Source organism: Nostoc sp. ChiQUE01b (genome assembly GCF_034531255.1).
GTDB lineage: Bacteria > Cyanobacteriota > Cyanobacteriia > Cyanobacteriales > Nostocaceae > Nostoc.
The window spans coordinates 1-57,671 of sequence record NZ_JAVRBM010000040.1; the positions used below are offsets into that span (position 1 = coordinate 1).

A 57,671-nucleotide genomic window follows, 5' to 3' on the forward strand; every position below is an offset into this window, starting at 1 on the left:
GGGGAGACAAAGCTACGCTTTGGCGGGGTGGGGTTCTTCGGGTTTAATAAGTAATCAAGCGGACATGATATGATAGGTAAGCGAGAGCCAAACTCAAAACTCTTCTCTCAGAAGGGCAGAGCTTCTTGGAGAATTACTGTATTGGAGTTTTAGGCTTACGAACGAACGTTGCTTTTAATTAAACGGTGGAAAAGGCGGCAAGGCCACAAAAAAGCTCCACAAACACTGACTGAGGCGATGGCGGCCACAACTCGCCAACTTGAACTAGACTCAGTTTCAGACTCTGAAGGATGAGCTTGTGTATTTTTAGCTAATTCTGGCATTGAATGAGATAGCTGACTGGCTGTACTCACCCCTTCAATCGCTGCTCCAATTAGATAAGCTACTAGGGCAATTACTAGCCAGTTATTCATAATATTCCACTGTTTCAACTCTGAGCGTATGCTTGGCAACGAGCAATCATTTGATTTTTCGGACTAATGATTGCCGCCTTGCCCTAAAGATAATCGACCTTCAGCTGTATCCCGAATTAGGGGCAGTTTAGATTTTATATAAGTATTGAGAGTGCTATCTGACTGGGCATCAAGACCCTGCTTCGCTTTTAACTGCTGGAGAAGCAATTGTACTAAAGCAGCATCGTCAAACTGGAGGAGGGTGTTGACCTGAGTAGACTCGATTACAGCCCAAAGCTGTTGCATCATTTTGGCAGTGACCATGAGTCTGTAACCTCTTAAGCTTTTCTTTATATTTACACGGATTTGGAAATTGTGGTTAGTTCTTATCTGAAGATTTATAAAGATGTCGGCTAAAAATGCCTGAGTCAGTTAAATCAGTTAAGTTATAGCGTTTTTCAATTGATTGAACTACTACACAACTGCCCACACGCTATCTTAACCGTGCCATCTAAAGAAATAAAACTGCCCAAAGGCTTAAATCCTCCCTAACCGTTTTTTAGAAGGAGGGAATTATAGCAAGGCTTTTGATCGGTCACAATGCAGATATATGTAGGCATTAACGCTTTTTGTCGAGGGGAAACTTCTGTGGCTATCGGGTAATTTTGCTGGAACTTTATTTATTGTAAAACTCTCGCACAAGCTCCCTCCTGACCAGAAGGATCGGGAAAAACTGCTAAAGTGTGATATTCAGGATTATCTGATTTATATATCACTTTAAAAGTATACAACTTGTTTTTACCTTGCGCTTCGGTAACAACTGTTAAAAGTGTATTGCTAGTGGGAGGAAGTCCAGGAATATCCAGTTTTTGAATTCGTCTGAGTTGAATTACATTGGCTGCGGAATTTTTACAATCTGCTGAATTACTATTAGCTTCTTGACCAAACTGCATACATACTGGCCCATCAAAATCCATAGTTACCTCTGATGGGTCATTCAACCAAACTTTTTTAATTACTTCTCCAGCCGGAATAAAACTTAAGTTTGTTCCTTGTTGATACCAAACGTCGATCGTAGGTGTTAGTCCTCCTAAACCCTGTGCTTGGCAGGAAAATACGGAACGCAGAACGGCGTTATTAGCTACAGCGCGACCTACCAAGAAGAACATAGCAACCGAGAAAATTAAGGAAGCTATAGGTAGGAAATAAGAACGTTCTGGGTTATTTCCTGACAAATTAATATTCTTTTTCATGGTTGCAAATATCTAAAATTGGTATAAATATTACCTCTTAAAACTGAGTTGGTTGATTCACATATATTTCAATATTTGTGCCTGCTGGCAAAAACCAGACACCACCTTGTTGAGACGCTTGGGCGATCGCCTGTTGATTACGTTGGGCAATTTGGGGTACTACAGAGTTCATACCACCTTCCAGAACCCCAGCTGCAAGATTGCGTCTGTTCTCAGTCTCACTAACAAGGCCACTGGAGGTGTTGGTGGTAGTATTGTTTGGGTCATTTTCGGTAGGGTTGGGAGATGTTGATTGTATAGAATAGGGCACGAGTTTTGTATCAGGGCGATTTATCAACTCTGCTGCCTTAGCAATACCTCCCAAAACGAATAGTCCTGCATCCATCGAGGCTATAGACGAACTTTGACCGGGATATTTATTTGCAATTAAAGGTTTGCCTTGAGTACCGCGAAGAATAATTGCATTGTTAGGTAGGCTTTGTTCTGTACGGTTGCCATTATTTTGCGAGATAACTTTGACTACGTTCATCTGCAAAAGACCTTGTTCAGAAAGCGAACCAATTTCAGTTAAAAATTCAGTGTTTGCAGGTAGAGCGATCGTACCATCGGTAGATTTTAGCGGTTCTTTCAATCGGATCACAAATACGTTTTTCGCTTCATCTGCATCACCACCGCCTGACTTATTACTAGTTTCTCCAAATATTGCTGTCGCCAACACAGCTTTGGCACTACTCCCAACTGCTACAGATTTCTGTCCCTGCGGTTGGGCTTGACTGACCGCAGAATTTTCCGGTTGTGGGGTTTGCTCAGTATCGGGGTTTGGTGTCTCTTGCTGCGGCTGCTTAGTGTTTGCAGGTTCCAAAGTAGCGATATTACTAGTAGGTTGATTGCTAGGATTGACTTGACCGTAGCTACCTAACTTTGCTAACCTTGCCCACTCTTGAAATGGGCTTGGTGGAGCTGGTGGAGTTATATTATTAACTATCGGTTGAGTATTTGGCTTCACAACTGGTAGCTGGGGCGATCGCGAAGGTTGAGAAGCAGGTACTCTAATGACACGCTCAACTGTCACTGTCCGAGGTACGTAAGCTGTTGGTGGGGGTGTTGGGATCACTTTCTGTCTAACTGAGGGTTGTCGTAAGGCTACTGTCGGCGTTGATTTGGCAATTCTAAGCTGTTGTTGGGCATCTTTCACCATCTGTGCTTGTTCAGTCAGAGCTAATTTCGTTTTGAGAGTATCTATTTGGCCTTCCATCTGTTGAGATATGGATTCATCAGTGGGCTGCTCTTGCACTGGTGGAGAAACAATATTTTTTGGCTTTTGATTGCTGGTACTCATCAATTGAGACAAAAACACACCACCTACCAAAACGATCGCTAAGGTAGCAGCCCCTACCAAGCCTAACTTGGCAAAGGGATTAGATGAGAGTGCTTGCTTAGTCTGAACTTCTTGTGGTTGAGATAACGACTCTGGCAGCGTTGCAGAGTCTTCCGAGCCTTGGTTATCGGTAGAAGATTCTTCTTCAAAGCCGACCAACCTTGACATCCTTGATTCCCAATCTACAGATTCTACTTCTGGTTGGCGATCGTCGGTAGTTAGAGTAAATCCATTTTGGGGAGGCGTTTCGGCAGGAGTTGAGTATCGGGTCATGGTAGAGCCTAGTTTGGATTTTTAGAACAATTATTATCTTTAATTTCACATATATTATAAATTTCTAATTTGGCTTCTCCAAGGCGGTAAGCTGCAAACTGCGACGGTAGTGCTGCATTTGGTAGTGAAGTTACAGGTTGATCTATTGCTCTAACTAAAATTTGTTTATTAAAGGAAACTGATTTACCTAATTTATCATAACTGTTAAAAATTAATTGATTGGCAAGTATCTCTACTTTCCACTTTCCATTACTTATTTCTTGAGGTTGAGAAACTTTTTGGATTACTAAGACATTCTCCGCTCCTCTATTAACGTTTTCAAATTGGCTATCTGGATTTAAATTAGTAATTTCTGACTTCAGTTTTTCTTTAAAATCATCAGCTACCAGTTGGGAGGTAATTTCCCAGACTTGTGTTGGTGGCTGTTGTTGTGACCAGGTAAGCATTAAACTCATAGTTTCACCCACAAAGCGCCGAATAGTCTCTGGTTGTCGCTCTAAATTGGCTTGGGGGTCTACCGTTATCGCATGACCATCAACAAGTTGCACTAAACTTTGAGGTGTGAGTTGTTGACCTAACTGTTGTAACATAGACCAGTGAAATATTAGTAACAGTAAGGTAAATAGATGTAAACCAAACGTTCCTACAGCCAACAACGGTAAGGGGCTATTTTTCTTATTTTCTGGTTTGAGTAATTGCATTAATAATTGATCGGATAATTTAACAAAACAGAGTAGAGGCGTCAGTCGCCAGAATTCAGAATTGAATTCTATGAGACTGGCGGATAAATAAATGGGTTTAAGTCCCCCACAAAATTGAAAATTTGGTGGTCAACAAGAAAGTGGCGGGTCTGAATCCCCGACTAATTGATTCTGAATTCTGCATTCTTCTTCAACTATTTTCACATAAAAAATCGATTATCTGATAAAACTATCAGATGTTTGTCCAGTTCCGCATTGTTTTGATTGATTTTTGTTCGGGTTGTAGTCATCTAGCAAACATAAATTACGAATTTCATAAATTTCTAGTCTATCAGCGCGGACACTATAAATTGCTTTTTGCAAGTCGGTACTATTGTCGGCTTGGGGATTAGCGAAATAATCTGCTGCACGTACAAGGAAATCTTTATTAAAAGGAGTTATAAGTTTTGCACCACCAACTCGATTTTTTTGAATTAAGTCAGCTACCATACCGATTTGCCACTTACCTGGTGCAATTTGTTTTGGCGGATCAACTCTCTTAATTACTAGTTGTGAAGTCATCGCTTGGTTGGGATTTTCCGAGAAAACTTCTGGCGGTGTCATTTCTGCAACTGTGCTTAAGAAACCTTTGCGAAAGTCTTCTGATAAGGCAAAACTAGCTACCCAAGTGCTGGTAGTAATTTTTTGGCTACCACCTTGAGATGTGTTAATCAGTATTCCTAAATCTGGTTTGGGAGTTGCGACTTCTTCAATAGTTTGTGGTGGTAAGGTTCCAGACCAGCTAAACATTGATATCATTGTTTTGCTGATAAATTGGCGAATTGCTTCTGGTTCTCTTGCTAAATCATCAATATTAGCTACTGGTTTACCGTCTATTAATTGTACAAAGTTGGGAGGTTTTCTCAAACTGAGTTGACGAATATTTAGCCCTTGTAATAAGAATAAAAATAAAACTAATATATGTAAACTAAAGGTTGCGATCGCAAAAAATGTCAAAACACTTGCTGTTCTTTGTCTTTTTTCTAGTAAACGCACCATTTTCTCACCTCCTTTTGCAAAAACCTCAGCTATTATATATGATGTTTTGCATATACTTACTATTTACAACACTTACAACAATTTTTTGAATTTTGAATTTTGAATTTTTTATATCCTCTCCTTTACTAAAGAAGCCGTACTGCTGATAGCACTGAAGACCGCAAAACCGCCAGCAGCAGCCACAAGTAAAGATAAAATTGGTGCTAAAATTCCTAGAAAAATTATGAACCACATTAAGTCTGGATCAGCACTAGCACTTTGACCTGGGCCATTGACAATCACTGCGGCAGTCAGAACAGCAATAATATTGAATGAAATCTTGGCGATTCCAATAGATAAAAATCCGGTCAGCCATGCAAAAATTGGTTTACCAGCTACAGGTAGTAAAGAGCCACCTACAGCTATTGGCCCTAAAACTGCTATTAACAACATAGTAGCTTCTATCAAATTCTGAAAGGCATATTGTAAGGAAACTAAAAAGCTTTTGATACTCGTTTGGACTGTAGAACCTAACAAAGAATTAAAAGAGGTTTCTGATACAATGCCAGTGCCATATCTGATATTATCTAGTTTAGTTTGTAGTCTACTTATCCAGTTTTTATTTCCATAAGTATTTCTATATTTCTGCCAGAGAACGTTGACTTTTTCAGCAGCTTTCGCAAAACATTGGCTTTGTTGTTCGCCAGTAAGAGATTGACAAGGACGTAGTAAAGAACCAGCTACTTCTTCAGCAACACTCATATTCAGTGCTTGCTGATATATTTTATCTGCATCTGCTGATACCACTACTTGCTGATTCACAGTGTTTAGAAAATTCCGCACTCCCAGCGTCAGATTAGACAGTGTACTTCCATTGCCAGAATTACTTAAGAGTACTACCACAATAAAAGGCCAAATTAAAGCTGATATGGGACGGGTGTATTCGTAGGATATTAAGTCTTTGAGGAATTGTATCATAAAAAATAACAGGGTTCCTACAGCAAAAAAAATACCCAGATTTGTCAGTGCTCCATACAAGTTATTACTGGTGTTATTTTGTAATAAATCCAGCCATTGTTTGTCCCAACCTTCGGCAAGACTTTGGGAAGTTGCGGCACCATTATCAAGAATCTGATCGATGCCTACTTGGGCAAAAATTAGTTTAATAGCAAGTTGCATTTTGAGTTTATGGGCTGTTTTTTTAGATTTAGTAGGGTGTGTTACGTTCCTAACGCACCATCCCGGATGCTTTCGGTGCGTTACGCTGTCGCTAACGCACCCTACCTGTTTTTTAGACTTCCTGTTGGTTTGTAAGAAGTTTAAGGATTTAAAAAATTGTATGGCAATTTAGAGGATGTTTTAAAAGTGGTTTATTGTAATTTTAAGCACTTGTTGATTTCCCCTAATCCACGCCAGTCGCTCCACTTGGGGAGACCCCTTGGTGCTAGCCTCTCCCTTTGGGAGAAGACCGCGCTGGCTCCCCTAAAAAGAGGGGAACCGGAATCAAAGTCCCCCAATTTATCGGAGGATTTAGGGGAATCTAAAACGTTTTGCTACTGACCAGAGGACTTTTAAAACATCCTCTTAGAGTTTTTTTATTTTAAAATTCTACTTCCCAACTTTTTCTCTGTCGGCGTTGCTGAATTAGGGGCTGATTTGGCACAATTTATCACGAATTTTCATTTCCAATGGTTTTAACCGCAAATTCATCCCGCATTTATCCAACGCTTCTCTGCCAAACAAATCTAGTTGAGAAGTAGCTCGTAAAAGTCGTGCTGCTTCTGTAGATGTATCTACTCTCCGAGCGCGATTCGCCTCTTCTGTCTGTTGAGAAATGTTTGCTAAATTTAAGTTGGTATATTGCAAAGCCTGATTTGTTTGTAATGTCTGACCAAATGTTTCAGCTACAATTTTTATTTGTTCCTGTTGAATTTTCATCATTTGCACTTGACTAGCACCTAGCAATTCTGCCAATCCAGAAATAGCATTTACTGTTGGTTCAGCGGCTTTAGCTGCATCTTTACCTACATTAGTAATACTGGACTGAATTTTTCCGAGTAATGTACTGTTGTTAGTATCTAGTTCCTGGGCAAATCCCTCAATATCTTCCAGACTTTTTTCAGTATTTTCTAACTTCGTTTTTGTCCGAATTTGTCCATTTTTACCAAGAACACCTACCGCCACTCCACGGGTAATTATACGATTAAGTTCACTGCTAACTAAATTTCCCCGCACTGCTGAATTATTCTCAAAACGACTTGATTTCGCATCTGAGTTATAAGAGTAGTTAATTACATCATCACGAATTTTTTGTCCCGCAGCGACGGGGTTAGGTATCTTCAAATCTCCCTTAGCATTCTCAATAGCAATTCGACTTTGACTTTGTTCTAAAGGGTTTAAGGTATCCTTCAAATTATTATGTTGAAAGTAATCTTGCATATCTTTGGAATATGATTGAAAGTCAGTCCAAACCTGACCTAATCCGCCTGTCTGAACTTGTGCAATTGCTGGTAGTATTGCCAGGGATAGCAAGGTAAAAGTAAAAATGGTAGTTTGTCGCATATATCTGTGCCTGAAAAAGGTAGACTACATTATATAGTGAGGTAAAAATTTAGCTTTTGAACGGTGCTGATTTTGGATTTTGGATAATAGAATTAGTTTTTCGGTTCAATCCCCGACGCTATTCTAAAATCTAAAATTCTTAAGCTACAACCCAAAAATGGGTGCAGTAAATCTAAAAGACGCTCGGAAGTCGCTAACGTTACGCTATCATAAATCTAAAATCCAAATTTGTTTTATTCACTCTTAATTACTTAGATAGCCCGATTAACTACTACGTAGATTCGCCACTAATTGACGTGCAAACGCAGAAATTGCTTCATATTTATCGCTGTGAAGTTGCATCATTTGGCTACGTGCAGTTTGTTCATAAGGGTTATTAGCAACTGCTGCCAATTGTTCGTAACCTGGATAGTAACGGCAGAATGTATAAATACCGTTATCATCTAATAACCATTGGCTATAAACGCCTTCTTTGCGAGGAAAGAAGCTTTCTGAAGCATTACGAGAAATAACTTGACGGGGATATTTCAAGATGTCTGCAAAACTATCTACTGCAACTGGCTGGATGCGTCCAATCAATCGTGTTGTCAGGTTTTGCAATATTTTTGATGCAGCTTTAGATTTAGCAATGGTGTCAGGATCTTGTCCTGATAAGATGACTCTGATCCCAGCTTTAGCACCGTTCGCACAAACTCTACCAACTAAGTCGGAAATTTGCTCGAACTCAAATAAAATTGGTGCTTCGTCGATAAAGAATATGGAAGCTGGACTACTTAACGCGCGTCGGAGTGCGGCTGAATAGGCACTCAAGGATAGTACGGCTGCATCTTCACTATCTGATAGGTTTCTGAGAGCAAAAACTAAAAGTTGTGCATCGGTAGGAAAGCTGGATGGTGCAGAAATGGCTTGTCCCACGCGGCTAGAAAGCCAAAAGCGTAAGCGCAACTGAATTTGACTGAGGGCGTCTTCTACTCTGCCAGTTAAAGAACTTAGCTGCAAATGTTCTGGTGAGCAGAAAAAGAGAAAATCTTTTAAAGTGGGGGTTTTCTGCCAAGCAAGAGTGCCAAATCCTCCTTCCATCGCCTGTCGATATCGCTCTTTAATACCTTCATCTCTAAAGAAGGCTTCTAAAGCTAAGTTGAGCAGCGATCGCACGGTTTGCGATAAAATTTGACTTTCAGTGGACGATCCTAACACCATTGTCATTAACGCTGATTCCAGGAAGGCGGTATAATCGTTAAAGCGATCGCGCTGTTGTTCTACTTCTAGCGATCGTAAATCTGGCTGCTCAAATAAGTTATTCGATTGTTTGGAAATATCAAAATAGGCTCCATTCCCCTCCATAAACTCTGTGTAGTCTGTAAAAGTAGATGTGCCATCAGGTTTAGGGAAATCTAACGCCACAACCGGAATTCCATGCGCTAAAGCCTGAGTTAAAATTCCTGATACCAACACCGATTTACCAGCACGAGTTGTCGCAAACAAAGCTAAATTTTTGTGTTGATTAAATAAATCTAAATGTATCGGTGTTCCGCCTTCTTCAGCAATCAACTCAAAGCCTTGTTTGTCACCTTTTTTGCTTAAAACTAGCGGCATTAATCCCGGAACTTCACTGGTTAAATATAGCTGGCGACGGTTGAAGGGTGTTGCTAGTAAACCTTCCCAAACTATCGGTAGAGTTTGCAGCCAAATTTTCCAGGCATATTCAGTTTCCCTAATTACTCTGGCTGGACGTTGAAAACAGTTTTCAATATATCTTGTCGCCTCATCTAATTTTTCTAAAGTTGGACGATGTACTAAAATAGCGATACTCGTATAAATCGGGACTGCACCTTCAAATAACTGTTCTTGTGCTGCTACCGACTTCTTCAACTTTAATTGAGCGTTGACATCAATAGTTTTACTTTTTTCTTGAGCCATAATCGTTGTCATGTTTGACTGCTTCAGCACTCGTTGCAGGGTAGTTTTTACCAATGCTGGATTTGCAGCAGTCAACTCACAAAAAATTTCTGTATCTACTACTGTTTCTCTGGCCAACAGTTCCCATAAATAGCGCAGTTGAGCCGATTTACTAGTCCAACCGCCCGGTTTTTCCAGAAATGACAGTGCGCCAATATAACGATTATTAACATTAACCCAGCGGCGATCGGCACAAGGTACACTAGATTCCATCAGCAAAGTTGTGCCGTGGATATTGTCTATAAGCAATTTAGTACTAGCTAAATCGGAATTAACTTGTTCGTGCAGTCCTTGTTCATCTAAAGTCATTAACTGGGGAATATCTATTGGCTGCGTATCATTAAACCTTTTCCAGATTTCCCCCCAAAGTTCATTAGCAGTCAAAGGTTTGACATCCAATCCCATTTTGTTAGATAAGATTTGTTCCCAGCGAAGAAACCCCTGGTTATAAGCATTTGTAATCAGGGTTTCAATACGTTGATTTTCTACTTCTAAAAGATCGCCTTTAAATTTCAACCACCAGGATTCAGCTTTGACTAAAAGCTTTTCTATCCAATCATCTGCGTGTTGCGAGTTAGATTCAATCGTGTAAGTTACATAAATCCGCAAAAATTTAGGTTTACGAATCCCAGAAATAGTCAGTTCTTTAATTCTGGCTCTCTCCGCCATTAACAAATATTTGATGTCTCGCGATGATGCATTTTTGATTAATGTTGCTAACTCTTTTTGGCGCTCTTTGTCTGAACTAAAAGAACCCAAGTGTAGCGTCATCCTTTCACCGCTAGGAATGTCTTTTAATCCGGCTTCAATGTTATTAAAAAGTGTATCAATTTGTTCAGGTCTTAAGGTGGTATGAATTCCCTTACAATCAAAACCAAAAACAAAGCAGAACCGATCTTTTTGAGTACCTTTTGTTAACAAATAAGCGCCAATATCACGTCCATTCATGGCGACACGCAGCATTGTCGCCAAGTGCAAGGCATCTTCAAATGGCGTTAATCTACTTTCATTTCCGGCGATGCCGACGCTTTGTTTTCCGATTTTTTGCTTCATGGTTTACTTCCAATAAGCTTTGATAACGAGCAAAGCCTCTTGTCCAAGCGGGAACGCCAATAAATTTACTTAAAAAACTCCAACTCTTACCACCAGTTAAAATCCACCAAGTTCCGATTCCCCAACCAGTCATTAGTACTGTCCACAACCATTTTTGAAACTCTTCTTGGAAAATACCTCCAAAAATCCCATTGATAATAAAATAGGAGGCTAAGGCTATTACCGTCCAAGGAAGAATTTGATCGGCAGGAATTGGCCCTAGTGAAGGTTGGCTTCCTAGAACCTGATTGACTGGACGAAAATCTTGTTCCCGCTCTTGAGACATTTGAAATATCTGAATATTTACGGCTGTTGTGGACCAATTATAAAGCGTGTGAGTACATCAGCAATCGTAACAGCAACAACGACTAACAGGGGAGTTCTGGCGATGCTTTGCCAATCTTCATCTTTACGCACTGCGTTAATCACACCAACTAAGGAGATTGCAATATAGAGTAAGTAAATTGCCCGCAACACATTAAATATTAAACTTACTGCTGTGTCGCCACCACCAGCATTTCCACCTTGACCAGCTAAGTTTCTTTTGAAAAACTTTTCAGCTTCTCCAAAAAACTGTGCTTGTGCGGGGGCTGCAAACCAGTCTAACCAATATAAACTCAGAACGATCGCTGCTGCTAAAATTTGTAATAATATTAGCGATCGCCTTGGTAAATTCACTTGCTGCCCAATTTGCTGGATGATGACTGCAATTAAACTACCAACAAGTAAACAAAAGAGCAGGATAGGACTTTTTAGGCTGATAACGCTAACGAATACAGCACAAGCAATCAAAAAAGGTACAGATTCAAGCAGAATAGTCAGACAGGATTTAAATGCCTGTCTTAACTTGTGAGATTCTTTCGCCGCACTACCAGTTAAAGCTTTGAAAAAGTTTCTCTCGTGAGAACTTTGTCTAAACATTTGCTAATTTTCCTATGGTTTACTATAATTATTATTTGTTTGTCTCAAATTTTACAGCTATTATAATTTAACATGCTTTAACATCATTATTAATCAAATTATGAACTAGTAGTAAGGTTATATATTCTACATCAGAATTATAAACTTAAGTTAACATAATATTAAGATTTATCTAAAACTAATTTTCTCTGATTAGAGAAGCTGGATTGCAAGTATTGAGTGAGATTGAACTGGTAGAGTCGTCTCGACTTTGAGAATTTTCTCATACAGATAGCCTTGATAAACCAACTTCAAAGCCTTGACTTTCGTTAACTCACAGGTATCTGAGCCAAGTGGTAGAAATGTTTCCGACTTGTGTGTACACCGTAGGCTTGCTCTCAGAGGTTGTTTGAAAAGTCTAATTTATTACTAGCCTTGGCGAATAGAATTCGCGGCTACACGAGGCTTTACCCACCTTTGTGGGTTAAAAACCTTGATTTTTCTTTAGTCCACGGAGGTGGACTTCGTTTGTGTAGTAGCGAATTCCATTCGCCCAATACTTTTCAAACATCCTCTTAGGGGAGACGAAACGTAGCTTTGGCTTTTTGGGGTTCTTGGGATTTAATAAGTAATCAAACAAACATGATGTGAAACAGTATTGAGTCACCGAAATTTAAATACTTGTATTGAAAAGTTTAGATCGATTGTAGAAAAATGGTAGACGTTCAAATGTACGTTTTACCATTTTTCTACACGCCGATTAGATTTGGAACTAGATTACAAACTTAAACACAGTTCCTAGATTAGAACTACCGCCAAAAGAGGCAGTACCATAAAAATCACCATTTGAGAGCTGAATTAGTGTGGACTCTGGCGTTGCCCCATTAGTACCATTAAAACTAATTAAGCCGGTGATGGTTGCTCCAGTCAGCTGATAGATAACTCCTTTATCATTTGCCCCACCAGCAGAAGCTGTGCCATAGAAGTTACCATTGCTTGCTTTTATGATTGCAGCCGTTGGGTTGGCCCCATTGGTGCCATTAAAACTGGCAACTAAAACGGGTGTACCGCCACCAATTGGAACCTTGAATATAGCTCCTTGATTGCTGGCTCCACCCAGTTTAGCGGTGCCGTAAAGGAATCCGCTAGATTCAATTAATCCAGACTGTGGATTTGCTCCATTGGCGCCAGTAAAGCTATATGAAGTCAGTATTCCTGCGGGAGTTAACTTGAAGACAACTCCTTTAGCACTTGCTCCACCGGCAGAGGCGCTGCCGTAGTAGTTTCCATCGGTAGCGAATTGCAATCTTGCTAATGGAGTTGCTCCATCAGTACCACTGAAGCTTCTAATGGTGGTGAGTGCCCCGGTGGTGGGCGAAACCTTGAATATAGTTCCTTTATTATTGGCCCCACCTGTAGAGCTTGTCCCCCACAAACTGCCATCAGTACCTGTAATCAGTCGGCCTGCTGGGTTAGCTCCATTAGTGCCTGTGAAATTTGCAAGAGTTGTCAGGGTTGTAAAAGCTGTTTGTGCCAACTTAAACACACTGCCGAGGTTACTTGTACCACCTGTAAAGGTTGCCCCATACAAATTGCCATCGACTGCTTGGAATAATCTAGCAACTGGATTAGTCCCTTTGTTGACTCCAGAGGTTCCGGTGAAGTTGATTAATGTGGTCAGAGTAGTGAAAGCAGTAGGAGTTAATTTGAACGCAGTTCCATTACCAGAAGTGCCACCAGCCGAAGTAGTTCCATAAAGATTGCCATCAGTACCGTTGCCTTTAAGTACACCAGCTCTTGGTGTAGCTCCGTTAGTGCCGTTGAAATTTACAACAGTAGTCAATGTTGCAGCAAAGGCTTGTTGGAAGGGTAGTACTAATGAAGAAGCCAAAACAGTCAGGGAAGTTAAAATCAATACCTTATTTTTGCTCTGGCGTTGTTTGTACAGATTAATCTTGTTCATTGGATACCTCAAAAAAGTTTAATGGAGACGGAATGGTAGCTAGTTCTAATGGGTTTTGTGATGGTTGCTACTCATGACTAATACCAATTTGAAAAACAATCGCTACAAATGTAGGTTAGAAAGCCATTGCTGTAGAAGGGTTTCCCAGCTTTTCTGCGTTTAGGCAAGCTACGCTCAACGTCTCTCTTTAGGTAAAGAAAGAAGCAATTGGCGTTTGAAGGACGAAACCCAAGGCCCCAACATCTTGTATCTGTTGAGTTTTATCTCGTAATCTACGAGATATTGCTACGACTCAATCTACGTATTGAGCGGATTATTTAAAATTGGTATAATTTGTCAGCTTAGGCACTAGTGATAAAGTGCCTAAAATGTTGGTATAGCCTTATTAGAAAAGGACTCAGAAAGCCTGTTTTAACTACACCAAAAAAACCGTACTAGCACTGAGTCAATAACGTGAATGACACGATTAATGATTTCGTTTGGTAGCATAAACCATTTTTTATTTTTTTGATGTCGTGAAAAACACAAAAAATAGGGAAAAATCCACGATTTTGACAGAATATAGTCACAAGACTCGATTCCAAACAACCCAGATAGTGTGTTTTTTGTCAAGCAATTAGTAAACTTTATTAAATACTAATTCCAACCTCTAAAAAAATCTTAATAAGCAAAATCACATATTAAGTGAAAGTTTTTTGTTTTTCTCTGAATAAAGAAATAAAAGCGCTATAAAAACTACTTTTCAAACACCTTTAAATTCCCAAAATATATTTAAGCTTTTTAATAATTTCATAATGTAATCATCACTTAAGCGTGATTGCGATCGCTTTTAGGCATCCAGTGATACTGTGAGGTAGCGATCGCAGGATTTGGCATCAACTATGTTATGATTTTATGATGTTGAGAAATATTTTCGGTTATGTAACTGACTTATATAGACCCCTCTTTGAATCTAAATCTCTACACCCTTTGATTCTGAAGGTGTTTGATGTCATAAATATTTCAAAAATTGAAATTTTAGTTAGTCGAAATGTATTGCAATGTCTCGCTTGACACTGATACACCTAACTGTCAAAGAAAATGTGCTAAGAAGAACGGACAAGTCTAGTGTGTCACACACGTAGACAACATACGGATACTACTGGAACTTATGCCCACGGATATAATTACTCGTCCTGAGTCCCTCACAGAAGATTGCTTTTTTACTTACGCCCTTGGGACTGATTTGCACGATCCTAATTCAACAGCTAAATATTTACGCCGAATCAGAAAAGAAGATAAACCATATATCGACATAGCTGTTTCTCCCAGACCGGGCTATCGGTTTGAGGTTTGTCTTATCCCTGTTGAAGGGTTCGCTCAAGAAAGAATATTGACAAAAGACGGGTTCGCCAAAGCTTTAGCGATTATTTGTGCTGTATCTAATAAAGCTAGAAAACGATTCCCTTCAGGAAATGGACAAGAAATAGTCCGGTGTCAATTTAGTAACTTAGCTGATGCAGTCACTGTAGCGAATGGACTGTCTGCATTACCCCCTGATATGTATGAAACTCTCGTCAAGCTACCAAATGCTTTGTAATATATTTATTATTAAAACTGACATGAGGACATTTTAATGGTAAATAGCTAAATGGACTTGAGACAAAACTTCAATGGGTCATATTTCGTCTGTTGAGAAAAGACTTGTCATACAAGACTTTTAACCTTAATGTACAATTTTGACGTTTTTGTACGCTAACCTGTAATTCAAAGTGAGTTTTTTTTTATGCCTATAAGTCCTTTGCGTGAAGAACCTCGTAATCAGCGAGCGCCTGTAATTCGTACAAGTAATGAGTTTATTCTCTTGGAATGGTTGAAGTCAACTGGTCGTCTCATCGAACGCGAACATCAAGAATCTGAGTATCTAACTGAAGTAGAAGAAATTTCTGAAATGATAGACCTTGATGATATCCCTTACGATCATGACGATGATGATGGTGAGATGGATTTGGAAGCCTAGCAGCTTAATTGGTAATTTGTAATTCCTAATTACTAGACTTTTTGCACAAATGCAAAATTTGCCCTCAACCCTTCTCCCAATTTTGGGAGAAGGGGAGCTATTTCAATGGTAATACCATCAATACATGGTTTCAGCGTCGGAGGGAAACGGGTAAATTCAATAGACTTCTTGCATAAATCTAAAATAAGAACCCCACCCCGCCTTTGACTTACGTCAAAGTCTCCCTGCCCCTAATCCCCAGAGGGGGCCCCGAGTTCCCCGCCTGCTCTTAGAGGCTGTTTGAAAAGTGGTTAGCTGTGATTTTAGGCACTTGTTGATCCCCCCTATCCCCCCTTAAAAAGCAGGGCTGTTTCATTCGCTCAGATCAGGATTTTGTCAAGAGTATCAGCCAGAAATTTTAGTGAGTCGGCAATCGAAAAATTACTAATTCAATGAGTAAATCTAAGTGCGATCGCAAGGCTGATGGGCAAATAAAATTTTTGAACTACCTGATTTTTTTGGTTGATACGCTTGTAAATTAAGCTTTTTCAGGGAATGAAACAGCCCTGCCTTAAAAAGGGGGAATTAGAATCAAAGTCCCCCTTTTTAAGGGGGATTTAGGGGGATCTAAAACTTTTTGCTACCAACAAAAGGACTTTTCAAACATACTCTTAGGGGTTGGGGGTGGGGTGTTAGCGGACTTTTGCAAGAGACCTCCATGAGCCTTCGACTCACAACCAAGGATGAAAGTAGACTTTCAAGACAGGTCTACTGACTGGGAGAAGTTTCGAGCATTCCTAGAAACCTACGGGGACAAAACCCACTGCGCCGCATTTCATCCACAGTCTCAAGCAGAGAATACGACGCTGTGCGTCTGTTCATTTGTGGCTTTCACGCTCTTACTAAGTTAATTATAAAAACCTCTTGATTTTTATCACCGATTGTGAGAAAGTCTGATTTAATATCTGCAAAATACGGTAAGTCGATAGATTTACAGGATTATCTAGCTTGACTGGAAGCAAGCGGTGGTTTTAGCTGTGCTTTAATCCCGGCAACATCCGATCACACTGATTACAACTACAAAAGTATAACAGCCATGCGATCAAGGCATCATACCAGCACTGAATGCCGATATTACTGTCAGGAGAATCATATTAAGTTTGGGTGATTACTTCTAATAAAATCTATCAATTTAGGTTGGGTTTCACTGCCGTTTAACCCAACATGAACAAGGATCAAATGTTGGGTTCCCCTGCAAGAAGCCCCTCTCTCCAGGTGCTGTTTGCATTCGGTTCTACGTTCTGCAACCCAACCTACAGATATTATTAAGTGTTTAACCAAACCTGATATCACTCCTATGCAAGTTACCTTCCAGTAAAGTAACCCCAGATATCATCCCAAATCTCGTTAGATTACCCTGTTTCTCTAGAGGTGGGCATTTGTGTGTAGCTAGTTGTTCTAGTTTTCAGATGCTCATGTATTTACTTATGGCTAGATTTTGGCATTATTTTTTTCCAGTGGAGAACATCTCATGCAATTAGATCCAAATTCTCATCAAGGTTCCGAACAAGATACTCAGGCTAATAGCGAAATAGATAAGAAACAACCCCATGTAGCTAGCAAACGTTTCTTTGGTAGTCACGCCAGCAGACGCTCATTTCTCGGTCGCGCTGGTTTGTTTAGTGCCGCTAGCGTTGTTGCAGGAGTTTTAGGTTCACCTTTCTCCTCAAAGAACGGAGGAGATATTGGAGATGTTGTACAAGCCCAAGATATCAACAGACGGTATAATCGACCGTTCGACTACAACAGGTTTGTTGATAAAGCTTATCGAGTCCGTGTTGAAGCAGCCAGACTTGAACGGAGTATCCCCATTCCGCCGCATCCAACCAATGGCGATGAGGAGCGTTATCCCAACAAAATCGGCTCTGATAGTAGGGGACTACCGCATAACGAACTAGGCGAAGTCAAGCTAGAAGCTTACAACTCTTTAACCAGAGCACTGACAACACAAAACCCGAATGATTATGAAAATATTATCTTGGGTGGTACCAGAAAGCTGGTCAATCCTCAAGGGCCCCTAGCAATTAGCCTAGAAGGGATCAATGCAGCCCAAATAGCTGTGCCGCCACCACCATCTCTAGCTAGTGCAGATCGCGCTGCTGAAGCAGTTGAACTCTATTGGCAAGCTTTACTCCGAGATGTACCTCTTTCCAAGCTGCAAAACAATACTGATAACCCGAAAGTCTTGGCAGCTGTCGAAGACCTCAACAAGCTTTCGGCGTTTCGAGGGCCAAAACAAAATGGCCGTGTCACCCCTCAAACTTTATTTCGTGGTAGTGTCAACTACGTCGGTTCCGGTTCAAGTACAAAATATGTTACTCCGCCAGGGGTACTAGATGGGCCCTATATCTCACAATTTTTGTTGCTAACTATTCCTTGGGGAACTCAGTCTGTTTCGCCATTGATTCGTACTGCTCTTCCTGGTAATGACTTTCTACTCAGTTTCCAGGAATGGTTGGCTATTCAAAATGGAGGTAGTTCCGGGAAATCCATTAAATACGATCCCAAAAACCGTTACATAGTCACGGTTCGGGATTTAGGTGAGTATGCCCATATTGGCGGCCCTACATACCTGGGAGCCTCCTTGATTCTTGGTAGCATCGGTACACCTTTGAATCCGGGTAATCCCTACGTCAACTCAAGAACTCAAGTTGGTTCTGCTGCAACGTTTGCAGTGGGACATTTACAAGCCTTGCTTAACTTGGGTACTTCGCGTGCGATTAGAGCATCATACTGGCAGAAGTATTATGTACACCGGATTCTGCGTCCAGAAGCCTATGGCGGGCTAGTTTACAACAACATTGTCAATAAAAGTCAGTACCCGATTAATTCTGAGATTTTCAATTCCCAAGCTTTGGCTCAGACCTTTAGCACCTTCAGCACTTATCTATTGCCCCAAGCATATCCAGAAGCATCGCCAACCCATTCCTCCTATAGTGGTGGTGCGGCTGCGATCGCTGGCGTCAATGTCACACTGTTGAAAGCATTCTTTGATGAAAACTTTGTTATCCCCTCACCAGTAGTGCCTGACCCCAATGACCCGACAAAAGTAATTTCTTACAGTGGATCACCACTAACTGTGGGTGGAGAGTTGAATAAACTGGCAACTAATTATGCTATTGGCCGCGGTCACGGTGGTATCCATTGGCGTTCGGATGGTTCCGCTGCTTTGGCTTTAGGAGAAGAGGTTGCTATTAGTCTGCTCAGGGATGAGAGACTGGGTTATAACGAAATATTCAATGGCTTCACCTTCACCAAATTTGACGGTACAAGAGTCACTGTTTAAACCAATTTTCGGTGTTATGGAAGTGCTGAGTAAAGGTATTTTATTCAGCAATACCTTCACCAAAAAAAGAGGATGAAGAGAGAGGGCTGTCGTAGTAGAGTTATATCAATTCCGGGTCTTAAAATGCGAGTGCGTTTAATTCTTGGACTTGAGTAAGAGATAAAATAATTGTCCATTGCTGACTGTAACACCAGCGCGATCGCCAGCTATTTTCCCAGTACCTAAAAAATAATCCACTCTACCTGCACCTTTAATTGCACCTCCGGTATCTTGGTCAAGAACATAGCGGCTAATAATGCGCTCCTGCATTTTTCCGGTAGGATTAACAAAGGGAATAGAAGCGCGAATCAACGCTAAAGCACCAGGAGGCATGAGAGATTTATCTGTTGCAATAGAACGCTCTGCTGTTAGTGGTACATTGATAGAACCTTGGGCTGGCTTTCCGTGATTTTCTTGAAAAAAAACAAAGCTGCGATCGCGCGGAATATAAATATTTAATTCTTGGGGATGCTTTTGGAAATAATCGAGAATAGTTGGCATAGTTACACCTTCTTGCGGTAATTTGCCATCATCTATTAATTCTCGCCCAATACTTTTGTAGTTATAGGCAGTATTACCCGCATAGCCGATTGTGGTTTGAGTACCATCGGGAAGCTGAAGTTTCGCTGAACCTTGAATTTGAGCTAGATATGGTTCAAGGCGAGAGCGAAACCAAAACAACTCTAATCCTCGTAATTTGCCTTTTGCACTTTGTAAACCATCTACTCCTTCTAACTCCTCGCGTGTTGGATGAGGCTTAGTCCAAGAGTTGAAATCAGGAGGTAAGCGATAAACAGGATAGCGATATTCTGTTGTGGGGACGCGACTAGCTGCATAAAGTGGCTCGTAATAGGCGGTGAATAAAACGGAACCTTTGTTATCTTTACCGACTGACTGGTAAAGAACAAATTCTCGCAGGGTGGCTTGATGTAATTCTGTTGCAGAATTGGTTTTTAATAGGAGTTCGCGGAATCTTTGCAAGCTTTTGATGACGCGATCGCGCGTAATCCCAGCCACCGGATAGTTTTGATAAGCAGCCGCAGCATTAGCTGTTTGCAGATATTGAAGACTGCGAGCGATCGCACTTATCAGTGCCTTTTTCTCTGGTATTTTTCCATAAATTACTTCATCCAAACAAGAGGTATCACTTTGACAACAAGTAATTGGTAGTCTTGGGATTAATGGTAATTTTTGTTTTTGTGGAAATGCATCTTGATTTTCAGCAGTCAAGGACACTGGTAGATCCCACTTTTTCACCTGACATTCTGGCGAAATGAGTTCTTGATACGTGAAAGATTGCATCTGCACCAATAAAATCAACAAAACTACAGGTAAACTGATGGCGATAATTTTGTTAAACTTTCCTAACCCAGCAAGTGTCTTTTTCATCAAAATTCAAAATTTTTAAGATTTTCCCACCTCGCTCAAATTCTAAAATAAAACACCAAAAATTTTTCCCAATGCCCCCTCAAGAGTGCTGAGTCATGTTACCGGTAGCGGGGCGTTTAGCCCGTGCTGAGTGCTGAGTTGGGAATCTTGCTTCTTTACTCAGGACTGGGAACTCGGAACTCGGAACTGTTTTGCCCTATTCCCTATTCCCTATTCATTCATATTACGGTAAGTCGCAACAGCAGAAGGTGATATCCGGTTCAAATATCGGAAGATCCAATACTTAAAGATAGTATCTAAAATCACCGGAAATGTAGCGATAAATAAGAAGATAAAATCTCTATTTGCCGGTAATCCCCAATGGCGTGATACTCCTTCTAAGAGTACTTCCCAGCCATGAGGAGAGTGGAATCCTACAAAGATATCAGTAAACAAAATAATGATAAATGCCTTGGCACTATCACTAAGTCCATAGACAATATTATCAAAGAAATCTTTGAGCACAGCAATAGAAGACTTACTGACTAGCAAAAGCCAGATAAAAGCAACCACCGAGAACATATCTGCAAAAACATTTTTGATCGCACCAGAGCTTTCATGACGAAATTCTTCAGCCAGCTCTATAGCCTTTTTTTTCATTTCAGTCTCCATCTGCTCAGGTAACAGTGGAGGGGCTTTAACAATGAGACTTTCAAACTTGAGCTTTTCTTCAAATCTTTGTAATTCTACAAGGGCTTCTTCTTCCATTTCGGAATTGAGAAATATCTGCATTTCCTGAGTGGTTCTAAATCTCTCAATAATTGGGCCAACTACGAAAGCTTTTGCTATCTGATGCGTTAAAAGTGGTACAATAATTAATAGTAAAAGAAACCTGATAGATATTATTGTTCTTTTTTGAGTTTGACGAAAACTCTGAATTACTTCTTGTTCTGAATTAGGGTCTAATTCAGCTTGCAGACGACTGATAGTACTTAAAATAGACCGAGGTAAAACACCCGTTGTATCGGTTTTACTCTTGGCTTTTGGTTTATTATTTAAGTCTTGATTTGGTATTTTGGGTGGTAATGTTGGAGTTTTGACGAGCAGCGATTTGTCGTCAGATATCACAGAGTTAACTGGTAGACTTGGAGGTTTTACTACTAAAGCGTTAGAAGTTATTTGATCAGAACTTGTTGTGTATTTAGATATAACTTGATCGATAAAGTTTAGCTTTTCCAAAACTAAAGCAGGACTCAGATACTCTATACCTGCTTTTTGAGCAGCTTTTTGATTCTCTTCATTTAGAAACCAACGGCTTCCTCTAAACTCCGTCAGCCGCATCCTGGCAATTTTTAATAGCTTCTTGAGGTCTGACTCAAAATAATCCATCACACTGTTACTGTACATGGCTGAGTCAATGTCTATTTTATTACCATTGAAATGCTTATCTTCTATTTCCTGAATCTTTAATGCTGCATTGTAAGCTTCATCTAAAGAACGTTCAGGAGTCTGTAAGTACCATCGATAAGCAGCAAGTAAGAAAGAATAGATTTTTTGACTAAAAACAGAGTTTTTCATTGCAGACAATCATTCAGCATTATTTGGTGACTATTAACCTTAAGTTAACGCACGAGGTATACTAACAAATCTACAAGGAGAAAGTTTGTGGTTTATGATTCGGTCTGGATTGTTGGCACTAGCCGCAGTGGTAAGACAGCTCGCTTGGTACAGCAATTTTGTAATTGGATAAAATCAGAAAAACAATCTACTGAATCATTTTATACAAAAAAAACCGGACGTAAAAAAACTGGTCATCTACCGGAATTTTTAGATATTAAACAAACAGAGCCGGGAGTTTTAGTCTTAGCTGCCAATGATGATAATCGTCGAGAGTTAGGAGATATAATTGTTACCTCTACGTTGGGTAAATATCCGGTTCGTGCCAAGACGCCACTAGGTTTTTTTCAGGATGAAGTTATTTTATTTTGGCCGTTGCTGATTAACTCGTTGAACCTGAAGGCACAGTTTCCGGTAAGATTGCGACCAGAAACTGAGCAAGAGTTAGCAACCAAACTTTGGCGTCCCCAATTAGACGAAGAAATTTTACGTCTTGCGGGAGTGAATGAATCTCGCTTAGTGCGTCGCATCTTGGACTTATTACAATTAGCAGCTTACAGTGGTGTACCTTGCGAAGATATTACCCAGATTTTGGCCAGGGGTATGGGGGAAAATACCACAACTTTAGAGCCGGAATTTTTGGCATCTTTGCTACTAGATTGGCGTAATTGGTGTTTAGAGAGGGGGTTACTTACTTATGGGATTATTACCGAACTTTATAGTCAGCACTTATTAAGCGATCGCAATTACCAGCAGCACCTAACTAAACGCTATCAGGCGATACTAGCGGATGATGTCGATGACTATCCTAGCGTAGCGCGTCTTTTGTTTGAGTTGCTATTAGATCGCGGTGCAGTTGGCGCGTTTAGCTACAATCCTGATGGTGCGGTGCGATTGGGATTGGGAGCAGATCCCAACTACCTAGAAGGGTTAGCAGAGCGTTGTCGGGTAGAAATCTTAAATGGGCCGCCTCCAAAGTCTCTGAGCGAGCAACTGACTAAACAGATGGTGGAATTAGTCACAGAACCGATGGTACTGTTGAGTTTACCAAAAACAGTGCATTCAATTCAAACCACCTCCCGCGCCCAATTGTTGCGGCAAACAGCAGAGGTAATTGCTAACGCCATTCAATCTCAGCAAGTGCAACCAGAAGAAGTGGCGATTATTGCACCAGGTTTAGATGCGATCGCTCGTTATACTCTAGTAGAAATCCTCGTTAAGCAAAACATCCCAGTCGAATCGCTCAATGACCAACGTCCCCTAATTAGTTCGCCCGTGATTCGCGCCTTACTCACCATGCTGGCCCTAGTTTATCCCGGCTTGGGCCGCCTCGTAGATCGGGATGCCGTCGCAGAAATGCTAGTTGTCTTGAGCAGAAAACAACCACCAGAAAACTCCTCACTCCTAACTCCTAACTCCTCACTCAGCACTCAGCACTCACAACTCAGCACTCATATTGACCCGGTACGTGCTGGTTTGATTGCAGATTACTGCTTTGTACCCCATCCCGATCGCCCCAATTTGCTACCAGTGTCAGCCTTTGAGCGTTGGGATCGAATCGGCTATGCAGCGACTACAGCATATAATGAAATATTACAGTGGTTAGAACAGCAGCGATCGCAACAAGAATTGCGGTTAATTCCCAGTCCCATTTCTCTGTTGGACAGAGCAATTGTACGCTTTTTGTGGAATGGGAGTAATCTCCCCTACGAACAACTAGCAGCATTGCGGGAATTATTAGAAACTGCCCAACACTACTGGGAAATTGACACCAGGTTACGACAAATTGCCCCAGTAGAAACAACGCCTCACGCAACTATTATCGAATTCATTCAACTACTGCGACGTGGGACGATTACCGCTAACCCTTACCCTGTACGCCCTATTGGTGGAGCGAGAAAGGCTCTCACCTTAGCAACTATATTTCAATATCGATCTAGTAGGCGATCGCACCAATGGCATTTTTGGCTGGATGCTGGTTCGCCTCTATGGGCGAAAGGTGGCGCAGCGACTTTGTTCGGTGCGCCGTTCTTCCTGCGAGACAGGTTAGGCGAACCTTGGACAGCAGAAGATGAAAAATTAGCAGAAGAACAAAGACTGCAAAAGATTTTGACAGATTTACTGTCTCGTGTATCCGAGAGAGTTTATTTGTGTCACAGCGATTTAGCAGTGAATGGACAAGAGCAACTAGGGCCACTGTTACCCTTAGTAAATGCTTGTGTGACGGTTATTTCTCAGACCAATGTTAAGTAAAGTTTTCACGTAGAGGCAATTCATGTAGACGCAAAGCGGTGAAGCAGCGCGGTCTTCTCCCAAAGAGAGAGGCTAGCGCCTTTCCTTCGGAACGCTACGCGAACGCGGAGCGTCTCGTAGAGAAGGGGGTTTCCACGCCAGTTGCTTCTCCCTTGGCGCTAGCCTCTCCCTTTGGGAGAAGGGGAGACGCTGCGCGAACAAGTCGGCAGAGTCGCCCAACGCACTGGCTCCCCATGAGCGACTGCTGTTAGCGCAGCGTTAGCGATGCAGGAGCGTCACCCGAAGGGCTTCCCACACGGTACAAAAACCTTAAAATTCAGGTTGCTAAACCGTTATTATAGTCAAAATAGCCTGTATTAATACTTCTAGCTCAATTGGTTTAGAAATATGCTGTTGAAATCCGGCGGCTAGTGCTTGTTGTCGATCGATTTCTCCCGCATAAGCAGTCAAGGCGATCGCTGGAATTTCTCCGCCTTGATCGGGTGACTGTTTTCTAATTTGACGAATTAGTGTGTAGCCATCCATATCGGGCATACCAATATCACTGATTAACAAATCAAATTTTGCTTGTCCCAAATTGCTCAAAGCATCATGTGCTGAGTCCGCTTCAGTCACTTGTGCTCCGTACTGTTCTAAGATGAAGGCAATGAACTCGCGCGAATCTTTATCATCGTCTACAAGCAGTGCTTGCAATCCATTCAAATTCAAGTCTGAGCGATTGCGATCGCCAGTATTAACTTGATGCAATTTTGAAGCAGGGATCAGTGGCAGTTTGACTGTAAATACTGCTCCTTGCCCTTCTCCAGAACTCGCTGCCTGAACGGTTCCGCCGTGCAATTCAACCAAATGACGCACGATCGCTAACCCTAATCCCAACCCGCCAAATTTTCGCGTCGTTGTGCCATCGGCTTGGCGGAAGTAGTCAAAGACGTAGGGTAGAAAGTCACTAGAGATACCCTTACCAGTGTCGCTGATAGTGATTTGAGTGTATTCTACAGGATGAGTATCGACTTCATCCTTTATACTTTCTAACCGCACCTCTACTTGACCACCCTGTGAGGTAAATTTAATCGAGTTAGAAAGTAGATTCCAAACAACTTGTTGCAGGCGACCAGAATCACCCAATACTTGCCCAACATTCGGTTCAAATATTGTTTGAATCTGAATAGATTTAGCTTCAGCAGCAAGCCGCACGGTTTCAAGGGCAGCTTTGATAGTAAAAGTGAGACCGACTGGAACTGTGTTTAAACTCAACTTGCCTTGGAGAATGCGCGATACATCGAGCAGGTCTTCGATTAGTTGTGCTTGCAGTTTCGCGTTGCGCTCGATCGTTTCGAGGGCGTACTGAGTTTTGGCTGCATCCTGGTGACTCGTTTGCAGAATTCTTGCCCAACCTAGAATCGGATTCAGGGGCGATCGCAATTCATGAGATAGCACTGCGAGAAACTCATCTTTGATGCGGTTGGCTTGCTGCGCTTGTTCAGTCTGTTGCTGCAAAGAAATCATCAATTGATTGAGGCGATCATTCTGCTCTTGCAGCAAGGCTGATGCTCGCTTACGTTCGGTGATATCGGATAGGATGAAAACGGCGCCTGTGAGAGTCCCATGCTCATCAAGTACCGGGTCGATGGTTTTGGCAAACCACTGTCCTTTCGCCTGAAATTCCAGAACTTGCCGTTGGTGGGTTTCTTTCGCCCGGCGAAAACAAGTGCCATCGCCGATTCCCAATTCTGCGTCCATCAATTCATGGTGAGCACAACCTAAGATTTCGTGGGAGGGCTTGTCAAAAAGCTGCATCATCGCTCGATTACAGCGCAGAATTATACCTTCTCGGTCTACCAGAGATACGCCGTCGTTGATCGAGTCAAAGGTGGTTTGCCACTCCCGCGCTGAGGACAAAGCAGCTTCCTCCGCTCGACGAATTCGCAGCAGCGATCGCAAAGTGGCAAGTAGTTCAATCGGTTCAACGGGTTGTGCTAAATAGGCATCAGCACCACTGTCTAAGCCTTCTGCTTTATCCTGGCTTTGGACAAAACTTGCAGAAAGGTGTAGCACAGGGATAAAAGCCGTTTCCGGGTTTGCCTTAATTTGGCGACAGACTTCAAAGCCACTGATATCTGGTAGTTGGACATCTAAAATTATTAAGTCAGGCTGAAAGTTCGCAACGGCTTCTAATCCTGTCGTTCCAGTTGCCGCTTCCACGACGGTAAAGCCTGCATTTTGCAAAATCCGGGTAACAACGTAACGATTGGCTTCGTTATCATCAACATGCAGGATCGTAACTCGTGGCTCAGACATGACTTTCCCTTGAAACCTCTAGAACAAGTCCGGCTTTGACGAGCGCATCTTGAAGTTGGGCAATCGCCGTCCTTTGAGAGCCTGTTTCTTTGGAAACAATCGCAATGCTTTGTTTCGCTAATTGGCTATGCACTTCTGCATCCAGTTGAGCAGATGAGTGAACGATTACAGGAATTGACTGAGTGATGGAATTGTTCTTAAGCTGCTTGAGTACATCAAACCCGCCGATCGTTGGCATCTCCAAGTCCAGCACGATCGCGTTTGGCTGCTCCCGTTGTGCCAAATTTAATCCTTCCTCTCCGTTCGCGGCTTCTAAAATACTCAACGGTGTATTTATCAACAATTGTTTCACAATATACCGATAAGCGGGGTCATCGTCAATTAACAAGACCTTTTGAGGCTTGTTCTCAGTAATTAGCGTATTGAGTTTGTTCAACAGGGGCAATCTGTCTACCGGCTTAATTAGAAAACCGTCTGCTCCTAGCGCCAGTGCTTGCTTCTCGTTATCAACAATGGTAATCACAAGTACAGGGATAGTGCGAGTCGTTTCATCTCCTTTGATTTCTCGCAAGAACGTCCAGCCGTTTTGCCCCTCCAGCAAAATATCTAGCATAATCGCTGCCGGTCGAAATTGTTGTAAGGCTAGCCTTGCCTGAGCTAGGGTGCGGGTAGCAATCAATTGATAGGTTGATTCCTGAAGGTGCTTTTCGTAAATAAATAGGGTTTCTGGATGATCTTCAACCACCAAAATGGGCAGGCGAGTTGGCTCAACTGATGCAATTGGTTGCAGTACGGTGGTCAATTCGGTGGCATCTGGGTAGACGATGGGAATCAAGGCTGTAAAGGTAGAGCCTTCACCGGGCTGACTTTTCACCGAAATGCTGCCGCCGATTAGCTCTGCTAGCTTGCGCGATAACGGCAATCCTAACCCGGTTCCCTTCACCTGCTTTTGCAGAGGGGACTCAATTTGCATAAAATCCTCAAAAATCCGCTCTTGATCGGCGGGAGCAATGCCGATGCCTGTATCAGATACAGAGAAGGTGACGGTATGACCCGTTTGTACAGCAGTGACACGCACCTCTCCCTGCTCGGTAAATTTGAGCGCATTCGAGACAAAGTTTCTCAGAATTTGAGCGACTTTCCCCTCATCGTTATAGAGGGGCAAAATACCTTCAGGTTCCTCGACAATCAGCGCTACAGAGGAGCCTTGAACCAATAATGGGCGCAGCATCCCCCGCAGCGTGGCAAACAAGTCACTTACTTCAAAAGAACTGGGACGCACTTCAATTTTTCCAGCTTCTACCTTTGCCAAATCCAGTAAGTCGTTGACCAGTTCTGATAATCCGCTTGCCGCCTTTTGGATGAATGTCACCTGCTTTTCTTGCTCGAGAGTCAAATCGCCATCCATCCCTGCTAGCAGCATCCGAGAGAGGGAGAGAATCGAGTTGAGCGGCGTGCGAAACTCGTGACTCATGTTCGAGAGAAAGCGGGTTTTTAGCTCGTTTACCTGTTGCAGGGAGCTGGCTTTCTCATCCAGTTCTGCATAGAGGGCAACCACACCGCGATTAGTATCTTCCAGTTCCTGATTGAGTTGGCTCAGTTCTTCCTCACGCTTGCGTAACTCTGCCATTGCCCGAAGTAATTCCTGGTTTTGCTGCTGGATTTCTTGATATGGATTTTCGGGCGATCGCCCAATTACGGTTTCTCGAATCTGCTGCAATTGGGAATCGGTAAAAGTAGGCGTGCGCTTTGACAACCTTTTGCCGATTGTTACCGTTGTTCCTTGCTGCGGCAGCGATTCAATCTCAAAGAAATCCATCAACCTGCGGGTGCCGACGATGCCTAGCCCCATTCCTGTATCAGAGGTGTAGCATCCGGCCAAAATGTCTGCTAAATCAGGAATGCCCCCACCTCGGTCTTGAATCCGAATCAGAAACGTCTGAGGCTCTCCGGCCACGCCAAATTCAACCGTTCCGCCTTTGGCATATTGAAAGGCGTTGCGGGCAATTTCGGAAACTGCCGTTGCCAATCGCGCCCGATCTTGAGCATCAAAGCCTAACTGCTCGGCGATCTCACGAGTTCGTTGCCGAGCTTGCACAACATCCTGTTCGTACTGGATGGCGATCGTAAAAATGCTTGTCATTTGCCCATTCCTTTGGCGACTAACACTGTCACATCGTCTCGCTCTCGGTTAAAGTCTCGGTATAGCACACCTGCAATCAGACTGGGATGTTTTTGCATCAAGCCTGGATAGCGATCGAGCTGCCACTTAGCGCCTAATCCGTCAGAATGCATAATTAAAAGTCCATTGGCATACCAAGAATAGCTAAACTCTTGAATTTTGCGGATTTCATGTCCGACCGTGCCATTGTGAGATGGCAGATTGTGGTGCTCAGTAAAGGAGAAAATACTAGCAGCAATATTGCCAATTCCAGCAAAGCAAAGAGACTGCTGTTCAAAGTCGATTTCGGCAATGGCCAGTGCCGCTCCGCGTGTACTTCGCAAGGCGGCGTGGGCAGCTTTGACGATCGCACCAGGAGAATGCTGATAATGTTCTTGAAACGTTCTCACGGCTGCGTCAGCAGCACTGGCAGCCGCAGGCCCATGCCCTAAACCATCGGCTACTAGCAACAGACTGCGACAATTATCGACTTCACAGATCCAGGCATCTCCTGAAACCTCTTCTCCTCGTTTGGGCAAACAGATCGCTCCAATTTCTAAAATCTTCTCAGGTAGATGGGGGGCTGGGTCTGGCCAGAGGTGAGCGAGGAGTGCTGTTCCTTGGTTGGGAATGGAGTAAATTTCAAATAAACCAGAAAGACGACGAATTGCCCCCATTCCATTACCTAAAGTTCCGGCTGTGGAAAAGCCATCTTGCAAACACTCATCCACATCCACCATTCCCCGCCCTTTATCTAGTGATAAGATTTCAATGCCAATTCTGGAATGTTGCTTGAGCGATCGCAGCAGCACTACTCCGCCGCGGGCGTGCTGTACCAAATTGTTAGCAACCTCTGTCACCACAATACCAACCTTGCTCCTTTCAGCTTCTTGAAAGCCGAGCTTAGTTGCCAAAGCGATCGCTGCTCGACGAGCTTCTCCGGTCTGGCTGGATTCAGTAATTGTGAAAGCGACAGATTCTTTCATTTTATTTCCATCGTACAATTGTTACCTGTGTCCCTTCTCCCACCACAGACTGAATTTCAAACTCGTTGGCAAGTCGTTTGGCACCACTCAGCCCCATACCCAACCCGCCCCCGGTTGTGAACCCATCCCTAAGCGCCAACTCAATATCGGGAATTCCCGGCCCCCGATCTTCAAAGGTTAGCCTGAGTCCTCGTCGTCTCCCTTGCTCAAGAGTTTCTAGTTTTACTGTGCCGCCTCCACCGTAGTCTAGGGTATTGCGAGCTAACTCACTAGCGGCAGTCACAATTTTAGTTTGGTCTACTAAGCCAAAGCCAATCTCTACGGCCAGCTGGCGCACGGACTGCCGAACTAAAACTATATCTGTAGAAGATTGAATGTTAATCGTTTCAGTCTTCTGCATCGTCATCTGCACGCCGTTTCGTGGCAGTGATTTGATTTGTAGTTTGATTGAGTGACGATCGCAACAGTGCCATACCCTTTTCAACGTTTAGGGCAGTGCGAATGCCCGTCAGCGACAGCCCCAATTCCACTAGGGTGATTGCTACGGCGGGCTGCATCCCGACGACAACCGTCTCAGCATCCAGCACCCGTGACATTTTAGCAATATTACCTAAAATCCTCCCAATGAAGGAATCAACAATCTCTAATGCAGAAATATCAATTAATACACCGTGAGCGTGAGTTTCAGTGATGCGGCTGGTCAGGTCGTCCTGTAACGTTATGGCGAGGCGATCGTGCATATCTACCTGAATTGTCACAAGCAGGAAATTGCCCATTTTGAGTATAGGAATACGTTCCATTGCTTCCTTCGAGCTATTTGGATTGAGAGCGGGTAATGGTCGTTCCCAACCGTTTTAGCGCCGTGAGAAAGGCATCGGCTAACGTTGCTTTCGTGACTACATTTGCCAAATCAATGCCGAGATAGACGATGGTTTGGGCAATTTGCGGACGAATGCCACTGATCATACAATCGGCTCCCATGAGACGGGCGGCAGTAACGGTCTTGAGCAGATGTTGAGCAGTTAGGGTATCAACAGTGGGAACCCCGGTAATGTCAATGATGGCAACTTCCGAACCTGTTTCGACAATTTTCTGCAATAACGATTCCATCATCATTTGAGTGCGGGCACTATCCAGAGTGCCGATTATCGGCAATGCCAAAATTCCCTCCCAGAGTTTAACCACTGGGGTAGACAGTTCCATCAACTCTTCCTGCTGCCGCAAAATCACCTCTTCCCGCGTCTTTTGATAGACTTCAATTGTCAGCAATCCTAGCTGATCTAGTAAGTTTGTGGCTAACCAGATATTTTCACCCAATTCAATGGGATCTTTCAATTGCTGACGCATTCGGTTGAAGAGGGGTTGCTTGAACGAAAAGACGAATATAGCCGTTTCTGACGGTGTGAAGCCATTTTGCGATCGCGATCGAGAAATGCTGGTCAGCATCTCCCGCATTTCCTGCCACGCCGCTGCCTGAATATTAGTCAAGTTGTCCTGCCCAACGGCAATCCGAAACAAACTCAGGAATTCCCGGCACTCCTCCTTTAGCTTGGCTTCTTTAATCAAGCCTCTACGAATATTCACAATGGCTAGTTCCTGAGTCCACTCCGACAGTAAGTCTGCCTCGAAGGCTTCTAATATGTCTGATATCTTACTTTCACTCATCGTTTCTGTGAGGGCAACCGCTTTCATTAGTTAAAAATCAGTGTATGACGATTCAGCCCAAGGTGAAAGCGATGATTACAAAAACCCTAAAAGCTTACTAGATATGAAGTGCGATAAATTGGGCAGACATACAGCAACGCCCAAGGTTGATTCAGAATCGGCAAAAAGTTACCAAAAAATGCGATCGTTTAAAAAGTGTATTTAACTGGTCGCGGCGATAGCGCAGCGTTAGCGAGTCCTCGAGCGTCGGAGTTTCCCACCATACTTTTATGTTGGTGGCGGGAGGAACGCCGCAAGGCTTACTGGGGACGGGAGCAACGCGAAAAAGTGAGATCATCGTGAAATGAGCTTCGGGAGCAAGGGTAGCAGGGGGAGCAGGGGGAGAAAAAGAATAGTTTAGTAATTTTTGCTACTTAATTAGAAATGAATACACTTATTTCTTTCTCTCCTCCTGCCTCAAGAGCCTCCCCTGCTTCCCCATCTCACAAAATCGCATTGCTCCCCTGGGGACTGGGGGCTGGGAAAAAGTTTTTTAAAATTTGGTGGAGGGTAAAAGCCCCCACCATAATATGAGCAATTTCACACCCAGTTCCCAATCCCTAATCCCCATTACCCCTTATCCCCAGAGGGGGCCCCACCATCCCCAGTCCCTTTTACTGCAAATTTCGAGACTGTGGTTGAAGGGGAACTGGAGAACGAGAAGGTACTTTATCGCGCCTTAAAAGTAAAGGAATACTGAAAAATCCTAAAATAATTACTACTCCAGTCATTATCCAAACCATTAACCTATTTGGTCTATAGTCGCCTCGTTCAATTTGCCAGAAAACTTGGTTGTATCGCCACGCAGCTAAGGCAATAGTCGAAATTCCAAAAATTACCAAAGCAACACCCAAATTTTCCGAGTTAGATAATGGCCTTACCGGAGGTTCTTGTTGAATAATAGCAATATTCAACTGGCGCAGAAATATACCAAATCGCGCGATCGCAAAACCAAAGCCAATTAATGCAATAGAAGTGCGTAACCAAGCAAGAAATGTACGTTCGTTCGCCTGATGTTCCCTTTGACGGTCAATTTTCGGTATTTTATCCATAATTATCTTCTGAGGCTAAGTTTGCCTTAAAAAGTATTCATAACATTGATGAATAGCATGGACTAACACCACACAGGACTTACGAGTCGTGATGCGTAAAGCCGCCTGCCTTTAGGCGGCGGATATAAGCACGCAATTGCTCTCCACAAACGGTACTACCGAATGTGGGGCAAGCATTTAATCTGTGCAAAACTTCAGTCTCATATTGCCAAATTGAGGAAACGCAACCCATTCTGGCAAACAGTAGGTTCTCAAGCAGTGCAAGATATCTGCCAACGCATTGAGAAAGCCTACCAATTATTTTTTAAACACAACAAAAAAGGAGTTAGACCACCGGGGTTTAAAAAGGTTAAGAAGTACAAATCATTCACCCTAAAACAAGCTGGTTATAAGTTTCTGGGTGGCAACCGAGTAAAAATTGGCAACAAGATTTACCAATTTTGTCAGTCTAGAGAGATAGAGGGAACAGTTAAAACATTAACTATTAAACGCACACCGCTAGGTGAATTGTTTATCGTTGTGGTTGTTGACGATGGTATGTATCCACAAATCAAGTTCACGACTGGTCAGATAGCGGGATTTGACTTTGGACTGCGTACATTCCTGACTTGCTCAGACGGCACTTGTCTTGAAAAATCGCTCCTCTTGGGGGAACCCCAAGACCGCGTTTTTCGCCAAATTGAGTCTCCCCAGTTCTTCAAACAATCACTCAATGCCATCAAAAAAGCAAATCGGCATCACTCTAAAAAGTTAAAGGGGTCATCCAATCGGGAACGAGCGAGGAAAAACTTAGTACGCGCACACGAAGACATAGCTAACCGCAGAACAGATTGGTTTTGGAAACTAGCGCATGATTTGACCAATAAGTTTGATGTCCTGTGTTTCGAGACGCTAAACCTCAAGGGCATGAAGCGTTTGTGGGGAAGAAAAATTAGCGATTTAGCACTTCGAGACTTTCTGAATATCCTGGAATGGATAGCAAAAAAGAAAGGGAAACTTGTGGTCTATATCGACCAGTGGTATCCTTCTAGCAAAACTTGTTCTTGTTGCGGACACGTTTTAGAAACTCTAGATTTATCGGTCAGAGAGTGGCGTTGTCCATCGTGTCAATCAGTGAATGGGCGTGATGAAAACGCCGCACGTAATATTCAAACTGTTGGGGCATCAATGGTTAGGTTAGGCGACGTAAGACGGTCTGAGACTGCGGTTACTGTTTGAGCCTAGAATCCCCCGTTTTCAAAACGGGGGAGTATGTCAAAATATTAAATAAGGTAAAGATGTATATCAGAGTCAAAATCAATGGCACTATTCGGATTTGGCAAAAAAGCAGTTATGCCTACACCTGAAGAAGCTTTATCAGGAAGGGCACAATCTATGTCAGTACCCGCCGCTCATTATGTTAACAAGAATCCCTTAAAACCTCCTTTTCCCGATGGATTAGAGAAGGCAATCTTTGGCTTGGGCTGTTTTTGGGGTGCAGAACGCAAATTCTGGCAACTTAAAGGAGTTTACACTACCGCAGTCGGTTACACTGCTGGTTTAACACCTAACCCCACTTATGAAGAGGTATGTAGTGGGCGAACCGGTCACAATGAAGTGGTGTTGGTTGTATTCGATCCCAAAGTGATTAGTTATGCCGAACTACTCAAAGTCTTTTGGGAAAGCCACAATCCCACCCAAGGGATGCGCCAAGGTAATGATACCGGCACTCAATACCGTTCAGGAATTTATGTATATTCCGAAAATCAAAAGCAGCTAGCAGAAGCATCGCGGGAAGCTTATCAGCAAGCCCTCAACGATGCAGGTTATGGCAAGATTACCACAGAAATCTTGGATGCACCTGAATTTTACTACGCTGAAGCCTACCATCAGCAATACCTGGCTAAAAATCCTAATGGGTATTGTGGTTTAGGAGGGACAAATGTATCTTGTCCCGTCGGTGTAGTTGAATCGCAAGTTAGCTATTAGCTGGGAAGCCCGCGCTCTATCGCAAGCGCGATGAGCGTCGGGTAATTCACAAGAAAGCAGGGGAGCAGACGAGAAGTAGCAGTAAGTCTTTCCCCTCTGGCCCAATGCCCTTACTTAAAATACAGATTTCAGCAAAGCGATCGCTCTAACCCACAACATAATACTAATGGGCGCTCCAAGTAAAATACCAGTGATCGCCCAGCCTCTCTGATGGGCTTTGAATTGTTCAATACTCCGCCATTGCCTACTTTTCCAAGCCCATTCATTGCCTTTTGCACCAAGAGCGATCGCCATTAACCACCAAGCATTAGGTACAAAACAGAATAAACCATACCACACTTGATTCGGCCACATCCACAACCAAGGCATCAGAAAAGCGCCCCAATTCCAACCAAGAATTTCCTCTGGGACTGTTTCATTTTGATTATTGATCCCACACCCAGAATTGTTGATGATTTCTTTTAACGGCAAAAGCTGATTCCTATTTGCAGATTTGACAGTCAGTCCTGATTTGAGGGCATTCAGCGCAAGGCTTGCACTAGTAAATCTTTGTTCGGGAGCGGGTTCTATCAACTTTTGTAGCCAACTGACAAAACTGGGACTGAGGTTAACTCGGTCTGTAAATTGTAGTCGCAAATCCTGCTGGGGTAAATCAGAGGGGGAAGTTCCAGTCAGCAAATGAATCAAAGTCGCTCCCAGTGCATATAAGTCTGAAGCCGCAACAGCTCGACCACCAAATTGTTCCATTGGGGCATAACCATAAGTACCGACAACGGTAAAAGTAACGCCTTCTCTTGCTGCTTTATCTTGAACTGCGCCAAAATCAACTAAATAAATCCGATTATCTTCGCCCCAGATTAAATTACTCGGTTTAATATCTCTATGCAACACTCCTGGATTCAATTCATGTAGATAGGTGAGAATATTTAAAACTTCAACAGCAATTTTTCTCGCTCGCTTTTCACTAAACCTTTTGCCAACAGCAAGTTTATCCTTGAGCGACTCACCAGGAATATATTCTTGTATTAAGCCAAACCAGAGTGTGCGATCGTCGATACAAAAATAATCTATATATCGAGGAATGCGGGGATGATTTAGCTGTTTAAGAATTTGTGCTTCCCTCTCAAAAAGTTTCAGGTCATCCCACTGTACAGTACCGCCAAAGGCCAAAAGTTTGACCACAACAATAGAATTTTCGTCATTAGAGGCTTGTAAATCTTTTGCTAGCCAAGTTTGACGAATTCCATTGTTGCCGAGTTGGCGTTGAATTTGATAACGATCTTGTAATATCTGTTCTGGTTGCAGCATCTGACACCTGCTGGCAATTTACGTTGATCTGATTCCCTTATATTCAAGGATAGTCATTATCTAGAAAAACTGTCGGAGCCAGATAATTTATAAATAGACATAAAAAAATCCCCGGTTTTAGGATGCCGAGGACTAGCTAGCAAGTTTAATTATGGTTTAGAGCATTCCCAGTATCTCTAGTGCTGTATCCAAATGCCATTTAATCCGATAGAGTCCAAATAACTTCTCTTGACTGTACCGTGCTGGGTACTCTAGCTTCCTTCCTTCCATCGTCACCTTAAGCAAGGCTGACTGCTCCGGTGTCGGTGTTCCCATCGCCTCTAGTGTCGCTTCTAGCGCTTCTACTTGAGAGAATATAGGAGACTTCAATCCTTTATTTTCTGATACTTGCTTGCAGGCTACAACAGGAAACGTCAGAAGTGCGTTAATGTAGGATGCTTTATCAGCAGGGTTTCCTATTGCTTGAATGCCGTACTGTATCAAACATAAATCGCGTAACGCTCTCAAGCTTTTAACTTCTAATTCTGTGCGTGTAAACATAAAATAGAGTTACCTCTTGTAAAAGTGGTATCGGTGGTGAACTAGTTTGCAAGACACGAACACCACCGATTTAAAACTCTATTCGCTTGCTATCTCGCAGTTCAAGTCTTATTCATATTTCTCAATAATGCCTAATCCTAAAGGTAATCCAGAAAATTTAAAAAACTTCACCACAGACAGAGAAAAACCATTAACCGAGCAAGTCAATCTGAGAGTTACCAAAGAAATGAAGGAAGAGATACAGAAACAAGATAACCCTCCTGAATTCTGTAGAGAAGCAATTCAAGAGAAGTTAGATAGGAATAAAGAGAAGTAGTAAACTACCCACACTGACCTTGCGGTACAGTGTGGGCTTTTAGTAGCCCTGAAGAATCTGTACACAGAATCAGGACATCGAAGACGCAAAAGCTTACTGGAAGGAGTACCTAAGCGGTGAGAAAATTTAGAACACTTGATGAATTTGAAGAAGAGTACTTCCGTAAGCGTCCGGAAGAAATCGACAATTATTTGACGGAGATATTTCAGGAATATTCAGAAGACAACGACTCCGGTGCTTTGTTGGCATCCTTGCGCGTCGTTGCTCGTGTACGAGGAATTAATGACATAGCCGATCAAATAGGCATGACATACCGGGGATTGCAAAAAGCCTTATCCAGTAATGGCAACCCGCGCCTTGAAAACGTCAATTCCATTATGAAGGCGCTGGGATATTTTCTCACACCAACTACCATTACAGATAATTTTTGCGATAGTAAGCTTGATATTCCGCAGACAGCAGAGGTTCCCACCAATGACGATGATTGAGATACCATTCAACAGTTAAACGTAAACCCTCAGCAATTGTTACTGAAGGCGTCCAACCAAGCTGAGTTTTAATTTTGTTTGCATTAATTGCATATCTTCGATCGTGTCCCTGTCTATCCTTAACAAAAGTAATCAACTGCTTTGCTGGATGTGTAGGTAAATCAGGTGCTAATTCATCCATCATTTGACATAAAAGTTGGACGAGATTAATATTTTCCACTTCATTATTGCCACCAATATTGTATGTTTCCCCTGGTTGACCATGATTGATTACCACATCTAAAGCACGGCAATGATCGCCCACATAAAGCCAATCTCGGACATTTTTCCCATCACCATAAACAGGTAATAGTTTCCCTATCAAAGTGTTGATACACATCAGGGGAATTAGCTTTTCGGGAAACTGATAAGGGCCGTAATTATTAGAGCAATTTGTGATAATTGTTGGGAGGTTGTAAGTATGGTAGTAAGCACGGACTAAATGATCGCTACCAGCTTTTGAAGCTGAATAGGGACTATTGGGAGCGTAGGGTGTGGTTTCACAAAAAGCTGCGTCATCTGCGCCCAGGCTACCGTAAACTTCATCAGTAGAAACGTGTAGAAAACGATAATTAGATGGCTGTGCTTTCGCCTGCCAATGTTGCCGAAAAGCTTCTAGTAAGGTGAAAGTTCCGACCACATTAGTTTGCACAAAAGCAGCTGGGCCAAGAATCGAACGATCAACATGAGATTCAGCGGCAAAATGGGCGATGGTATCAATATTTTCTGTTGATAATAGGTTGTCTATAATGGTGCGATCGCAAATATCCCCCTGCACAAACCGAAAATTCTCTCCACCCTCAACCAGCGCCAAATTTAGACGATTCCCCGCGTAGGTAAGAGCATCCAATACCACCACGCGATCGTCTGGATAAACCTGACACCAATGATGGACAAAATTCGCCCCAATAAACCCCGCACCCCCAGTAACTAATAACCGCCGATTCATTCAATTTCCTCTCTTGTCTCTGTTTTCTGTGCGCCTCTGCGGTTCATTTGTATTATTTGTATTACTTAAAATATTTCTTCCTCAGCTTCCCATATATCTTTTGAGCGAGTAATTTCGCCATCCGGATTTTAGTCAAATCCTTAATATTAGACGGCTGTTGAATTTTGTGGTCAAAAAACTCATTTAACTCATCCAAAATAACTTGGAAACGCTTAATAATGTTTTCAGTCCGATGCTCAACCAAAAACTCTTCAGACAAGCTAAAAACTCCTGAATATTCAATCACTTTCAAAATCCGTTGGACATCATATTCTTGAGAATATCCAGCAATTTTATAGCAATTAAATCCAGGGTCTAAGTAATCTGCTAGTCCACCGTTGACACTAGAAAATACTTGACAACCACAGGCAAGAGCTTCCATTGGTTGTAGACCAAATCCTTCACTAACACGCTGTTGTGCCCAGTACTCAGCAGAATCATAGAGGTAAACCTTAGCTCGGTTGAATAGTCCAGGTAAATCCTCTATGTATGAATCAACAACCAATACTTTACACCGTTTTTGCAACGCTGGAATCAATTCTTTAATTAAATACTCAGAAGACTTCCGAGCTTGAACTAAAACATCAATATCCCGTTCCAGACCTAAATTTTGAAACTCATCAGAAATTTGATTTGGCAAATAATAAATCAAAGAATTGGGTGATTTTTCTCCCCAATACCCCATTGTATAGCGGCTAACAGTCATGATTGGAATACTTGCAGGTAGTCTAAATGGATAACCTGCGCTATGTGCATGGTAAACGACATTGTATTGCTTAAGTTTAGCCACGAGTTGAGCTATATCAAATCCCCAACTGATCACAAAAATTACATCATTTAAATTTTTCTCTATTAGCAAATCATCAATATAAAGTTTACCTTTTTCCCGTTGACGGTAAGTTACAACATCAGCACTACAGAAATTCTGAGCTAGATTAAGCGCTTTTAACTCAGCCCAAAGACCACCACAGGCAAATTTGCTATCTGTACCGGGGAGTAAGAAGTAAAGTTTTCTCATACTTTTTTTATGGGAGTGGGGAGTAGGGAGTGGGGAGTGGGGGGATGGGGGAGCAGGGGGAGATGAGGGAGCAATATCTTCTTCATCCTCCTCATCACCCTCATCACCCTCATCCCTACTCTTGCCAGCCTACTTTAACAAAATGTGCCTCACGCCCCCAAACATCTCGTGTACGGGTAATATTTTCAATTGCTAGGTTAAAAGGAATGGCAGTTGTTAGGTAACGCTGTGCTATAGAACCTAAATCAGGTGCGAGTTCTGCGGCTGTCGTTGCCGCTAACCCCAAACCTATAAGTTGCTCGATTGGTCGAAATGGTAGCAACAGATGCACACCGACAGCTAGTCCAGCCGTTAAGAGCATTGCTACTGATAAATTTGTGCCACAACGGGGATGTACAGCCAAATCCCATTCTCCACTGGTGATGCGATATCGAGCAAGTGTGACTGCACGCCGCAAATCACTAATATTTACCTCACCATAGAGGTAGAATCCCTGCTCAGTAGATAAACCGCCTAATAGTTCATTATCTAGTTGAACGTTAGTGAATTCTGCTGGGGCAGAATAGGCGCTTTTTGATTCGCTAAGAACCCAAACAGTAGCATGTTCTAAAGCATGAACCTGCCGCAGCATCAAAATTTCTTTCAACCCTGGAATAAACGATAGCTGTCTGAGTAGGTCGGCATCTTGTGTGGGTTGCCAAAAGTCTGAAGATTGGTCTTCGAGACTCGGAACCTTCTCTGATACAGGTATCGTAAAATCAAAGTTAAAAAATTCAAAGGGAGACGAGCTACCCTGAAAAGAAGCGGAAGTATTCATTGGAACACTACTCCCAAAGCCGATGGGGCAACATAGATTTCTTTCAAATGTAACGCTTGCACCACTGAATTGTTGCTAATTTTTGTAGATGATTGTTTAGTTCAGGTATGGGGTATGGGGCATTGGGCATGGGGCATTGGGCATGGGGCATGGGGCATTGGGCATTGGGGATTAATCAATAATTCTTCTCCCCCTGCTCCCCCTGCTCCCCCTGCTCCCTCATCTCCCCATTCCCCACTCCCCACTCCCCACTCCCCATTCCTACATCTGTTCTGCTTAACAAGAAATTCTGATCTTTTTAGTTTCCGAGTCCGAGGGTCAGCTGGCTCCACTAACATAAACTCCGGCTGAGTGATGGACTCGGAACTTTTGGTAGAGTGTTCACACTGAAAACTTAGGCGTAAAGAGGGGAACAATCAGTAAAACTCAAAATTGGCTTGAATTTACTAGACCAAAGCAATTACGCTTTTACTAGTAAATTGTTTATTCAATCTGATTAGGCAGAGTACAGCAATTGACATCATTCAAACAGACTTTGCCCCACTGTAAAGCCCAGCGGACAAGAGCTACTCGATTATCTGTCTCAGTCTTAGTCAGAATATTACTGATATGGTTATCTACTGTACGCTTGCTAATCTCCAGTCTTGCTGCAATCTCTTGGTTAGTTAAGCCAGCGGCTACTAAGTCGATAATTTGCAGTTCTCTGTCTGACAGACTAACGGGGGTCTCAGACTTGCCACCAGCCATGACTATTTCTATCCTCCCTTGGTATATGTACTTAATCGCTCTTTCTAATTCTAGAAGATTCTTTTCTTGGTAGGGGTTTCAAGTGTTAGTAGTAATATGATTGTCAATATTTTCTTTGGATTTCAAGTTGGCAAAAATATAAACTATGCGAAACTTCATGTAATAAATATAGCTTATTTTAATAAATATATTGTCTAAGCACTTAGAAAAAATCAGCGAGGATGAGAAGCATATATATGCTATAGAGTAATAAAAATTGCTATTTAATTCTATGAAGGACGGGCGACAGATTAGCAAAAACTATTGTAGATTTTATACTGTAAATTTCTAATCGCAAATCAAAATCTAAAATTGAAAATGAGATGAGCAATCCCCATGTTTTGTGCCTTGGTGAAATTTTGTTTGATTGTTTAGCCGATCAATTAGGGCTAAAGCTGGAAGAAGTGAAATCTTGGACTCCTTACCCAGGAGGGGCACCAGCTAATGTAGCCTGTGCTTTAGTCAAGCTGGGAATGTCAGCAGGATTTATCGGAGCTGTTGGCGAAGATGAGCCAGGAAATTTACTGGTCAAGCTATTACAAGATGTAGGTGTAGAAACTACGGGAGTACAACGCCATCCCACAGCACCAACGCGGCAAGTTTATGTTACACGGGATCTGGCTGGCGATCGCACTTTTGCCGGATTTGGTCAGTATGATACCGCAGAATTTGCCGATACTCGCCTGCAAGCTAAACAATTGCCAAATTCACTGTTTCAAGAGGCAGATTTTCTGGTTTTGGGTACTTTAGAATTAGCCTATCCTGAAAGTGAGGAGGCAATTCACCGCGCTTTAGAGTTAGCAGAACATTACGACTTAAAGATTATACTGGATGTCAACTGGCGTCCTGTATTTTGGAAAGAGCCAAACATCGCCCATCAAAAAATTCCAGAATTATTTAAGCGAGTTGATTTCCTCAAACTCTCCAAAGAAGAAGCTGAATGGCTATTTGAAACCGCAGATCCCGGAGCCATCACTTATCGTCTAGCTTCGATTGAGGGGGTACTGGTGACAGATGGCGAAAAAGGCTGCACTTATTGTCTGGGTGAGAACGAAGGCAAATTACCCTCGTTTTCCATCCCTGTAGTTGATACAACTGGTGCAGGAGATAGCTTTTTGGCAGGATTCATCCAGCAACTGAGTCAGTATGGTATCCACAGCTTGCGGGATGCAGAAACAGCAAAACGTATTGTCACTTATGCCAGTGCTGTTGGGGCACTGACTACTATTAAAGCAGGTGCGATCGCTTCCCAACCTACTGCTGCTGAAGTCGATGCTTTTATAGCCGCACATCAACTCTAAAAACTAGCATAAGTCACTGGGATATCAGCCACCAAAGGCTGATACTCCTGGCTAGAAAATGGCCGAAAATCTTCATGCCATTTTGCGGTCATATTGCACAATAAACGTAGTTGGAGAGCCGTCGGTACTGGGTTAACGCGCTCAACATGTACTTTTACAAGTTCGGGATTTTTGTTCTTGAGTTTAAAAACATCATCCACAATATACCGAGGGCAATAACCTACAATGTAATGATCCTCAGTGCATAAGAGCAATGCACGCGGGTCATAGGGATTTTGAAATTCGTTCGCTAAATATAATAGTTCACCCGTTTGTAATTGATTAATCCGTTCAGTTGCACAAGCAGGAAGGTGTCGCAGTCCATGTGCAAAAAAATGGATGTGGTATAAACCATTTTCATCTGGTTCTGGGCAGGGGAAAACTTCAAAATAATCTGTTACCTTGCGTCCACCACTCCGAGAAAGAATGCTAACTGGATCGTCTTCACCTTCGGGAATATTTAGCGATTCAATATAATTTTTGTAGTCAGGGCGAGAGCGTCGCATTAATCGATTAGAAAACAAGGGGAACAGTTCAACTGATGTGTATTCTTTGTTTAAGTCTGGGAAGGAATACAATAGCTGAAAATTATGTTCAGTTTGAGCTTTTACAGCACCTTGCGTATATACAAATTGATATTTTTTTCCGTCAAATGTTAAGCGACCAATGGGAAGCCAAACACGACTATTAGGATCTTGCCAAGCTAAAAAAAGTGTTTTCATAGTAGGGTGTCCAGCAGCTTACTTTGATTTAATTCCAATATCTTCTGTGCAAATTCAATTGCTGTTTGCGATATGCGACTAGATGGAATACGCTCAAAAAGCTTTAACGTATCATTGCTTGACACCCTTGCTAGATTATCTAACCACACTTTAGCTGCTTGTACGGGCTGACTGCATTGCGGATAATGCATTCATTAACTTATTATACGTTTATAAAAATAGGTATATAGCGGTTCTCGGCCCTTGTGAGGTGCAAGAACCCCACCCCCAACCCCCTCCCCGCAGGCGAGCTATCCATTAGTCACATCTTTCTTTACAATCTTGAAACGCTTGTTTTGTAGGCATCTTAAACACGCTCGGTGTGAGGCATACTTGACAAGTTACCTCTTAATATTCTCGCTAAAAGTAGGTTTTTATTGAGAATTAACGACGAACGAATCAGGGTTATAAAAAACGTGAGTGAATACTCTCGCAAATGTTAAGAAAGATCCGGGTAATGGATAGCCCGCAGGCGAGGAGGGGGCTATGATGTACATCATGTGATTAGGAAACGCTATAAAACTGCACTTTTACGTATATACTTAGTACCAATTTAGTGTAACAAAAGGACTTAAAGCTAATGAAGACAAAACAGTTTATTGCATCTACTTTAACTTTGTTTACTACAACAGTATTATGTTTTCCACTAGTACAGTCTACTGTAGCTCAAGCTGAGACAACTAGTACTGCTGTTGTTGGTACTACAAAAATTGCTGCTGGTTCTACAATACCTGGTGCTACAAATTGGCAAGTTTACCAAGGCAATATAAACGGAATTTATGTTGATGTAGATACTAGTGGAGCAAATTTTACCTCTACTCCAAAATACGTTACATCTATAGGTGGTGATGGTTATCACTGGGCGACTACTGGAGGGTCAGCAATTTATTATCCAACACCAAAAGGTTTTCGTATTTATGTTCGCTTCTCGGATTATAATGGCACTTTAAGTCCTGCCTTTGCTAACCAAAATAGATTCCACATTAACTGGATAGGTATTGGACAATAGTTGTTCAACTGTCTTGACCTAAAAGGATGTTTTAAAAGTCCCAAAAGGTATAATTTTGCTGTTCTCACTTGGGTTAACTTCGACAATAAATCAAGGTTTTAGCCATGTACTGAGATACTTTGCTATGCTAACTAAGAGAGCAAAAGACCCTTTTGAAACATCCTCTTAGTAATACCAAAGCCTGGAGTCCTCCCAGAATTCAGTATTTCTATAATGTATTGACACGCTAGTACTTTAGTTGGTCTTAACTTGCTGCCATAGAGTATCAACAGTTACAAACTTATAACCTTGTTGTAGCAGTTGTGGAATGAGAATTTGAATTGTGGCAGCAACATCTTGTCCACCACAAGAACCGTCATGCAAAACAATTATTGAACCATTTTTCACCTGCTGCATAATTCGCTGTACCACGGTGGTAATACCTGGGCGTACCCAGTCTTCTGGTACAACACTCCACATAACTGGGCGGTAATTCCACTGAAAAAACAATTTTAAAGTAGCAGGTGTAAATAAACCATTGGGAGGGCGGACATCTCGCACTTGTTGAGGTTGCAGATTGCAGGCATTGTAAATGGCAGCTTGGGTTTTTTCTAAACTGTCCTTCAGGTCATTTGGGGAAAGCATAGGAAAAGAGCGATGATCGTAGCCATGCAATCCAATCCAGTGTCCGCGATCGCTAACGGCTTTCGCAATGGTTGGTGAACGGTTGACGCAAACACCCAACCAAAAAAAACTCGCCGTAATCTTGTAACGGTCTAACACTGCCAAGACTTCGGGCGTGTATTGCGGATGGGGCCCATCATCGAATGTGAGTGCGATCGTTTTAGCATGGGGCTTTCCACTCCAAAGGCAGTTGGGAAAACTCGGCTGGAGAATGCGGTAGAAAATTGGGAAGAGGGGAGCTAGCTGCATAAAGTTTTTTGTTTTTCCGTAATCTTGCGTAACTAGACTGATTACTTAATATAGGGCTGTTAAGCGTGATTCGCACACTTAACAGTCTTATATCTAGAACTTACACGCTGTACAAATGGACAATTATATGAATTAGCATTCCTTGTAATGTTAGTAAATTTTCCCTTGTTCCTATTTCCAAGTTGGAAATGTAGTTTCCACTCATGAGCTATTCCTGCCTAACTGACTCAACTTATTTTTTTAGTTGTCAGATCAACAGGAAGTATCGCAGTCACAGAAGTAGGTGAAAAACAAAATTACAGCTTTTTCACATAATTGTTTTTTTGGCAAATTGTAAGTCCTGATATTAACAATTACTCTTTATTAAGGATAAACCTCGTGGCAATTAATTATTACGGAACTAATGGCAATGATGTTGTCTTCGGCAGTAGTGATAACGATACCCTCAGAGGCTTTGATGGTGATGACAAACTGTTTGGTCGTGCTGGCAATGACTTTCTAGATGGTGGCTTTGGCTTTGACACCATTGATGGTGGTGCTGGAACTGATACTACATCTTATGCTTTCTTTTCCGGGCCAATTGATGCCAATCTCTCCACTGGTGTAGTTAGGTTTCCGGGAAATTCTACTCTCACAGATACTTTAGTCAGCATTGAGAATTTAATCGGTACAGCTGGCAATGATACGATTGTTGGTAATAACGACAATAATGTTCTCAATGGTGGAGCAGGTAATGACTTCATAGATGGTGGCTTTGGCTTTGACACCATTGATGGTGGTGCTGGAACTGATACTACATCTTATGCTTTCTTTTCCGGGCCAATTGATGCCAATCTCTCCACTGGTGTAGTTAGGTTTCCGGGAAATTCTACTCTCACAGATACTTTAGTCAGCATTGAGAATTTAATCGGTACAGCTGGCAATGATACGATTGTTGGTAATAACGACAATAATGTTCTCAATGGTGGAGCAGGTAATGACTTCATAGATGGTGGCTTTGGCTTTGACACCATTGATGGTGGTGCTGGAACTGATACTACATCTTATGCTTTCTTTTCCGGGCCAATTGATGCCAATCTCTCCACTGGTGTAGTTAGGTTTCCGGGAAATTCTACTCTCACAGATACTTTAGTCAGCATTGAGAATTTAATCGGTACAGCTGGCAATGATACGATTGTTGGTAATAACGACAATAATGTTCTCAATGGTGGAGCAGGTAATGACTTCATAGATGGTGGCTTTGGCTTTGACACCATTGATGGTGGTGCTGGAACTGATACTACATCTTATGCTTTCTTTTCCGGGCCAATTGATGCCAATCTCTCCACTGGTGTAGTTAGGTTTCCGGGAAATTCTACTCTCACAGATACTTTAGTCAGCATTGAGAATTTAATCGGTACAGCTGGCAACGATACGATTGTTGGTAGTAGCACCAATAATGTTCTTGACGGTGGAGCAGGTAGTGACACTCTCGTTGGTGGTTATGGCACTGACGTACTCACAGGTGGTGCTGGCGCAGATAAGTTTGTCTTCAATAGCAAATTCGAAGGTATCGATATCATCAAAGACTTTGAGTGGAGAGAGGGTGACAAAATCCAGATTTCCAAGTCTGCATTTGGTGCTAGCTCTAACAACCAGTTCAGCTACAACAGCACTAATGGTAACTTATTCTTCGTAGGGTATCAATTCGCCACTATTGAGAACAAGCCTTCTGACTTCTCAGTTAATCTAGATATTGTGCTGGTATAAATTTTTTCCTTTTATTCCATATCTTCATCCTTCGGTCAATTAATTGGAAAAAGGTAGGAGTGCGATCGCATCCCTACCTTTTTGATTATCTTTAAGTTCAAACATCACAGCGATCGCTTTGGTCTGTAAATGCTTTATTTTGTAACAAAATCTGTAACAGCAATGCTATTTGACCTAGCGCTCGTCTAAATTGATATAAATCTACGAATAAACACTGGATAAAATGTTAATTTTGTTCAAAGATATACGAGATTATCAAATTTCATTTTTGGGCTTGTTCCTAGTTGTGGGAATCAGTACACGAGACTGGACGTTGCGACCAGAGTTGATTGGGGTATTAATCGCCACTTGTCTAGTAACTCAATCGATATTGTCATTTGTCACTAGTCATTGGTCATTGGCAAACAACATAGACGCCCCAGCGGCTTCCCGCAGGGTAGGACAAATTACGAATCTTCGCAGTGCTTTAATTACCTCACTGGGACTCAGTTTACTGTTGCGGGCTGACCACTGGACGACAATGGCAATAGCCGCAGCAATTGCGATCGCCAGCAAATTTATCTTCCGAGTCGGCGATAAGCATTTCTTCAATCCTGCCAATTTTGGCATCATATCTGCCTTAATTTTCACCCCCGATGCTTGGGTTTCACCGGGACAATGGGGTGAAGAATGGTGGTATGGGCTATTATTTCTCGGTACAGGCGGCATGATTTTGCAGCGCATCGGTCGCTGGGACACCACAGCAGCTTTTTTGGGTTCTTACTCTTTGCTAGAGGCGATTCGCAATCTCTGGCTGGGTTGGACGTGGGATGTTTACTGGCATCGATTGATGAGTGGGTCTTTGCTGCTGTTCGCCCTATTTATGATTACAGATCCGCGATCAATTCCCAATTCCCGAATTGGGCGGGTAGTTTGGGCAGTTTGTATCGCCGGATTAACTTTCATCCTACGGAATTATTTCTTTGTCCCCACCGCAGTCTTCTGGGCGCTGTTCATCCTTGCCCCGTTGAGCATTCTGCTAGATGTTCTCTGGTTAGCCCCAAGGTTTGCTTGGCAAAGGGGAGATGAGGGAGATGAGGGAGATGAGGGAGATGAGGGAGCAGGGGGAGCAGGGGGAGCAGGGGGACTAACTCCTGTACAGACGCGATTAATCGTGTCTCCTAACTCCTAAATCAGCACTTAATATGAAGGTATAAAAAATGAAGTTTTTTCGACTTTTAACGCCATTACTGTTGACAATTGTCGCTGTATTTTGCTTTGCACCCGCAGCTTGGGCATTTTGTGGATTTTATGTAGCTAAAGCTGATACGAAGCTGTACAATAAAGCTTCTCAGGTGGCGATCGCGCGGGATGGCGATCGCACCATCATGACAATGGCAAACGACTTTCAAGGCGAAGTCAAAGATTTTGCAATGGTAGTACCAGTGCCAACGGTGCTGCAAAAAGAACAAGTTCGCGTCACTGAACCCAAGATTATTGAGCGCCTAGATGCTTTTAGTGCACCGCGATTGGTAGAATATTTTGACCCAGATCCCTGTGCCCCAGTTTACGAAAGAGAGTTATCAGCAGCACCAGCGCCAGCAGCAGCGAGAAGTGAGGCAGCGGATGCAAGGGGCAATGCTAGCTTGGGTGTGACGGTCGAAGCACGTTTTAACGTTGGCGAATACGACATTGTGATCCTCAGCGCGAAAGAATCTGGTGGACTGGAAACTTGGCTTAAACGCAATGGCTACAAAATTCCCAGAGGTGCGAAACAGTTACTTCAGCCTTATATTCGCTCCTCTATGAAATTCTTTGTTGCTAAAGTCAACTTGGATAAATTCGAGCAATCTGGCTATCAGTTCCTCCGTCCGCTACAAATTTCTTACCAATCGCCTAAATTCATGCTGCCAATTCGTTTAGGCATGATCAATGCTACGACAGAGCAGGATTTAATTGTCTACATCCTCTCGCCCCAAGGAGAAGCAGAAATCACTAACTATCGGACGGTAAAAATTCCCTCCGACGCGAACATTCCCTTATTTGTCAAAGATGAATTTGGTGAATTTTACAAATCTATGTTTCAAACTATCTACACTAAAGAAGACAGGAAAGTTGGTTTTTTAGAATACGCTTGGGATATGGGTAGTTGCGATCCTTGTTCTGCTGAACCCTTGACTCCAGAAGAACTCAAGCAAGCAGGCGTATTTTGGCTAGATGATAATTCTACAAGTAATGTGCCAGTACCCCCCAGTTTTCGTCGTCCCTCTCCTAGAAGTAATGTCTTCATCTCTCGATTGCATGTTCGCTATACCCGCGACAAATTCCCTGAAGACTTGATATTTCAACAAACTGCCAACAGTGAATCTTTTCAAGGACGCTATGTTTTGCAACATCCGTTCCAAGGGGAACTTAAATGTCAGGCTGGTAGACAATATAAGCAGTCTTTACCCAAACGTTTTGAACAAGAGGCGCAAACTCTAGCTAAACTAACCAACTGGAAAATCCAAGATATTCGTAACAAAATGAAATTGAGTGTAGGTAATCTGAGATATTCTTGGTGGGAAAATTTCCTCTCCTGGCTGGGATTATATTAATAAGAGTGGGGAGTAATACCAATTCGCAATTCGCAATTAATAAATCCATATTTGACAAGGGTTTATGGATTTGGATCTGTTTCAAAAATTTAGGGAATTGGTATAAGATTAATTTAAAAAATTAAATCTTATCCAGCAGAATTCAGGAGTAAAATCCGCCTTGGATCTGGGTAACAAACTTAGCTTTTGTACCTCCCCTACTTGAAATCTGCTGTAATTTACTTCCCTTATTTTTTATCACCTGATAAGTCTTAAATTATTGTTAAAATACTCCTTTGAAAACCTCCTAAAATCTCGAATTAGCCAATCTTAATTCTTTATGTCGTTTCGTTTTTTCCGATTGAGTAATCCAGACATACTTATTCCTGTCACCAGCAGACCAATCAATCCCAATCCATTAAAAATTGGATAAATTGCTTCTAAATGTAATATTTCTCCTGTATGAATTCTTAACAGCAAACTAGAAGAAAGTCCAGTACTAATTGGCCATTCTTTAACAATAGTTGTCAATATTCCAGTCAATACAGTTAATATTAAAGGTAGACAAATTATGATGCCAATCGTGCGGTGATACTTCCGAAATGATCGTTTCATAGTCGTTTTCCAGAAATGTTATTATTTTTATACTAGTGGTTCTTAAAGTTAGGTGTTGCTGAATTATGAAAAAATCATGTTTTTCTCCTGCATTTTTGAGTTTTCGATGTATATTTTTACCTTTGTAAACTTATTCTATAAATAAGTATAGGGTTAAGTGATATATTTATCTAGTCAAGACTAGCCCCATAAATATTGCTATTAATGCTGGCAAACAGCAGACTATTCACTTTCGTCAATTACAGCTTAATAATGAATCGAGGAGTTTTACAATGAAGCGTTTTCAACTAATGTCGAGCGTTGTGGGTATAAGCTTATTAGCTTTGGTAGGCTGCAACAGTCCCGAACAACCTACTACCCAAACGACCCCAGTGGTGACTCCTAATGCTAGCGCAGCATCAGCCCCAGCGACAACATCCACTACAGGTAATAGTAGTTTATTAACTATAGTATCCAAAACTAAAGCCGCAGTTACATCTGGCAACTTTGTTGAAGCTAAAAAAGAATTTGACAAATTTGAGGATGCTTGGAAAGAAGTTGAAGACGGTATCAAAGTTAAATCTCCTAAGAGTTATGAAACTATAGAGACAAATATGGATCAGGTTACAGGAGAACTTAAAGCTTCTAAACCCCAAAAAGACAAATTATTGACAACATTGCAGTCATTAGAAAAAACTATTACTGCTGTTTCAAAATCTTAACGAAATGTGCATTCAAGTAATTTTGAATGCATCGCTGCCCTCCCTACCCGGAATCTACGGTGTACGCGCAAGTCGAAAAAAGCTTGATTTTACTTCAGAACCTCAAATCTCCTAATAGTTTATGCCCGTTCCTCACTCCCTTTTAAAAAAGATCCGGCATCTGACCAAAGGTAATTCTTTCAGGTGTTGTTATACGCAATACTAAGATATTCTTGCTTTCTTCGCCAAGATTGTCATGGTTCAATTCGATGAACAGCTACGCCGCTTAGTTAGAGAAGCCTGTGGACACCAACGTGGAAGCCCTCAGCGTCAGAAGCTGCTCACGCAAATTATTCGCTTGACAGCAAGTAGACTCTGGAGGGAATCTACTCCCTACTATCAAGACGCACTACAACAAACTTGGTTGTATTTCTGTCGCAATGTTTGTGAAGGTTTGACAGGCCAAACCTACGATCCCAATTATGGCAGTGTGATCACCTGGCTGAATGCTTATCTAAAACGGAGACTACAAGACTTTTACCTTAACCAGAACCGAGAACAAGCCACAACAGTCCCTCTGAGAATTCGTCAGTCTACATCTGGTGGAACAAGTGAAACTATTGATCCTGTAGATAACCTACCAGCTAGTCCCCAAGCACCTCCGATTTTGGAAGACTTGGAGATATGGGCGAAGACAGATTTGGATGGGGAACTGCGCGGTACTTACATTAAAGGGCGTCCAGATGTGAATTGTCAGGTGTTAATTCTCAAACGCTTACCTCCAGAAGTTAGCTGGAAAGATTTATCTGAGGAATTTGGGTTGTCAATTCCGACATTAAGCAGTTTTTATCAACGCCAATGTTTACCGCGTTTGCGTAAGTTTGCAGAATTGGAGGGATTATTATGATCGGTGCTGTTAGCGAATAACTAGGGTTGAGCCAGTGCTGAGTCAGAAGTAGTACTGATGAATCTTCTCACTTTCAGCCGAGGTATTCATTCCTTGGAATTAATTTTATACCTAAGCCTAGTTAATTTTACTTTTTACTCAGCACTATTTCGGTGGGTTTTTGTTTAAGGTTTGCGATCGCCTTTTAACTATACTTTGCTAATCAAGTTTCACTGCGATCGCAACAAATAAGAAGATTGTGGAAGCTCAAAGATTGGTGAGGGATGGGAATGGTAACATTACCCTGTTAGCCTAATAGTTGATCCTATGTGTTTCTGGTTATCACCTACCTCTCGTCATGCTTATGGCTAAAACAACTAGGATTTTTGGCGCGAATTCTCTAAAGTTTAAAAACAGGGGTGCGGAAACGGCAAGGACGCGCTGGCTCACCCCCCTAGCTCACTTTTTACGTTTGCCTTTGTACTTCTTGGTCGCTTTGCTATGCATTGTCGGTTCACCAGTGCTAGCAAAAGTTCCTAGCTCAATCAATTCTTCATCCCAACTGCCAATAAACAATCTGACATCGCTGGCTGTGCCCACTGATGCCGCCTCTCTCCTACAGCAGGGCAAAGTTTTATACAGTAATGGCAACTTTGCCAAAGCTGTAGAAGTGTTACAACAGGCTGTCCAAATATATAAGCAGCAAGGGGAGAGCCTCAAATTAGCAGCGACACTGAGTAATCTTTCCCTAGCTTACCAGCAACTCGGTGCATGGAGTCAGGCGCAGCAGGCAATTACAGAGAGCTTAAATTTACTCAAAGGACAGGATAAAAACCAAAATCTGCAACTATTTGCCCAATCACTAGATATTCAAGGTCGTCTGCAATTGGCAATGGGACAGTCCGAGGCGGCTTTGGCAACTTGGCAACGGACAGAAGAAATTTACAAACAAGCAGATGATAAAAGTGGTGTGGTGCGATCGCTAATCAATCAAGCACAGGCGTGGCGCACTCAAGGATTTTACCCACGGGCGATCAAAACACTCGATCGAATAAGTCAGACGTTAAAATCTCAACCCGATTCTATAGAAAAAACAGTGAGTTTGCGATCGCTCGGTGATGCCCTTTTGGTATTGGGCGATTTGAAAAAGTCACGCCAAGCATTAGAAGAAAGTCTGATAATTGCTCAAAATCTCCAATCAAATGCTGATATTGGGGCTAGTCTGTTCAGTTTGGGGAATAATGCCCGTAAACAAAACCAAAAGCAACAAGCGATCGCCTATTATCAACGAACAGTCGCAGTATCTCCCTCACCTCTAACAAAAGTTCAAGCACAACTCAATCACCTGGGACTACTGATTAAAGATAAAGAATGGCCAAAGGTTCAAACTCTTTTGCCGTCGATTGAGCCCCAACTTGACCAACTCCCCCTCAGCCGTGCGAGTATTTACGCTCATGTTAACTTTTCACAAAGTTTGGCAAAAGTCAAGAGTGGTATATTACAAGCATCGAGTCAGAGTTTTTACTCAGGATTAAGTACAAAAGATTCAGCAAAATTACTCGCTAGTGCCATCCAGCAATCGCGTAGTTTAGGAGACAAGCGGGCAGAGGCTTATGCTCTGAAGAGTTTAGGCGGCTTGTACGAAGAAACCAGACAGTGGTCAGAAGCGCAAGACCTGACCAAACAAGGATTAGCTTTGGCACAGAGTAGCAATGCACCAGAAATTACCTATAGCTTGGAGTGGCAGTTAGGTAGATTGCTTTGGGCAAAAAAAGATATTAATGGTGCGATCGCCGCTTATGATGCTGCTGTAGACACTCTTGAGTCTCTCCGCAGAGATTTAGTAGTAAATAAAGATGTAGTCAACCAGGATGTGCAATTTGACTTCCGGGACAGTGTAGAACCCGTCTACCGCCAGTCAGTAGAGTTACTGCTGCAATCTCAAAAAGGAAAACCAAATGAAAAAATATTAGAGAAAGCACGCCAGCGGATTGAAGCACTCCAACTAGCAGAATTAGACGATTTCTTTCAGGAAGCTTGTCTGCAAGGTCAGAAAGTAGCCCTCGATCGAGTAGTAGACAAAGATAATACCAAGGCTGCCATCCTTTATCCAATTATTCTTCGTGACGAACTCCAAGTAATTGTCAAAATTCCTAAACAACCTCTGCAAAGCTACAGTACCAAGATTTCCCAAGCAAAAGTAGAGAAACTCTTAATAGAACTGCGAAGAAATCTAGTCAATCCAACTGCTACTAAGATCGTCCAAACCCAATCGCAAGAAGTTTACAACTGGCTGCTTAAACCCATTGAGTCACAACTGCAAAAAAGTAGCGTCGATACCTTAGTCTTCGTCCTAGATGTCCCATTACGCAATTTACCAATGGCAGCTCTCTACGATGGTAAACAATACTTGGTAGAGAAATATGCGATCGCCCTGAGCGTCGGTCTACAACTCCTCGACCCGAAACCGCTAATTAAACAGCAGCTTAAAGCGCTAACCGCAGGACTGACTTTGCCGCCGCCAGGATTTCCCAAGTTTGCACCATTGCTGGCGATCAAATCTGAATTTGAGGGTATTACTAAAGCAGGAGTTTCGACAACCAGCCTATTGGATGGAGATTTTAAGAAAAAGAATTTGGAAAGTGAAATTGGTGCTGCTTCATTCAACATAGTGCATTTGGCAACCCACGGTCAGTTTAGTTCCCGCCTTGAAGACACTTTTATTTTAGATTTCGATGGTCAGATCAATGTCAAAGATTTTGATACTCTCTTCCGCAGTCAAGGTAAAACCGTAGTAGAATTATTAGTTCTGAGTGCTTGCCAGACAGCAACAGGAGACAACCGTGCAACACTCGGTCTAGCAGGAGCAGCTGTCCGAGCTGGGGCACGTAGTACCATCGCTTCCCTGTGGCAAATTGATGATGAATCAACAGCGATGTTTGTTAGTGCTTTCTATCAAGAACTCAAGAGTGGCAAAATCACGAAAGCCGAAGCAGTCCACCGTGCCCAGCTACAACTGCTGAAACATCCCAACTACAGAGCGCCAAGCTTTTGGTCTGCCTATGTATTGATTGGTAATTGGTTGTGATTTGGGGATTGGGGACTGGGGACTGGGGATTGGGGACTGGGGATTGGGGAGTCCTTCATCTAGCTCAAAACCTCAAATCTCTCAATCATCAATCACCAATTACCTAATCGAGTGCCGTACTCTTCTTTACCTTGTTGTTGGGAACGAATGAAACGACAGTAACCGTTAAGACCTTTTTCAATCTGGTCTTTCAGCTGACTAACCCAGTGTAATTGTTCTGTATTGCAGTACCCCAGGCTTTCAGCAATAATGAAGGCGCTTTTAGCCTCAGTTAATGAACCACGAGCAATGTACATAAAACGCAATCTATCTAGATAATGATAACGTCCGTAGCCCTCAGCTATATTCAGTAAAACACTACAAGCCGATCTTCGTAATTGATCGCTCAAATTGTAACGCTCAAAAGTTGGCAACCTATCTGCTAGTTGATAAGCCGCTTTTAGCAGCTTGAGGCTATCTTGATAGAAGTCTAAAGACTCAAAACCTCTATCTCCCATATCATCTTAATATACAAACAATCTCTCAATTTTATGGGATATTTTTATCTAATCCCCAATCCCCAGTCCCCAGTCCCCAGCCCCCAATTCTCTTTTTCCAGTATTCAATTTTGTGGCATAAATTTATTGAATGCGGGTGATATATACATAGCAGCATTGAACCCTAGAAATTGACTTATGAATAACTCCACCTATCAGCTAGATGATTTCGCTTTAACATTGCCGATTTCCCAAACAGCTCGCATAACTGCCCAGCAATTTGCTAACCAGCAACCAAATCTTGAAAAAGCAGAGCAAGTCCGGCTGAATACTTTAGCTGTATGGGTGGTGAATGACTACTTGCAGATGATGGATATTCCTACCGATCTTCAAGCTAGTGACAGTTGGAACCCGATCGTGCGTCTTTGTGCGGATGTCGCTGATTTAGAAGTGCCCTCAATTGGGCGTCTGGAGTGTCGCCCTGTCCATCTGCATCAGCAGATATGTTCTATTCCTCCAGAAACTTGGGAAGAACGGGTGGGTTATTTAATAGTTCAATTTGATGAATCCCTCGAAGAAGCAAGGCTGCTTGGTTTTATCCCTAGTGTGGCAACCCAAACAGTTCCTTTAGCGCAACTGCAACCATTGGAAGCGTTTATTGACCACATCTGGCAACTGCGTCAATCCCCAGTTAATTCATTAGTGAATTTGAGTCAGTGGTTTGCTGGTATATTTGAGACGGGTTGGCAGACTATTGAATCGCTGTGGAACGTGCCGGAACTCAGGGCAACTTATGCCTTTCGCAGTGTTGAAACTTTGGAATTAGATGCCCTCAAACAACTAGAATCAATTATTAAACGGGCAAAAGTGATTGATTTAGGTATCCAAATCCACAACCAACCTGTGATGTTGATTGTGGAAATCAGTCCCGAAAAAGATCGACAAACTAGTATTCATCTCCAATTGCACGCCACTGGAAATCAAATCTACTTGCCACCAGGAGTTCATCTCACTGTTATAGATAGTTCAGGAGCAATATTTCTCGACGCTCAATCTAGAAAATCAGACAACTACATTCAGTTACAATTTCGTGGTGAACCTACAGAGCAATTTAGTGTTAGGGTAGCTTTGGATAATACCAGTATTACCGAATATTTCCAAATTTGAAATATGTATAGCAATCCGATTTGATTCGGTGAATTACTCATAGAGATTGGGGACTGGGGACTGGGGACTGGGGACTGGGAACTGGGAACTGGGAACTGGGAAGAAGGAATGAAGGTGTACTGAGTTTTTTCACGCAATCAAATATGAGTCCTATAGCTATCTTTGTTCTTTGTCGGTAATTTATTAAATGATAATTCATTAATTGAAAATTAAAAATTAAAAATCCAAGCCAGCTTTTGGGGATTTTGAAAAAAATCTGTAGACGCTTGTGAAGCTTGCGATCGGACATTAGAACAGGGCACGATCTTGCATGGGGAGATAGCGACGGTTATGGGTAAATTAGTGGCGATCAAATTTGGAGAGGGTAGTTTTGAGCAGGGGTTTGCTGTCACCCTCCAAATTGGTGAAGAACACGAGCGTGCTGCAACAGAAATCACTGGGAGGCTACCTTCATTCCCGGAAATGCCGCTCTATTATAGTCATTGGCAGTCTAGTTATCGGCAGATAGGCAATCGTTATCGCCTCCATGCTGACCAAATGCAGGTGACGAATGTATCGATGGTTCAAGACTGCGAAAACGCTTCTCATATTTTGCGGGCACGCTTTAATACCTGGCTGCGAGCAGAGGAGTTTCGCCCTTTGAGGGAAAAATGGTTAGAAAGATTATCGTCCAACGACGAAGTACGGGTGATTCTGCAAACAGAAAATAGCCAATTGCAGCTATTACCCTGGCATCTGTGGGACTTATTAGAACGCTATCCCAAAGCTGAAATTGCCCTTTCTTCACCATCCTACGATCGCATTCACCAGCCACGCTCTCTCAATCAATTAGTCAATATTTTGGCAATTGTGGGCAATAGTAAGGGGATTGACACCCAAGCCGATCAGGCTTTACTGCAACAGTGTAGTAACGCAAAGGTGAGCTTTTTAGTAGAACCACAACGTAAGGACTTGACTGAGCATCTCTGGGGAAAAAACTGGGATATTCTTTTCTTTGCTGGCCACAGTTCCAGTCAAGGAAATGGCGAAAGCGGACGAATTTACCTGAATAGAACTGATAGTCTTACCATTGGCGAGTTAAAGTACGCTCTTAGAAAAGCTATTGAAAATGGTTTGCAATTAGCTATATTCAACTCCTGTGATGGATTGGGATTGGCGCGAGAATTAGCTGATTTGCAAATTCCTCAAATGATCGTCATGCGCGAACCCGTCCCAGATCAGGTTGCGAAGGAGTTTTTAAAGTATTTTCTCCAAGGCTTTGCCGGTGGCGAGTCTTTATATCAAGCGGTACGCCAAGCGCGGGAACGCTTGCAAGGACTTGAGGATAGATTTCCTTGTGCAACTTGGCTACCAGTAATTTGCCAAAATCCGGCGCAGATTCCACCGACTTGGGATGAATTAAGGTCTGCAAAATCTGAAGATGAAGATAAAGCAAATTTACCTTTATCTAACAGAGACAAATTTAAAATAATTTTGTTATCCAGCTTGGCAGTTACAGCTTTGGTTTGTGGCGTGAGATTTATGGGATTGCTAGAAAATCCAGAGATTCAAGCCTTTGACCTGATGATGCGATCGCGCCCTGCAGAAGGACTCGATCCCCGACTGTTGATCATCACAATTGACGATGAGGATCTGGCAACTCAAAGACAAAATGGCGAGTCCTTGATCGGAGCTTCTATTTCCGAAAAATCTCTCAATAAACTCTTAGCAAAATTGAATCAATACCAACCCCGCGCGATCGGCTTAGATATCTACCGTGATTTTAAGGCCAAAGAGCCAGATTTAATTACTCGTCTCCAGCAAACTCAGAACTTGGTTGGCGTATGCAAGGGAAGTGATAGCTCAGGAAATATCAAAGGCATTAAGGCGCCAC

51 protein-coding genes (1 of these 51 running past the window's edge) are annotated in these 57,671 nt (G+C 42.4%); 19 read left to right on the plus strand and 32 right to left on the minus strand.

Features of this window, described 5'->3' with window-relative positions; genetic code table 11:
* Nucleotides 1-155 precede the first annotated feature (155 nt).
* The 12 genes from RMY63_RS23730 to RMY63_RS23785 form a co-directional block, all read right to left on the minus strand.
* A complete protein-coding gene (locus tag RMY63_RS23730) occupies nucleotides 156-413 on the minus strand; it encodes a hypothetical protein (RefSeq protein WP_322731067.1) in 258 nt (85 codons plus the stop codon).
* Nucleotides 414-476: 63 nt separating this feature from the next.
* The gene (locus RMY63_RS23735) at nucleotides 477-716 is read right to left on the minus strand and encodes a hypothetical protein (RefSeq protein WP_292735900.1); all 240 of its coding nucleotides are present in this window, start codon (nucleotides 714-716) and stop codon (nucleotides 477-479) included.
* A gap of 356 nt (nucleotides 717-1,072) precedes the next feature.
* The gene (locus tag RMY63_RS23740; RefSeq protein WP_322731068.1) at nucleotides 1,073-1,645 is read right to left on the minus strand and encodes a hypothetical protein; all 573 of its coding nucleotides are present in this window, start codon (nucleotides 1,643-1,645) and stop codon (nucleotides 1,073-1,075) included.
* A 37-nt stretch (nucleotides 1,646-1,682) separates the two neighbouring features.
* Nucleotides 1,683-3,296 (minus strand): TrbI/VirB10 family protein, encoded by a 1,614-nt coding sequence (locus tag RMY63_RS23745; RefSeq protein WP_322731069.1) that lies wholly within the window; start codon nucleotides 3,294-3,296, stop codon nucleotides 1,683-1,685.
* Nucleotides 3,297-3,304: 8 nt separating this feature from the next.
* A complete protein-coding gene (locus tag RMY63_RS23750; RefSeq protein ID WP_322731070.1) occupies nucleotides 3,305-3,997 on the minus strand; it encodes a hypothetical protein in 693 nt (230 codons plus the stop codon).
* Between the two features lie 216 nt (nucleotides 3,998-4,213).
* Nucleotides 4,214-5,035: a hypothetical protein gene (locus RMY63_RS23755; RefSeq protein ID WP_322731071.1), complete on the minus strand. Its 822-nt coding sequence runs from the start codon at nucleotides 5,033-5,035 to the stop codon at nucleotides 4,214-4,216.
* A gap of 108 nt (nucleotides 5,036-5,143) precedes the next feature.
* On the minus strand, nucleotides 5,144-6,193 hold the full coding sequence (locus RMY63_RS23760; protein WP_322731072.1) for a hypothetical protein: 1,050 nt from the start codon (nucleotides 6,191-6,193) through the stop codon (nucleotides 5,144-5,146).
* A 465-nt stretch (nucleotides 6,194-6,658) separates the two neighbouring features.
* On the minus strand, nucleotides 6,659-7,576 hold the full coding sequence (locus RMY63_RS23765) for a hypothetical protein (RefSeq protein WP_322731073.1): 918 nt from the start codon (nucleotides 7,574-7,576) through the stop codon (nucleotides 6,659-6,661).
* Between the two features lie 264 nt (nucleotides 7,577-7,840).
* On the minus strand, nucleotides 7,841-10,588 hold the full coding sequence (locus RMY63_RS23770) for a hypothetical protein (protein ID WP_322731074.1): 2,748 nt from the start codon (nucleotides 10,586-10,588) through the stop codon (nucleotides 7,841-7,843).
* Complete coding sequence (locus RMY63_RS23775) at nucleotides 10,542-10,913, minus strand: hypothetical protein (protein WP_322731075.1); 372 nt, start codon at nucleotides 10,911-10,913, stop codon at nucleotides 10,542-10,544. The genes RMY63_RS23770 and RMY63_RS23775 overlap by 47 nt, the downstream gene beginning before the upstream one ends.
* A 17-nt stretch (nucleotides 10,914-10,930) precedes the next feature.
* Complete coding sequence (locus RMY63_RS23780) at nucleotides 10,931-11,548, minus strand: hypothetical protein (RefSeq protein ID WP_322731076.1); 618 nt, start codon at nucleotides 11,546-11,548, stop codon at nucleotides 10,931-10,933.
* 751 nt (nucleotides 11,549-12,299) lie between these two features.
* On the minus strand, nucleotides 12,300-13,490 hold the full coding sequence (locus tag RMY63_RS23785; RefSeq protein WP_322731077.1) for a choice-of-anchor tandem repeat GloVer-containing protein: 1,191 nt from the start codon (nucleotides 13,488-13,490) through the stop codon (nucleotides 12,300-12,302).
* Nucleotides 13,491-14,640: 1,150 nt separating this feature from the next.
* On the opposite strand from RMY63_RS23785, the gene RMY63_RS23790 reads away from it, so the two are divergent.
* From RMY63_RS23790 to RMY63_RS23800, 3 genes are all read left to right on the plus strand, one after another.
* The gene (locus RMY63_RS23790; RefSeq protein WP_322731078.1) at nucleotides 14,641-15,069 is read left to right on the plus strand and encodes a hypothetical protein; all 429 of its coding nucleotides are present in this window, start codon (nucleotides 14,641-14,643) and stop codon (nucleotides 15,067-15,069) included.
* Between the two features lie 186 nt (nucleotides 15,070-15,255).
* Nucleotides 15,256-15,489: a DUF3134 domain-containing protein gene (locus RMY63_RS23795; RefSeq protein WP_292745509.1), complete on the plus strand. Its 234-nt coding sequence runs from the start codon at nucleotides 15,256-15,258 to the stop codon at nucleotides 15,487-15,489.
* 1,510 nt (nucleotides 15,490-16,999) lie between these two features.
* On the plus strand, nucleotides 17,000-18,814 hold the full coding sequence (locus RMY63_RS23800) for a vanadium-dependent haloperoxidase (protein ID WP_322731079.1): 1,815 nt from the start codon (nucleotides 17,000-17,002) through the stop codon (nucleotides 18,812-18,814).
* A 135-nt stretch (nucleotides 18,815-18,949) separates the two neighbouring features.
* Here the strand turns inward: RMY63_RS23800 and RMY63_RS23805 are convergent, their stop codons facing one another.
* Complete coding sequence (locus RMY63_RS23805; protein WP_322731080.1) at nucleotides 18,950-20,242, minus strand: murein transglycosylase A; 1,293 nt, start codon at nucleotides 20,240-20,242, stop codon at nucleotides 18,950-18,952.
* A gap of 210 nt (nucleotides 20,243-20,452) precedes the next feature.
* Nucleotides 20,453-21,808 (minus strand): proton extrusion protein PcxA, encoded by a 1,356-nt coding sequence (locus tag RMY63_RS23810; protein ID WP_322731081.1) that lies wholly within the window; start codon nucleotides 21,806-21,808, stop codon nucleotides 20,453-20,455.
* A 78-nt stretch (nucleotides 21,809-21,886) separates the two neighbouring features.
* Between RMY63_RS23810 and RMY63_RS23815 the strand changes: the two genes are divergently transcribed.
* Nucleotides 21,887-24,091 carry a recombinase family protein gene (locus tag RMY63_RS23815; protein WP_322731082.1) on the plus strand — a complete coding sequence of 735 codons (2,205 nt, stop codon included), beginning with the start codon at nucleotides 21,887-21,889 and terminating at the stop codon, nucleotides 24,089-24,091.
* A 324-nt stretch (nucleotides 24,092-24,415) separates the two neighbouring features.
* Here the strand turns inward: RMY63_RS23815 and RMY63_RS23820 are convergent, their stop codons facing one another.
* Genes RMY63_RS23820 through RMY63_RS23845 form a run of 6 tightly spaced genes read right to left on the minus strand, consistent with a single transcriptional unit; the run spans nucleotide 24,416 to nucleotide 31,228 of the window.
* Nucleotides 24,416-26,389 carry a response regulator gene (locus RMY63_RS23820; protein WP_322731083.1) on the minus strand — a complete coding sequence of 658 codons (1,974 nt, stop codon included), beginning with the start codon at nucleotides 26,387-26,389 and terminating at the stop codon, nucleotides 24,416-24,418.
* Complete coding sequence (locus tag RMY63_RS23825) at nucleotides 26,382-28,532, minus strand: ATP-binding protein (protein WP_322731084.1); 2,151 nt, start codon at nucleotides 28,530-28,532, stop codon at nucleotides 26,382-26,384. Before RMY63_RS23825 ends, RMY63_RS23820 begins: the two co-directional genes overlap by 8 nt.
* Entirely contained in the window at nucleotides 28,529-29,536 is a 1,008-nt protein-coding gene (locus RMY63_RS23830) for an ATP-binding SpoIIE family protein phosphatase (RefSeq protein WP_322731085.1), read from the minus strand. Before RMY63_RS23830 ends, RMY63_RS23825 begins: the two co-directional genes overlap by 4 nt.
* A gap of 1 nt (nucleotide 29,537) precedes the next feature.
* Nucleotides 29,538-29,936 (minus strand): anti-sigma regulatory factor, encoded by a 399-nt coding sequence (locus tag RMY63_RS23835; RefSeq protein ID WP_322731086.1) that lies wholly within the window; start codon nucleotides 29,934-29,936, stop codon nucleotides 29,538-29,540.
* Nucleotides 29,923-30,336, minus strand: a complete 414-nt coding sequence (locus RMY63_RS23840) for an STAS domain-containing protein (protein WP_322731087.1) — start codon at nucleotides 30,334-30,336, stop codon at nucleotides 29,923-29,925. Before RMY63_RS23840 ends, RMY63_RS23835 begins: the two co-directional genes overlap by 14 nt.
* A gap of 13 nt (nucleotides 30,337-30,349) precedes the next feature.
* Nucleotides 30,350-31,228 carry an STAS domain-containing protein gene (locus tag RMY63_RS23845; protein WP_322731088.1) on the minus strand — a complete coding sequence of 293 codons (879 nt, stop codon included), beginning with the start codon at nucleotides 31,226-31,228 and terminating at the stop codon, nucleotides 30,350-30,352.
* A gap of 13 nt (nucleotides 31,229-31,241) precedes the next feature.
* Between RMY63_RS23845 and RMY63_RS23850 the strand changes: the two genes are divergently transcribed.
* A complete protein-coding gene (locus tag RMY63_RS23850) occupies nucleotides 31,242-31,406 on the plus strand; it encodes a hypothetical protein (protein ID WP_322731089.1) in 165 nt (54 codons plus the stop codon).
* Nucleotides 31,407-31,854: 448 nt separating this feature from the next.
* Here the strand turns inward: RMY63_RS23850 and RMY63_RS23855 are convergent, their stop codons facing one another.
* Nucleotides 31,855-32,292 carry a YidH family protein gene (locus tag RMY63_RS23855; RefSeq protein ID WP_322731090.1) on the minus strand — a complete coding sequence of 146 codons (438 nt, stop codon included), beginning with the start codon at nucleotides 32,290-32,292 and terminating at the stop codon, nucleotides 31,855-31,857.
* Nucleotides 32,293-32,397: 105 nt separating this feature from the next.
* Here RMY63_RS23855 and RMY63_RS23860 point away from each other — a divergent pair, with 105 nt between their 5' ends.
* Together RMY63_RS23860 and msrA are read left to right on the plus strand one after the other, a co-directional pair.
* Nucleotides 32,398-33,510 (plus strand): RNA-guided endonuclease TnpB family protein, encoded by a 1,113-nt coding sequence (locus RMY63_RS23860; RefSeq protein WP_322731130.1) that lies wholly within the window; start codon nucleotides 32,398-32,400, stop codon nucleotides 33,508-33,510.
* 81 nt (nucleotides 33,511-33,591) lie between these two features.
* The gene (msrA, locus tag RMY63_RS23865) at nucleotides 33,592-34,260 is read left to right on the plus strand and encodes a peptide-methionine (S)-S-oxide reductase MsrA (protein ID WP_322731091.1); all 669 of its coding nucleotides are present in this window, start codon (nucleotides 33,592-33,594) and stop codon (nucleotides 34,258-34,260) included.
* Between the two features lie 114 nt (nucleotides 34,261-34,374).
* Here the strand turns inward: msrA and RMY63_RS23870 are convergent, their stop codons facing one another.
* Together RMY63_RS23870 and RMY63_RS23875 are read right to left on the minus strand one after the other, a co-directional pair.
* Entirely contained in the window at nucleotides 34,375-35,568 is a 1,194-nt protein-coding gene (locus tag RMY63_RS23870) for a serine/threonine-protein kinase (RefSeq protein ID WP_322731092.1), read from the minus strand.
* A gap of 156 nt (nucleotides 35,569-35,724) precedes the next feature.
* A complete protein-coding gene (locus RMY63_RS23875) occupies nucleotides 35,725-36,108 on the minus strand; it encodes a hypothetical protein (protein WP_322731093.1) in 384 nt (127 codons plus the stop codon).
* A gap of 127 nt (nucleotides 36,109-36,235) precedes the next feature.
* Here RMY63_RS23875 and RMY63_RS23880 point away from each other — a divergent pair, with 127 nt between their 5' ends.
* The gene (locus tag RMY63_RS23880; RefSeq protein ID WP_229458644.1) at nucleotides 36,236-36,424 is read left to right on the plus strand and encodes a hypothetical protein; all 189 of its coding nucleotides are present in this window, start codon (nucleotides 36,236-36,238) and stop codon (nucleotides 36,422-36,424) included.
* Between the two features lie 116 nt (nucleotides 36,425-36,540).
* On the plus strand, nucleotides 36,541-36,912 hold the full coding sequence (locus RMY63_RS23885; RefSeq protein WP_322731094.1) for an addiction module antidote protein: 372 nt from the start codon (nucleotides 36,541-36,543) through the stop codon (nucleotides 36,910-36,912).
* Here the strand turns inward: RMY63_RS23885 and rfbB are convergent.
* The 5 genes from rfbB to RMY63_RS23910 form a co-directional block, all read right to left on the minus strand.
* Entirely contained in the window at nucleotides 36,839-37,900 is a 1,062-nt protein-coding gene (gene rfbB / locus RMY63_RS23890) for a dTDP-glucose 4,6-dehydratase (protein WP_322731095.1), read from the minus strand. The genes RMY63_RS23885 and rfbB overlap by 74 nt on opposite strands.
* 61 nt (nucleotides 37,901-37,961) lie before the next feature.
* The gene (locus tag RMY63_RS23895; protein WP_322731096.1) at nucleotides 37,962-38,957 is read right to left on the minus strand and encodes a glycosyltransferase; all 996 of its coding nucleotides are present in this window, start codon (nucleotides 38,955-38,957) and stop codon (nucleotides 37,962-37,964) included.
* Between the two features lie 115 nt (nucleotides 38,958-39,072).
* On the minus strand, nucleotides 39,073-39,774 hold the full coding sequence (locus tag RMY63_RS23900; RefSeq protein ID WP_322731097.1) for a DUF6391 domain-containing protein: 702 nt from the start codon (nucleotides 39,772-39,774) through the stop codon (nucleotides 39,073-39,075).
* 101 nt (nucleotides 39,775-39,875) lie between these two features.
* Complete coding sequence (locus RMY63_RS23905) at nucleotides 39,876-40,019, minus strand: histidine kinase (RefSeq protein ID WP_322731098.1); 144 nt, start codon at nucleotides 40,017-40,019, stop codon at nucleotides 39,876-39,878.
* Between the two features lie 238 nt (nucleotides 40,020-40,257).
* Nucleotides 40,258-40,521, minus strand: a complete 264-nt coding sequence (locus RMY63_RS23910) for a helix-turn-helix domain-containing protein (protein ID WP_322731099.1) — start codon at nucleotides 40,519-40,521, stop codon at nucleotides 40,258-40,260.
* Nucleotides 40,522-40,883: 362 nt separating this feature from the next.
* On the opposite strand from RMY63_RS23910, the gene RMY63_RS23915 reads away from it, so the two are divergent.
* Nucleotides 40,884-41,861, plus strand: a complete 978-nt coding sequence (locus tag RMY63_RS23915) for a carbohydrate kinase (protein ID WP_322731100.1) — start codon at nucleotides 40,884-40,886, stop codon at nucleotides 41,859-41,861.
* Here RMY63_RS23915 and RMY63_RS23920 read toward each other — a convergent pair.
* Nucleotides 41,858-42,622 carry an HIRAN domain-containing protein gene (locus RMY63_RS23920; RefSeq protein ID WP_322731101.1) on the minus strand — a complete coding sequence of 255 codons (765 nt, stop codon included), beginning with the start codon at nucleotides 42,620-42,622 and terminating at the stop codon, nucleotides 41,858-41,860. The two genes, RMY63_RS23915 and RMY63_RS23920, sit on opposite strands and share 4 nt — an antisense overlap.
* 619 nt (nucleotides 42,623-43,241) lie before the next feature.
* On the opposite strand from RMY63_RS23920, the gene RMY63_RS23925 reads away from it, so the two are divergent.
* Nucleotides 43,242-43,670 (plus strand): hypothetical protein, encoded by a 429-nt coding sequence (locus tag RMY63_RS23925; protein WP_322731102.1) that lies wholly within the window; start codon nucleotides 43,242-43,244, stop codon nucleotides 43,668-43,670.
* 234 nt (nucleotides 43,671-43,904) lie between these two features.
* Here RMY63_RS23925 and RMY63_RS23930 read toward each other — a convergent pair whose 3' ends face one another.
* Nucleotides 43,905-44,582: a polysaccharide deacetylase family protein gene (locus tag RMY63_RS23930; RefSeq protein WP_322731103.1), complete on the minus strand. Its 678-nt coding sequence runs from the start codon at nucleotides 44,580-44,582 to the stop codon at nucleotides 43,905-43,907.
* 378 nt (nucleotides 44,583-44,960) lie between these two features.
* Here RMY63_RS23930 and RMY63_RS23935 point away from each other — a divergent pair, with 378 nt between their 5' ends.
* From RMY63_RS23935 to RMY63_RS23945, 3 genes are all read left to right on the plus strand, one after another.
* Nucleotides 44,961-46,331: a calcium-binding protein gene (locus tag RMY63_RS23935; protein WP_322731104.1), complete on the plus strand. Its 1,371-nt coding sequence runs from the start codon at nucleotides 44,961-44,963 to the stop codon at nucleotides 46,329-46,331.
* Nucleotides 46,332-46,560: 229 nt separating this feature from the next.
* Nucleotides 46,561-47,502 (plus strand): RnfABCDGE type electron transport complex subunit D, encoded by a 942-nt coding sequence (locus tag RMY63_RS23940; RefSeq protein ID WP_322731131.1) that lies wholly within the window; start codon nucleotides 46,561-46,563, stop codon nucleotides 47,500-47,502.
* 28 nt (nucleotides 47,503-47,530) lie between these two features.
* Nucleotides 47,531-48,907, plus strand: a complete 1,377-nt coding sequence (locus RMY63_RS23945; RefSeq protein ID WP_322731105.1) for a DUF2330 domain-containing protein — start codon at nucleotides 47,531-47,533, stop codon at nucleotides 48,905-48,907.
* A 309-nt stretch (nucleotides 48,908-49,216) separates the two neighbouring features.
* On the opposite strand, the gene RMY63_RS23950 is transcribed toward RMY63_RS23945, so the two are convergent.
* The gene (locus RMY63_RS23950) at nucleotides 49,217-49,501 is read right to left on the minus strand and encodes a peptidase (protein WP_322731106.1); all 285 of its coding nucleotides are present in this window, start codon (nucleotides 49,499-49,501) and stop codon (nucleotides 49,217-49,219) included.
* A gap of 272 nt (nucleotides 49,502-49,773) precedes the next feature.
* Here RMY63_RS23950 and RMY63_RS23955 point away from each other — a divergent pair, with 272 nt between their 5' ends.
* The 3 genes from RMY63_RS23955 to RMY63_RS23965 all read left to right on the plus strand — a co-directional run bounded on the left by RMY63_RS23955 (nucleotide 49,774) and on the right by RMY63_RS23965 (nucleotide 54,155).
* Nucleotides 49,774-50,202, plus strand: coding sequence for a DUF4363 domain-containing protein (locus RMY63_RS23955; protein ID WP_322731107.1), 429 nt, complete (start codon nucleotides 49,774-49,776; stop codon nucleotides 50,200-50,202).
* A gap of 235 nt (nucleotides 50,203-50,437) precedes the next feature.
* On the plus strand, nucleotides 50,438-51,088 hold the full coding sequence (locus RMY63_RS23960) for a sigma-70 family RNA polymerase sigma factor (RefSeq protein ID WP_322731108.1): 651 nt from the start codon (nucleotides 50,438-50,440) through the stop codon (nucleotides 51,086-51,088).
* 343 nt (nucleotides 51,089-51,431) lie between these two features.
* Nucleotides 51,432-54,155: a CHAT domain-containing protein gene (locus RMY63_RS23965; protein ID WP_416212545.1), complete on the plus strand. Its 2,724-nt coding sequence runs from the start codon at nucleotides 51,432-51,434 to the stop codon at nucleotides 54,153-54,155.
* Between the two features lie 92 nt (nucleotides 54,156-54,247).
* Here RMY63_RS23965 and RMY63_RS23970 read toward each other — a convergent pair whose 3' ends face one another.
* Nucleotides 54,248-54,652: a four helix bundle protein gene (locus RMY63_RS23970; protein ID WP_322731110.1), complete on the minus strand. Its 405-nt coding sequence runs from the start codon at nucleotides 54,650-54,652 to the stop codon at nucleotides 54,248-54,250.
* A gap of 177 nt (nucleotides 54,653-54,829) precedes the next feature.
* On the opposite strand from RMY63_RS23970, the gene RMY63_RS23975 reads away from it, so the two are divergent.
* A complete protein-coding gene (locus RMY63_RS23975) occupies nucleotides 54,830-55,798 on the plus strand; it encodes a DUF1822 family protein (protein ID WP_322731111.1) in 969 nt (322 codons plus the stop codon).
* Nucleotides 55,799-56,128: 330 nt separating this feature from the next.
* Nucleotides 56,129-57,671, plus strand: the 5' portion of a protein-coding gene (locus RMY63_RS23980; protein WP_322731112.1) for a CHASE2 domain-containing protein. It continues 800 nt past the right edge of the window; the window shows 1,543 of its 2,343 coding nt (coding positions 1-1,543); the start codon lies at nucleotides 56,129-56,131; its stop codon lies off the right edge, out of view.

Bases quoted from the DNA above. Each gene is read 5' to 3' on its own strand.
- RMY63_RS23730 (WP_322731067.1), bottom strand. From the start codon at position 413: ATGAATAACTGGCTAGTAATTGCCCTAGTAGCTTATCTAATTGGAGCA.
- RMY63_RS23735 (WP_292735900.1), bottom strand. From the start codon at position 716: ATGGTCACTGCCAAAATGATGCAACAGCTTTGGGCTGTAATCGAGTCT.
- RMY63_RS23740 (WP_322731068.1), bottom strand. From the start codon at position 1,645: ATGAAAAAGAATATTAATTTGTCAGGAAATAACCCAGAACGTTCTTAT.
- RMY63_RS23745 (WP_322731069.1), bottom strand. From the start codon at position 3,296: ATGACCCGATACTCAACTCCTGCCGAAACGCCTCCCCAAAATGGATTT.
- RMY63_RS23750 (WP_322731070.1), bottom strand. From the start codon at position 3,997: ATGCAATTACTCAAACCAGAAAATAAGAAAAATAGCCCCTTACCGTTG.
- RMY63_RS23755 (WP_322731071.1), bottom strand. From the start codon at position 5,035: ATGGTGCGTTTACTAGAAAAAAGACAAAGAACAGCAAGTGTTTTGACA.
- RMY63_RS23760 (WP_322731072.1), bottom strand. From the start codon at position 6,193: ATGCAACTTGCTATTAAACTAATTTTTGCCCAAGTAGGCATCGATCAG.
- RMY63_RS23765 (WP_322731073.1), bottom strand. From the start codon at position 7,576: ATGCGACAAACTACCATTTTTACTTTTACCTTGCTATCCCTGGCAATA.
- RMY63_RS23770 (WP_322731074.1), bottom strand. From the start codon at position 10,588: ATGAAGCAAAAAATCGGAAAACAAAGCGTCGGCATCGCCGGAAATGAA.
- RMY63_RS23775 (WP_322731075.1), bottom strand. From the start codon at position 10,913: ATGTCTCAAGAGCGGGAACAAGATTTTCGTCCAGTCAATCAGGTTCTA.
- RMY63_RS23780 (WP_322731076.1), bottom strand. From the start codon at position 11,548: ATGTTTAGACAAAGTTCTCACGAGAGAAACTTTTTCAAAGCTTTAACT.
- RMY63_RS23785 (WP_322731077.1), bottom strand. From the start codon at position 13,490: ATGAACAAGATTAATCTGTACAAACAACGCCAGAGCAAAAATAAGGTA.
- RMY63_RS23790 (WP_322731078.1), top strand. From the start codon at position 14,641: ATGCCCACGGATATAATTACTCGTCCTGAGTCCCTCACAGAAGATTGC.
- RMY63_RS23795 (WP_292745509.1), top strand. From the start codon at position 15,256: ATGCCTATAAGTCCTTTGCGTGAAGAACCTCGTAATCAGCGAGCGCCT.
- RMY63_RS23800 (WP_322731079.1), top strand. From the start codon at position 17,000: ATGCAATTAGATCCAAATTCTCATCAAGGTTCCGAACAAGATACTCAG.
- RMY63_RS23805 (WP_322731080.1), bottom strand. From the start codon at position 20,242: ATGAAAAAGACACTTGCTGGGTTAGGAAAGTTTAACAAAATTATCGCC.
- RMY63_RS23820 (WP_322731083.1), bottom strand. From the start codon at position 26,389: ATGTCTGAGCCACGAGTTACGATCCTGCATGTTGATGATAACGAAGCC.
- RMY63_RS23825 (WP_322731084.1), bottom strand. From the start codon at position 28,532: ATGACAAGCATTTTTACGATCGCCATCCAGTACGAACAGGATGTTGTG.
- RMY63_RS23830 (WP_322731085.1), bottom strand. From the start codon at position 29,536: ATGAAAGAATCTGTCGCTTTCACAATTACTGAATCCAGCCAGACCGGA.
- RMY63_RS23835 (WP_322731086.1), bottom strand. From the start codon at position 29,936: ATGCAGAAGACTGAAACGATTAACATTCAATCTTCTACAGATATAGTT.
- RMY63_RS23840 (WP_322731087.1), bottom strand. From the start codon at position 30,336: ATGGAACGTATTCCTATACTCAAAATGGGCAATTTCCTGCTTGTGACA.
- RMY63_RS23845 (WP_322731088.1), bottom strand. From the start codon at position 31,228: ATGAAAGCGGTTGCCCTCACAGAAACGATGAGTGAAAGTAAGATATCA.
- RMY63_RS23855 (WP_322731090.1), bottom strand. From the start codon at position 32,292: ATGGATAAAATACCGAAAATTGACCGTCAAAGGGAACATCAGGCGAAC.
- msrA (WP_322731091.1), top strand. From the start codon at position 33,592: ATGGCACTATTCGGATTTGGCAAAAAAGCAGTTATGCCTACACCTGAA.
- RMY63_RS23870 (WP_322731092.1), bottom strand. From the start codon at position 35,568: ATGCTGCAACCAGAACAGATATTACAAGATCGTTATCAAATTCAACGC.
- RMY63_RS23875 (WP_322731093.1), bottom strand. From the start codon at position 36,108: ATGTTTACACGCACAGAATTAGAAGTTAAAAGCTTGAGAGCGTTACGC.
- RMY63_RS23880 (WP_229458644.1), top strand. From the start codon at position 36,236: ATGCCTAATCCTAAAGGTAATCCAGAAAATTTAAAAAACTTCACCACA.
- rfbB (WP_322731095.1), bottom strand. From the start codon at position 37,900: ATGAATCGGCGGTTATTAGTTACTGGGGGTGCGGGGTTTATTGGGGCG.
- RMY63_RS23895 (WP_322731096.1), bottom strand. From the start codon at position 38,957: ATGAGAAAACTTTACTTCTTACTCCCCGGTACAGATAGCAAATTTGCC.
- RMY63_RS23900 (WP_322731097.1), bottom strand. From the start codon at position 39,774: ATGAATACTTCCGCTTCTTTTCAGGGTAGCTCGTCTCCCTTTGAATTT.
- RMY63_RS23910 (WP_322731099.1), bottom strand. From the start codon at position 40,521: ATGGCTGGTGGCAAGTCTGAGACCCCCGTTAGTCTGTCAGACAGAGAA.
- RMY63_RS23915 (WP_322731100.1), top strand. From the start codon at position 40,884: ATGAGCAATCCCCATGTTTTGTGCCTTGGTGAAATTTTGTTTGATTGT.
- RMY63_RS23920 (WP_322731101.1), bottom strand. From the start codon at position 42,622: ATGAAAACACTTTTTTTAGCTTGGCAAGATCCTAATAGTCGTGTTTGG.
- RMY63_RS23925 (WP_322731102.1), top strand. From the start codon at position 43,242: ATGAAGACAAAACAGTTTATTGCATCTACTTTAACTTTGTTTACTACA.
- RMY63_RS23930 (WP_322731103.1), bottom strand. From the start codon at position 44,582: ATGCAGCTAGCTCCCCTCTTCCCAATTTTCTACCGCATTCTCCAGCCG.
- RMY63_RS23945 (WP_322731105.1), top strand. From the start codon at position 47,531: ATGAAGTTTTTTCGACTTTTAACGCCATTACTGTTGACAATTGTCGCT.
- RMY63_RS23950 (WP_322731106.1), bottom strand. From the start codon at position 49,501: ATGAAACGATCATTTCGGAAGTATCACCGCACGATTGGCATCATAATT.
- RMY63_RS23955 (WP_322731107.1), top strand. From the start codon at position 49,774: ATGAAGCGTTTTCAACTAATGTCGAGCGTTGTGGGTATAAGCTTATTA.
- RMY63_RS23960 (WP_322731108.1), top strand. From the start codon at position 50,438: ATGGTTCAATTCGATGAACAGCTACGCCGCTTAGTTAGAGAAGCCTGT.
- RMY63_RS23965 (WP_416212545.1), top strand. From the start codon at position 51,432: ATGGCTAAAACAACTAGGATTTTTGGCGCGAATTCTCTAAAGTTTAAA.
- RMY63_RS23970 (WP_322731110.1), bottom strand. From the start codon at position 54,652: ATGGGAGATAGAGGTTTTGAGTCTTTAGACTTCTATCAAGATAGCCTC.
- RMY63_RS23975 (WP_322731111.1), top strand. From the start codon at position 54,830: ATGAATAACTCCACCTATCAGCTAGATGATTTCGCTTTAACATTGCCG.